43 protein-coding genes and 2 pseudogenes are annotated in these 53,068 nt (G+C 61.9%); 16 read left to right on the top strand and 29 right to left on the bottom strand.

The genetic code is table 11. The features are described from left to right. Window positions 1-321 precede the first annotated feature (321 nt). From tssC to tssE, 4 genes are read left to right on the top strand one after another with little or no spacing between them, the layout of a single operon-like run. Complete coding sequence (tssC, locus tag L5014_RS31755) at window positions 322-1,707, top strand: type VI secretion system contractile sheath large subunit (RefSeq protein WP_238467758.1); 1,386 nt, start codon at window positions 322-324, stop codon at window positions 1,705-1,707. Window positions 1,708-1,750: 43 nt separating this feature from the next. Further along, window positions 1,751-3,097: a type VI secretion system baseplate subunit TssK gene (tssK, locus tag L5014_RS31750; protein ID WP_238467757.1), complete on the top strand. Its 1,347-nt coding sequence runs from the start codon at window positions 1,751-1,753 to the stop codon at window positions 3,095-3,097. Then, window positions 3,094-3,759 carry a DotU family type IV/VI secretion system protein gene (locus L5014_RS31745; RefSeq protein ID WP_238467756.1) on the top strand — a complete coding sequence of 222 codons (666 nt, stop codon included), beginning with the start codon at window positions 3,094-3,096 and terminating at the stop codon, window positions 3,757-3,759. The genes tssK and L5014_RS31745 overlap by 4 nt, the downstream gene beginning before the upstream one ends. A 7-nt stretch (window positions 3,760-3,766) precedes the next feature. Further along, window positions 3,767-4,198 carry a type VI secretion system baseplate subunit TssE gene (tssE, locus tag L5014_RS31740; protein WP_238467755.1) on the top strand — a complete coding sequence of 144 codons (432 nt, stop codon included), beginning with the start codon at window positions 3,767-3,769 and terminating at the stop codon, window positions 4,196-4,198. 43 nt (window positions 4,199-4,241) lie between these two features. On the opposite strand, the gene L5014_RS31735 is transcribed toward tssE, so the two are convergent. From L5014_RS31735 to L5014_RS31675, 13 genes are all read right to left on the bottom strand, one after another. Then, window positions 4,242-5,234 (bottom strand): GlxA family transcriptional regulator, encoded by a 993-nt coding sequence (locus tag L5014_RS31735; RefSeq protein ID WP_238467754.1) that lies wholly within the window; start codon window positions 5,232-5,234, stop codon window positions 4,242-4,244. A gap of 112 nt (window positions 5,235-5,346) precedes the next feature. Then, window positions 5,347-6,243 (bottom strand): choline ABC transporter permease subunit, encoded by an 897-nt coding sequence (choW, locus tag L5014_RS31730; protein WP_238467753.1) that lies wholly within the window; start codon window positions 6,241-6,243, stop codon window positions 5,347-5,349. Beyond that, a complete protein-coding gene (locus tag L5014_RS31725; RefSeq protein WP_238467752.1) occupies window positions 6,236-7,405 on the bottom strand; it encodes a quaternary amine ABC transporter ATP-binding protein in 1,170 nt (389 codons plus the stop codon). The genes choW and L5014_RS31725 overlap by 8 nt, the downstream gene beginning before the upstream one ends. A gap of 982 nt (window positions 7,406-8,387) precedes the next feature. Further along, a complete protein-coding gene (locus L5014_RS31720) occupies window positions 8,388-9,251 on the bottom strand; it encodes a glycine betaine ABC transporter substrate-binding protein (protein WP_238467751.1) in 864 nt (287 codons plus the stop codon). 177 nt (window positions 9,252-9,428) lie between these two features. After that, complete coding sequence (locus L5014_RS31715) at window positions 9,429-10,589, bottom strand: FAD-binding oxidoreductase (RefSeq protein ID WP_238467750.1); 1,161 nt, start codon at window positions 10,587-10,589, stop codon at window positions 9,429-9,431. A gap of 29 nt (window positions 10,590-10,618) precedes the next feature. Continuing rightward, window positions 10,619-11,860 (bottom strand): aromatic ring-hydroxylating oxygenase subunit alpha, encoded by a 1,242-nt coding sequence (locus L5014_RS31710; RefSeq protein WP_238467749.1) that lies wholly within the window; start codon window positions 11,858-11,860, stop codon window positions 10,619-10,621. A 51-nt stretch (window positions 11,861-11,911) separates the two neighbouring features. Then, entirely contained in the window at window positions 11,912-12,709 is a 798-nt protein-coding gene (locus L5014_RS31705) for an electron transfer flavoprotein subunit beta/FixA family protein (protein ID WP_238467748.1), read from the bottom strand. Beyond that, entirely contained in the window at window positions 12,706-13,875 is a 1,170-nt protein-coding gene (locus tag L5014_RS31700) for an electron transfer flavoprotein subunit alpha/FixB family protein (protein ID WP_238467747.1), read from the bottom strand. Before L5014_RS31700 ends, L5014_RS31705 begins: the two co-directional genes overlap by 4 nt. Window positions 13,876-13,879: 4 nt before the next feature. After that, window positions 13,880-15,814, bottom strand: a complete 1,935-nt coding sequence (locus L5014_RS31695) for a (Fe-S)-binding protein (protein ID WP_238467746.1) — start codon at window positions 15,812-15,814, stop codon at window positions 13,880-13,882. Between the two features lie 3 nt (window positions 15,815-15,817). Beyond that, window positions 15,818-17,881, bottom strand: a complete 2,064-nt coding sequence (locus L5014_RS31690) for an NADH:flavin oxidoreductase (RefSeq protein ID WP_238467745.1) — start codon at window positions 17,879-17,881, stop codon at window positions 15,818-15,820. A 53-nt stretch (window positions 17,882-17,934) separates the two neighbouring features. Next, window positions 17,935-18,468, bottom strand: a complete 534-nt coding sequence (locus L5014_RS31685) for a DUF5943 domain-containing protein (RefSeq protein ID WP_238467744.1) — start codon at window positions 18,466-18,468, stop codon at window positions 17,935-17,937. A 198-nt stretch (window positions 18,469-18,666) separates the two neighbouring features. After that, the gene (locus L5014_RS31680) at window positions 18,667-19,638 is read right to left on the bottom strand and encodes a dipeptidase (protein WP_238467743.1); all 972 of its coding nucleotides are present in this window, start codon (window positions 19,636-19,638) and stop codon (window positions 18,667-18,669) included. Window positions 19,639-19,722: 84 nt separating this feature from the next. Then, window positions 19,723-20,997, bottom strand: a complete 1,275-nt coding sequence (locus L5014_RS31675; protein ID WP_238467742.1) for a serine hydroxymethyltransferase — start codon at window positions 20,995-20,997, stop codon at window positions 19,723-19,725. 479 nt (window positions 20,998-21,476) lie between these two features. Between L5014_RS31675 and L5014_RS31670 the strand changes: the two genes are divergently transcribed. After that, complete coding sequence (locus tag L5014_RS31670; protein WP_420800175.1) at window positions 21,477-22,520, top strand: GlxA family transcriptional regulator; 1,044 nt, start codon at window positions 21,477-21,479, stop codon at window positions 22,518-22,520. Between the two features lie 572 nt (window positions 22,521-23,092). Here L5014_RS31670 and fdhA read toward each other — a convergent pair. The 8 genes from fdhA to L5014_RS31630 all read right to left on the bottom strand — a co-directional run bounded on the left by fdhA (window position 23,093) and on the right by L5014_RS31630 (window position 33,089). Then, window positions 23,093-24,289 carry a formaldehyde dehydrogenase, glutathione-independent gene (gene fdhA, locus L5014_RS31665; RefSeq protein WP_238467740.1) on the bottom strand — a complete coding sequence of 399 codons (1,197 nt, stop codon included), beginning with the start codon at window positions 24,287-24,289 and terminating at the stop codon, window positions 23,093-23,095. 164 nt (window positions 24,290-24,453) lie between these two features. Next, window positions 24,454-24,903, bottom strand: a complete 450-nt coding sequence (locus tag L5014_RS31660) for a dihydroneopterin aldolase (protein WP_238467739.1) — start codon at window positions 24,901-24,903, stop codon at window positions 24,454-24,456. Further along, complete coding sequence (locus L5014_RS31655; protein ID WP_238467738.1) at window positions 24,900-25,535, bottom strand: sarcosine oxidase subunit gamma; 636 nt, start codon at window positions 25,533-25,535, stop codon at window positions 24,900-24,902. Before L5014_RS31655 ends, L5014_RS31660 begins: the two co-directional genes overlap by 4 nt. Then, on the bottom strand, window positions 25,525-28,533 hold the full coding sequence (locus L5014_RS31650) for a sarcosine oxidase subunit alpha family protein (RefSeq protein WP_238467737.1): 3,009 nt from the start codon (window positions 28,531-28,533) through the stop codon (window positions 25,525-25,527). The genes L5014_RS31655 and L5014_RS31650 overlap by 11 nt, the downstream gene beginning before the upstream one ends. Further along, window positions 28,530-28,877, bottom strand: a complete 348-nt coding sequence (locus L5014_RS31645) for a sarcosine oxidase subunit delta (protein ID WP_238467736.1) — start codon at window positions 28,875-28,877, stop codon at window positions 28,530-28,532. The genes L5014_RS31650 and L5014_RS31645 overlap by 4 nt, the downstream gene beginning before the upstream one ends. A gap of 28 nt (window positions 28,878-28,905) precedes the next feature. Next, window positions 28,906-30,150 (bottom strand): sarcosine oxidase subunit beta family protein, encoded by a 1,245-nt coding sequence (locus tag L5014_RS31640; RefSeq protein WP_238467735.1) that lies wholly within the window; start codon window positions 30,148-30,150, stop codon window positions 28,906-28,908. A 37-nt stretch (window positions 30,151-30,187) separates the two neighbouring features. Further along, window positions 30,188-31,573, bottom strand: coding sequence for an L-serine ammonia-lyase (locus L5014_RS31635; RefSeq protein ID WP_238467734.1), 1,386 nt, complete (start codon window positions 31,571-31,573; stop codon window positions 30,188-30,190). A 373-nt stretch (window positions 31,574-31,946) separates the two neighbouring features. After that, complete coding sequence (locus tag L5014_RS31630) at window positions 31,947-33,089, bottom strand: porin (protein ID WP_238467733.1); 1,143 nt, start codon at window positions 33,087-33,089, stop codon at window positions 31,947-31,949. A gap of 256 nt (window positions 33,090-33,345) precedes the next feature. Here L5014_RS31630 and betI point away from each other — a divergent pair, with 256 nt between their 5' ends. The 3 genes from betI to betA are packed head-to-tail and all read left to right on the top strand — an operon-like array spanning window position 33,346 to window position 37,226. Then, complete coding sequence (gene betI / locus L5014_RS31625; protein ID WP_238467732.1) at window positions 33,346-33,957, top strand: transcriptional regulator BetI; 612 nt, start codon at window positions 33,346-33,348, stop codon at window positions 33,955-33,957. A 17-nt stretch (window positions 33,958-33,974) separates the two neighbouring features. Further along, the gene (gene betB / locus L5014_RS31620; protein WP_238467731.1) at window positions 33,975-35,444 is read left to right on the top strand and encodes a betaine-aldehyde dehydrogenase; all 1,470 of its coding nucleotides are present in this window, start codon (window positions 33,975-33,977) and stop codon (window positions 35,442-35,444) included. 30 nt (window positions 35,445-35,474) lie between these two features. Then, window positions 35,475-37,226, top strand: coding sequence for a choline dehydrogenase (gene betA / locus L5014_RS31615; RefSeq protein WP_238467730.1), 1,752 nt, complete (start codon window positions 35,475-35,477; stop codon window positions 37,224-37,226). A 90-nt stretch (window positions 37,227-37,316) separates the two neighbouring features. Here the strand turns inward: betA and L5014_RS31610 are convergent. From L5014_RS31610 to L5014_RS31595, 4 genes and pseudogenes are all read right to left on the bottom strand, one after another. After that, window positions 37,317-37,451, bottom strand: a pseudogene (locus L5014_RS31610) (helix-turn-helix domain-containing protein); the annotation flags it as partial. A gap of 346 nt (window positions 37,452-37,797) precedes the next feature. After that, the gene (locus tag L5014_RS31605) at window positions 37,798-39,444 is read right to left on the bottom strand and encodes a trimethylamine N-oxide permease (RefSeq protein ID WP_238467729.1); all 1,647 of its coding nucleotides are present in this window, start codon (window positions 39,442-39,444) and stop codon (window positions 37,798-37,800) included. Window positions 39,445-39,615: 171 nt separating this feature from the next. Continuing rightward, window positions 39,616-40,566, bottom strand: a complete 951-nt coding sequence (locus tag L5014_RS31600; RefSeq protein ID WP_238467728.1) for a choline ABC transporter substrate-binding protein — start codon at window positions 40,564-40,566, stop codon at window positions 39,616-39,618. Between the two features lie 598 nt (window positions 40,567-41,164). Continuing rightward, window positions 41,165-42,076: a lipid A biosynthesis lauroyl acyltransferase gene (locus L5014_RS31595; RefSeq protein WP_420800174.1), complete on the bottom strand. Its 912-nt coding sequence runs from the start codon at window positions 42,074-42,076 to the stop codon at window positions 41,165-41,167. Between the two features lie 606 nt (window positions 42,077-42,682). Between L5014_RS31595 and L5014_RS31590 the strand changes: the two genes are divergently transcribed. Then, the gene (locus L5014_RS31590; protein WP_238467727.1) at window positions 42,683-43,957 is read left to right on the top strand and encodes a haloacid dehalogenase-like hydrolase; all 1,275 of its coding nucleotides are present in this window, start codon (window positions 42,683-42,685) and stop codon (window positions 43,955-43,957) included. 252 nt (window positions 43,958-44,209) lie between these two features. Here L5014_RS31590 and L5014_RS31585 read toward each other — a convergent pair whose 3' ends face one another. After that, window positions 44,210-45,631 (bottom strand): hypothetical protein, encoded by a 1,422-nt coding sequence (locus L5014_RS31585; protein WP_238467726.1) that lies wholly within the window; start codon window positions 45,629-45,631, stop codon window positions 44,210-44,212. A 535-nt stretch (window positions 45,632-46,166) separates the two neighbouring features. On the opposite strand from L5014_RS31585, the gene L5014_RS31580 reads away from it, so the two are divergent. From L5014_RS31580 to L5014_RS31550, 7 genes are all read left to right on the top strand, one after another. Further along, a complete protein-coding gene (locus tag L5014_RS31580; protein ID WP_238467725.1) occupies window positions 46,167-46,439 on the top strand; it encodes a hypothetical protein in 273 nt (90 codons plus the stop codon). Window positions 46,440-46,460: 21 nt separating this feature from the next. Further along, the gene (locus L5014_RS31575; RefSeq protein ID WP_238467724.1) at window positions 46,461-47,057 is read left to right on the top strand and encodes a hypothetical protein; all 597 of its coding nucleotides are present in this window, start codon (window positions 46,461-46,463) and stop codon (window positions 47,055-47,057) included. Between the two features lie 89 nt (window positions 47,058-47,146). Beyond that, window positions 47,147-47,722 carry an NMCC_0638 family (lipo)protein gene (locus tag L5014_RS31570; RefSeq protein ID WP_238467723.1) on the top strand — a complete coding sequence of 192 codons (576 nt, stop codon included), beginning with the start codon at window positions 47,147-47,149 and terminating at the stop codon, window positions 47,720-47,722. 357 nt (window positions 47,723-48,079) lie between these two features. After that, complete coding sequence (gene nudC, locus L5014_RS31565; protein WP_238467759.1) at window positions 48,080-49,030, top strand: NAD(+) diphosphatase; 951 nt, start codon at window positions 48,080-48,082, stop codon at window positions 49,028-49,030. A 519-nt stretch (window positions 49,031-49,549) separates the two neighbouring features. Then, a complete protein-coding gene (locus L5014_RS31560) occupies window positions 49,550-49,855 on the top strand; it encodes a panthothenate synthetase (protein WP_173259863.1) in 306 nt (101 codons plus the stop codon). 359 nt (window positions 49,856-50,214) lie between these two features. Beyond that, window positions 50,215-50,379 carry an FmdB family zinc ribbon protein gene (locus L5014_RS31555; RefSeq protein ID WP_175198492.1) on the top strand — a complete coding sequence of 55 codons (165 nt, stop codon included), beginning with the start codon at window positions 50,215-50,217 and terminating at the stop codon, window positions 50,377-50,379. Between the two features lie 200 nt (window positions 50,380-50,579). Continuing rightward, window positions 50,580-51,779, top strand: coding sequence for an acyltransferase family protein (locus tag L5014_RS31550; RefSeq protein WP_238467722.1), 1,200 nt, complete (start codon window positions 50,580-50,582; stop codon window positions 51,777-51,779). Window positions 51,780-51,783: 4 nt separating this feature from the next. Here the strand turns inward: L5014_RS31550 and L5014_RS31545 are convergent. From L5014_RS31545 to L5014_RS31535, 3 genes and pseudogenes are all read right to left on the bottom strand, one after another. After that, window positions 51,784-51,903 (bottom strand): annotated as a pseudogene (locus L5014_RS31545) (PDDEXK nuclease domain-containing protein); the annotation flags it as partial. Window positions 51,904-51,981: 78 nt separating this feature from the next. Then, on the bottom strand, window positions 51,982-52,326 hold the full coding sequence (locus L5014_RS31540) for a hypothetical protein (protein WP_238467721.1): 345 nt from the start codon (window positions 52,324-52,326) through the stop codon (window positions 51,982-51,984). Beyond that, window positions 52,326-52,982, bottom strand: coding sequence for an alpha/beta hydrolase (locus L5014_RS31535; RefSeq protein WP_238467720.1), 657 nt, complete (start codon window positions 52,980-52,982; stop codon window positions 52,326-52,328). Before L5014_RS31535 ends, L5014_RS31540 begins: the two co-directional genes overlap by 1 nt. Between the last annotated feature and the right edge of the window lie 86 nt (window positions 52,983-53,068).

Raw genomic sequence — 53,068 nt, 5'->3', positions numbered from 1 at the left:
TACTGCTCGCTTACGCGTGGAATTCGCGCTCGGGTGTGCGTGGAATTCGCGCTCGGGTCATCGTGGAATCGGTGCTCGGGTCGCCGTGGAATTCGCGCTCGAGTACGCGTGGAATATGCAGACTTCGCAACTAATCTGCGTTTAAGGTATGCACAATACGCACCTTCAATCTTCCGGTGAAGTAATGGCCGTATCGGCATAGATCATTCATTGTTTTGAATCATGAAGTGACCGCCATTGATTTTTGAATTCTGTTTTGAGATGGGGGACGTGTTAAGTATTGTTGTTTGAGCGAAGCGGAAACAGATCAAGAACCAAACAATGAGCGCAAGCTTCCATACCAGCACCCAGCGAGACCCGGAGACCACGGCACACGACGCATTCGCGCAAACCAATACGCATGAGCGTATAGATCTGCTACACCTCGACCACGGTCTAGCCGCAATCGACCTGCTGCTTGGCAAGCAGATCGACGCCGTGCTCCACCACCCCGCTTTCCAGGCGATCGAATCAGCGTGGCGTGGTCTACAGTTCCTGGTCGAGCGCACGGATTTTCGCCGTAACGTGCGTATCGAAGTACTCGACGTTTCAAAGGAAACATTGCGGCAGGACTTCGAGGATACGTCCGAACTCATCCAGAGCGGCCTGTTCCTCCATACCTACACTCAGGAATACGACACGCCGGGCGCGTACCCCATCGCTGCGGTCATCGCGAACTACGAGTTCGACGCCGGCGCGCCCGACATTGCGCTGCTGCGCAATCTGTCGAAGGTAGCAGCGGCGGCGCACATGCCGTTTATCGGCGCGGTCTCGCCTGCATTCTTCGGGAAAATGTGCATGGAGGAAGTGGCCGGCATACGCGATCTTCCCGGCTACTTCGAGCGCGCAATCTACCTCAAATGGAAGGCATTTCGTGAAACGGAGGATGCCCGCTACGTCGGGCTCACGCTGCCCCGGTTTCTCGCGCGCCTGCCATATAGTCCCGACACGAATCCCGTGCACGCTTTCAGCTACACCGAGGATGTGCGCGGAGGCGGAAGTAGCGCGTTCGTGTGGGCGAACGCGGCGTTTGCCTTCGCGGTGAATCTCGTGAGAAGTTTCGTGCGCAATGGATGGTGCCTGCAGATCCGTGGCCCCCAGGCTGGCGGTGTGATCCGCGATCTTCCGGTCCACCTTTACGATCTCGATACCGGGCATCTGGGCAAGATTGCCACCGACGCGCTCATTGCTGAAACCCGCGAATTCGAATTTGCCGAGCTAGGCCTCATTGCGCTCTCGTACACCAGCAATCACGACTACGCGTGCTTCTATTCCGCACATTCGACGCAGAAGCCAGCCGTCTTCGAAACGCGCGACGCAACAGCCAACAGCCGCATCAATGCGCGCCTTCCGTACATCTTCCTGCTCTCGCGAATTGCGCATCACCTGAAGATGATCCAACGCGAAAACATTGGCACCACGAAGGATCGCAGGCTACTTGAACTCGAACTGAACGCCTGGATACGGTCGCTCGTGACGGTCATGACGAAACCTGGCGACGACCTTCAGGCGTCGCACCCGCTGCGCGAAGCCCGCGTCGTGGTGGAAGACATTGAAGACAATCCGGGCGTATTTCGTATCGCGCTCTTCATTGTTCCGCACTTCCAGATCGAGGGCATGGATGTGAGCCTGTCACTACTGTCCCAGATGCCAAAGGCCAGGCGTTGAACCCTGCCTATTCTCCTTACCTTAATCCGGACCACTAACAACGATGAAGATAACGAAGCCCCTGTGGGCGCGAGGCATTTTCATGACGCCGCAGCATTTTCAGCAGCAGGCGCTCTGGGAACAGTTTTCCAACGACCGGATTGCCCGTATTGCGAGTCCCGACGCCTGGGGGGTGATCGATGTCGCACTGGACACGCAGGCGCTCACCGTCGATCGGCTGCAACTTTCGAGGCTGACGGCTCGTCTGCGCGACGGCACGCTCATCGACAGCGAAACCGCTGACTGGCTGCCCAGCGCGCGCAGTCTGGCGGACGTGCCGGCCAATGTGGAAGCGGTCACGGTACTCGCCGGCGTGGCGCTTGTCGACCCGCAGGGCCGCAACTGCGTGGAGCCCGGAGAGAAGCCGGCGCGCCCGCGGCGCGTAACCCGCGAATTTCTTCATGTCGTCGACATCAACGGAGAGGGGAAGGAGGAAATCAGTGTCGAGCGCCAGGTGGTGGCGCTGTTGTTCGATTTCGAGCAGGCGAGCGACTACGTCACCTGTCCCGTTACACGCCTCGTGCGCACACCGCAAGGTCGCTTCGAACAGGACGAAGCGTTTGTGCCGCCGTGTCTTTTCCTTTCGGCAAGCACGCGTCTCACGCAACGCATACGGCGTGTTTCGGAGATTCTCACCGCCAAGAGCGCGAGCCTCGCGGTGCGCCGCAAGGAGCGCTCGGACCAGATCGCGGATTTTGCGGTATCCGATGTGGCGCTCTTCTGGCTGCTGCACTCGGTGAACAGCACATGGCCGGAACTGGCACGTCTCGCCCAGGCGCCCGAGCAGCATCCGGAACGGCTTTACGCCGTGCTCGCGCGCCTCGCTGGTTCGCTTCTCACGTTTTCGACCACTGAAACGTTGCAGGCCATCCCCGCATACGCCCATCGCACACCCGAGCCCGTGTTTGCGGAACTCGAATCGCTGATCCGCGCACTGCTCGATGCCGTGATTCCTTCGCGGGTCGTACCCATCACACTGGAGCGCCTGCGTACCTCGATGTGGCGTGGTCAGATCAACGACGAGCGTCTCACCGACAACGTCGACTACTACCTGTCGGTGCGCGCGTCGATGCCAGCTCACGCGCTACTTGAGCAGTTGCCCGCGCTGTGCAAGATGGGGGCGCCCGACGAGGTCGAACATGTCGTCAATTCCGCGCTGACCGGTATCACGCTGCGGCCGGTATCGCGTTTGCCCGCCGCGATTCCCGTGCGGATCGAAAACCAGTATTTCGCGGTGGACAGTTCGGATCCGGCGTTCGCGCGGATGATCGCCGCGCGTGCCTGCCAGATCTATCTGCCTGCGTCGATTCCCGAGGCCGAGCTTGAACTCTATGCGGTACTGCCGTCATGAAGACCATCGCTGAACAACTGCCTCCGGACCTTCTGCCTGTGGCGCTGCGCGATACCGCCCGCACCGTCATGGCACTGCGCAGCAACGACCCTCCAGCGCTTGACGATCTGCGCAGGGACGCCGATGCCCAGATCATCGGTCTACGTGAAGAACTGCGGCGGCGTGGCTACCCTCGCGATGTGATCGACGACGCGCTCTATGCACAATGCGCGCTGCTCGACGAAGCGGCCCTCAACGGGCTCGGCCCGCAGGCGCGCGATGTGTGGGAACGTGAGCCTCTGCAAGTGCGGGTATTCAGCCGCAACGATGCGGGCGAGGAAGTGCTCAGGCGGATTGACCGGCGACTGCATGAAACGGGGCCTGTGCTGCCCTTGCTCGGCATCTTCGCTGCTGTACTCGCACTGGGATTCAAGGGCCGTTTCGGCCTGAATGAGGCTGAAGCGCGCACGCAGCTCGTCCAGGCGATTGACGAACGTCTTGCGCGCGCCACGGCCGGAACCGATCCGGACCCGTCGAGCCCGGTCGTGGTGAATCCGTCCCGCCCTCGCAGACGTCCCTTGCCACCGCCCACGTGGTTGCTCATTGCGGGCATCGCTGCGGGGCTCGTCTGGCTGGCCATCGAGCGCTGGATGTTGTCGTCGATCGCCGGCATGGCACATTGAGGCAATCATGCGCACAGGACCCGGACTTTTCGAACGGATCACGGGGCATTTTGCCGACGGATCAAGCGTGAGCGACTTCATGCCGGAGGAACAGACGTTCCTCTCGGTACGGGACAACATCGAGCGCATTCTGAACAGCCGCCGCCGCTCGCTTGCGCACCTGCCTGACTTCGGGCTCGACGATTTGTCGGAAATCTACCGGCATCTGCCGTCGTCAACGCACCGGCTTCGGCATGCCATCGAGTCGACATTGCTTAAATACGAGCCGCGCCTGAGGGCGGTCGAAATCGAAGTGCATACCCGGGAACCCGGCATGACCATCGGCTTCACGATGGCTTGCCACCTGCATCATGAAGGGCTCGTGCGCTTCGACACCGTGTTCACTCCGGACGGCAAAACCCGCCTGAAGTTGCTGCAAGCGGCACTCGACCGGTATTGACGCGCTCGTCGTCGCACTCGCCGCGCACCGCGCGGCGTTCCCCTCACTCCGCCCCACGCCGCTCGTGACTCGGCGCATGACCGAACTGCACCCGATACGCCTTGCTGAAATGGCACGGCGAATTGAACCCGCAAATCGCGGTCACGCGTGAGATCGACGCGTCGGTCGTGCGCAGCAGTTCACGCGCACGCTTCAGGCGCAGCGTGAGGTAATAATGCGTGGGCGACACGTTCAGATAAGCCTTGAACATGCGCTGCAAATGCCGCTGCGAGAGCCGCACGAGCCGCGCAAGCTCCTCCAGCGAAAGCGGCTCGCGAATATTGGCCTCCATCAGCCGCACGACCTCGACCAGTTCCGCGCGCGAGAAGCCCACGCGTGCGTCCACGGGAATCGGCTGCAAATCGGTCGCACTGCGAATGCGCTCCAGAATGAACTGCTCCGAGACCTTCGCGGCAAGCTGGTTGCCAAAGCGCGCGCCCACGAGGTCGAGCATCAAGTCCAGTGGCGCCGTGCCGCCCGTGCAGGTCAACCGGTCGCGGTCGACCACGAACAGTTCGTCGGCGAATTGCACGTGCGGAAAGGCTTCGTGCAGCGAGGAAAGATTCTCCCAGTGCACCACGCAGCGGTAGCCGTCGAGCAGCCCGGTCGCCATCAGCGCATAGGCGCCCGTACAGATGCCGCCGAGCGGAATACCCTGCTGCGCGAATCCGTGAAGCGCGGCGCGCACGTTATCGTCCACGGCTTCCTGAATGTGGATGCCGCCGCAGACGATCATCACATCGGGAAGATCGTCCGGGTCCGGCGCCTGGGCCGGGCGCACCGAAATCCCGTTGCTCGCGCGTGCGGGCGCACCGTCGAGCGTGTAGACCGACCAGCGATAGAGATCGCCGCGGCCGACATAGTTGGCCATGCGCAGAACTTCGACGGCGTTCGAAAACGCGATCATCGAAAAATTCGGCAAGGTAAGGAACCCAAAATGTTGCAGCGAGGAGGCCGGCCTGGAGAGTTCGACGGCCTCGGCGGTGCCGGATGTCACATTGCGCCCCTATGGAGACAAACCTGCACAGACTGAGAATAAAGAACCGGCCCGCCGATGCGAGCCGGTTCACCTGACAAGGAAGCCGCGCTTACCGCAAGCGGCCCGGCACTCAGGCCTGCGCGACTACGGCACGCGGACGAAAGATCTGCTTGAAGCCCGAGAACAGCGGTGCCTTCGCGGCGCCCGGCGAGCGGCCGAAGCTCTCCGTGATGCGGTCGAGAATGATGGCGAGCAGCACCACCGAAAGACCGCTCTCGAAGCCGAGGCCGATGTCGAGCCGCTGGATGCTCGCGAGCACGTCGTTGCCGAGGCCGCCCGCGCCCACCATCGAGGCGATGATCACCATCGAAAGCGCCATCATGATCGTCTGGTTCACGCCCTGCATGATCGAGGGCAGCGCGTTGGGGAACTGCACCTTGTAGAGCAGTTGCCACGGCGTGCAGCCGAAGGCTTGACCCGCTTCCACGATCTCGCGGTTCACGTGCTTGATGCCGAGGCTCGTGAGACGCACGGCGGGCGGCATGGCGAAGATCACCGTCGAGAGAATGCCGGGCACGCGGCCCAGACCGAACAGCATCGCGGCCGGAATCAGGTAGACGAAGGCCGGCATCGTCTGCATCAGGTCGAGAATCGGCCGCACGATGGTGTACACGAGCTTGTTCTTCGCGGTCCAGATGCCGAGCGGGATGCCCAGCACGAGGCTAATGAGCGTGGACGAAAGCGTGAGCCCCAAGGTGACGATCATCTGGTCCCAGAAGCCTGTCGCGTAGATGAGCAGCAGCGAGCCCGTGGCAAACATCGCGAAGCGCCAGCCCACGCGCCACAGGCCGAGCGAAATGAAGAACGCCATCATCGCCCACATGGGCACGGCCTGGAGGCCATGCTCGATGAGCCTCGCAAAGCTCTCGATCGTCTGACCAATGGCATCGAACGTATTGGCATCGTGGTCGAGCAGATAATGAACCGACTGATCGACCCATTGGCCGAGTGGAATGATCTCAGACATGGGCACCCCTGTTGCGCGTAATGACCTTGAGAACAGCGGCCTGATCGATGGAACCGCAATAGCGGCCTTCATCGTCGACCACCGGCAATGCGGTGTTAGTCGCGCAAACGCGCGAAACGACCTGTTCGAGCGGCGCGCCGCGCGAAATGCATTCGACCTGGCGCAATGACGGCTGGTCCACGCCAATCGCGTCGCGCGTGACGAAACCGCTGATGCGGCGTTGCGCATCCAGCACGAACGCATATTCGTTGCTGCCGTTCAGCGACGCGGCAACGCTGGTCTTGTCCAGCGTGCGAATGAGCGGCACCGCTTCGCGCTGCATCAGATCGCCGGCGGTGAGATAGCGGCTCGTATCCACGCCGTCGAAGAACGCGCGCACGTAGTCATCGGCAGGATTGCTGATGATTTCCTGCGGGGTGCCGACCTGCACGATGCGGCCGCCCTCCATGATGGCGATGCGGGTGCCAATGCGCAGCGCCTCTTCCAGATCGTGCGAAACGAACATGATCGTGCGGCGCTGCTCCTTTTGCAGTTGCAGCAACACGTTTTGCATCTCCTTGCGCTTGAGCGGATCGAGCGCGGAAAACGCCTCGTCCATGATCATGAGCGAAGGATTGACGGAAAGCGCGCGCGCGAGACCCACACGCTGCTGCATGCCGCCGGAAAGCTCGGCGGGCAGCTTGTGCGCGAACTGCGCGAGACCGACCTGTTCGAGCACCGTGAGCGCGCGTTGCTCGCGCTCCTTGCGCCCCACGCCCGCGACTTCGAGACCGAAGGCCGCATTCGAGAGCACCGTGCGTTGGGGCATGAGTGCGAACGACTGGAACACCATGCTCATGTCGGTGCGGCGCAGCGAAACCAGCTCACGCTTTTTCACGGCAGCGATGTCACGGCCGTCGATCACGACCTTGCCCGCGGTGGGCTCGACGAGACGATTGATGAGACGAATCAGCGTGGACTTACCGGAGCCCGAGAGCCCCATCAGCACGAAAATCTCGCCTGCGTTCACCGAGAACGAGGCATTGTTCACGCCAAGCACATAACCGGTTTTCGCGAACATTTCGTCCTTGGTGGCACCGCTCGAGAGCAACTCGCGCGCCACTTTCGGATTGGGTCCGAAAACCTTGCATAGTCCATCGACTACGATCTTTGGGGATTCCATCGACTCCATCTCCTCGTCATGCAGGCGCCGGCCCGCTTCGTGTATCTACATGGTTGCCAGAAAAAACCCCGTCGGGATGGCTATTTGCGACAGGCGCTTATGCAAAAACGACACGACGGTTTGGGGGCCTTTCTTGATGCTTGCGCGCTGTGCGTGGGTCGTTGGTTGGGCGCACCTTTACGGTGCGGTGGTGGGTTATTTGGTGGTGCTTTTAGGGGTTATTGCGGATTATTGTGTGGGGCGTTTTCTTGTTGTTGCTTTGTTGGGCGTTGCCTTGTTGCGCGCTGCCTTGTTGGCATTTCCCTGTTGGCATTTCCTTGTATTCGTGTCGGTCTATTAGCGTTGCCCCTGTGCGGGGCGGCACCTACTTTTCTTTGCAGCCGCAAAGAAAAGTAGGCAAAAGAAAGCGGCTCAAACCGCCAGTGTGACGCAGTGCACCCCTTGCCTGTGATCGAAGTGGTTCCGGAGCATCCGTCACCCCGCACCTTCAACGGTAGTGACAAAGGAGTCATTCATCCCGCTGCTCGCTACGCGCGCAGCGGTCGGGTATGCAAAGGAAACCGAAGGTGCTGATGAACGAGCAAGAATGCATGCGCCCTATCGATGCGCATGCGCCCCACTGGTTTGGGGTTATGCCCCACGGGGCGCGTAGCGCCGCCGGAGGAATGAGCCCTTTGTCACTTCGTTGTACGGCGCGTGATGACAGACGCTCCGGAACCGCTCCGATAATGGGCAAGTGGTCCACTGCGTCACACTAGCGGTGTGAGCGGCTTTCTTTTGCCTACTTTTCTTTGCCGCTGCAAAGAAAAGTAGGTGCCGCCCCGCACAGGGGCAACGCTGATAGACCGACACGAATACAAGGAAATGCCAACAAGGAAATACCAACAAGGCAACGCCCAACAAAAAATCACAGCGCGACACGCGGCACGCAAACCACCATGCGCCCCGCGCGCCACCCCAATCTACAGGCCTTCAAGCGCCCTCACTGCGCCGCCTGCGCCCAATCATTCACACGCTCGCCATGCGCGGCAATCCACGTATCCGCAGCAGCCTCAGGCTTCGCCCCATTCTGGATAGCCAGCATCACGCTATCGATCTCACCCGGCTTCCACTGAAACTTCTTAAGAAACGACACCACAGGCGGCGCCTTCTTCTCAAGATCCGGATTCACGACACTATCCACGTGCTCGGCCGCGCCATAGACGTCCTTGGGGTCCTCCAGGAAGCGCAGCTTGTACTTCGCGAACATCCAGTGCGGCGTCCAGCCGGTCACGATCACCGGCTTCTTCGCATTGACGTCACGCGCCAATTCAGCCGTCATGGCGCTGCCCGAGCTGGGCATGACCGTGTAATCGAGCCCATATTGCTTCACCGCTTCGTCGGTCTTTCTCATCACGCCCGCACCCGCGTCGATGCCAACGATACGCCCACCAAACGCACCCTTCTGCGCGTTAAGGTCGCCGATGCTCTTGGCAGTCACGTAGTCGGGCACCACGAGGCCGATCTTCGCGCCGGGGAAGTTCGTACCGAGGTCGACCACCTTGTCCTTGAACTGCGCCCAGTAAGCACCTTGCGTGACCGGCAGCCAGGCGGAAAGCGTCGCGTCGAGGTCGCCGCGCGCCACGCCCTGCCACATGATGCCCGCAGCCACCGGCACGAGCTGCACCTGGTAGCCGTAGCGCTTCTCGATGATGCGCGCCGCCACGTTCGAGGTGGCCACGCTATCGTCCCATCCTTCTACATAACCGATCTTCAACGTCGGCTTGCCATCGGCGAATGCCGATCCGCTCAACGTCACCATCGCCGACACCATGCCGGTCCACAACAGTTTTTGCAGCAGCTTCACGGTTGTCTCCTCAAATATGGGCAAACATGCCCAGTGCGTATCCAGAATCCCCCGCCACTATTTATTGTTATCGTCGATTTTCGACGCGATCTTGTCGTTCTGCGACATGCGCACAGGCGACAAGCGCGTCTGCTACATGCGCCCGGGCGAGGTGGGCGCGTAGTCCTTTGCCATGCGTTATTTGTCGATGACGAGATCGGACAGCGGCTTCGAGCAGCACATCAGCGCCATGCCCTGATCGATTTCACGCTGGCGAATACCGCCCTTATGATTCATCTGCACCTGCCCCGATACGAGCTTGACCTTGCAGGTGCCGCACATGCCTTGTGCGCACGACGAAGGCAGTCGCACGCCGGCCTGGCGCGCGGCGTCCAGCACGTGCTGGTTCGTGCCGCACTGGATCTCGCGGTTGCTCTTCGCGAATGTGACCTTGAACGTGGCGGTTTCCGCGCCCGCTTCACTTCCCGCTTCCCCGTCCGCTTGCGCCGGGGCTTCGGCGAGCGCCTCTCCCTCGCCAGCGTTCAGCGTCTCGAACGAGAAGCTCTCTTCGTGATACTGCTTGCGCTGGAATCCGGCCTCGTCGAGCAGGTCGCGCACGGCCTTCATATACGGCGCGGGTCCGCACACGAAAATCTCGCGCTCCATGAAGTCCGGCGCAATCAGCTTCAAAAGCGGCAGCGTGAGAAAGCCGGTCACGCCGGGCCACGCGGTGCGCGCGCCCAGCCGTTCGCAAACGAACGACGTGCGGAAATGCGTGTGGCTCGCGGCAATCAGTTCGAGCTCGCGCGCGAAGATGATGTCGTCGGGCGTGCGTGCGCTATGCACGAACACGATGTCGCGATCTTCCGCGAGATCGTGATGCGCGCGGCTCATCGACATCAGCGGCGTGATGCCGGAGCCCGCCGAAAGAAACAGATACTTGTTCGCCGGATGACGCGCGCAGGTGAATTCGCCACCGGGCCCGAGCACCCGAATCGATGCGCCCGGCTGCAGGTTGTCGTGCAGCCAGTTCGACACCTTGCCGTCCGGCACGCGCTTGACGGTGATGGAGATCGTGTGCGGCCGCGCCGGCGACGACGAAATCGTATAGCAACGATTCACCGGCTCGCCGTCGATTTCCAGTTCGAGCGTGACGAACTGCCCCGGCTCGAACGAAAACGTGCGCCCTTGCGGCGAACGAAAGAAAAAGCTCTTTACGTCGTGCGTTTCCTGCCGCACGTGGCAGCACACAAGCGTTTCTTCTACATCGCTCGTCCAGCGCTCCGGGAGCGTGCCCCAGAAGGCCGGGCGCGTCACCCGGCTGTCCGTGGGATCGAATTGGGCCGCATCTCGCATCATGTCAAACTCCGCTCTACTCGCGCACTAGGTTATGCGCCGATTTTCTCGGCAAGACGGCCGACATACCAGGCCGCGAATTTTTCGACCAGCCCCTCGGTGTACGGCGAGTACGGGCCCGGCTCATAGGCGCTGCTGCCCGCGCCGCGCTGCGAATACTCCACCAGCGTGCGGTCCTGGTCGTTGGTCGCGTTCCAGACGGCCGTGAGATTCGCCACGTCGTAATCGACGCCTTCCACGGCGTCCTGGTGCACGAGCCAGCGCGTGCGCACGAGCGTCTCGCCGGCCGAAAGCGGAATCACCGAGAACGAGACGATGTGGTCGCTCATGAAGTGATGCCACGAGTTCGGCTGCGTCCAGAACGAGAGGCCACCAAGGTCGGCCGTGCGGAACTCGCCCAGCAGCTTCTTCGAAGCCACTTTCGCGTCGAGCGTCTGCGATTCGCCGCTGCGGTCGAGCGGCAGGCGCTGCGTGCGGAAACCCGTAACGTCGAGCAGTTTTTCGACTTCGACCGACGGCAGGTTCATCTCTTCCCACTGCTTCGCGCGCTCCTCGCAGGTGCGCTCGAAAGCGTCCATGCCTTCCGCGTTCGCGGGCGAGCGCTGGTAGCCGAAGCCGTATTCGTAGAGCGAAATCGTGAGTTCGGGGTGGTTCGCGACGCAGTGATAGCACTCGCGATTGTTCTCCATCACGAGCTTCCAGTTGCCCTTCTCGATGATGTCGACCTGCGCGGCCACCTTGCAGTTCGGCAGATCGTGCGGCAGCAGGTACGGCTCCATCGCGGCGCGCAGGTTCGCAAAGTCCGCAGGCGGCTCGTCGGCGAGGCAAATAAAGATCAGGCCTGCCAGGTTCTGCACGTGGACCTGCTTGAGGCTGTGCTTGCAGCGGTCGAACTGCTCGCCCATGTGCTCGGCGAACATCAGCTCGCCGGTCAGGTTGTAGGTCCAGCTGTGATACGGGCAGACGATGTTGCCCACCGTCCCCTTCTGCTCGTTGCACAGGCGCGCGCCGCGGTGGCGGCACACGTTATGGAACGCGCGCACTGCCATGTCGTCGTCGCGCACGATCAGGATCGACTCGCCGGCCAGCTCGACCGTGACGTAGTCGCCCGGCTCCGGAAGTTCCGGCTCCGTGGCCACCTGAATCCAGTGTTGACGGAAAATCGCCTCCATGTCGAGCGCGAAAATCTCTTCGCTGCGATAGAAGGGTGCTTCGAGGCTGTAGCCCGCTTTGCGTCGCTCCACCAGCGCGCGAATGTCTGCCGATACGTTCATCGTGTGCTCCGGATTCTTGATTCCAGGTTCTTGCCGACAGATCAGCAAATTTCAATAATCGATGAGTTGATGCTCGCGCAAATACGCCAGTATCACTTGTGCTTTTTCGACCGAACTCCCGTCAATTACGACGCTCCCGCCACGGCTTTCGGTCGTGATCGCAGAGAGCATTCGGGTATGCCCTGAGCGCTTTTCGGCGGCGGCGAATTTGACGGGTTTGCGCTCGATGGGGCCGACCTTCCAGGCGGCGGCTTCATCGCTCGCAAAGCGCGTGGCGCGCTGGGGCCGGATCGTGCCCGCGCGCAGGCGGGCATACGCGTATTGCGGCTGCGCGCTGGCGAGCGGATGCACGGCGATCACGGCCGGCAGCGTCGTTTCCACGCGGCGGCGCAATCCCTTGGGCAGGAACTGGCGGACCGTCGCGCGGGCGCCTTGCGCGTCCGAACGCACTTCGACGTCCACGGCGCTGCCCACGAGTGGACTGCCCAGCGCCGCGGCCACGCTGTACGGCAGCATGCCGCTGTCGTGAGCGCCCTCGGCGCGCGTGCCGGTCAGCACGAGGTCGTAGCCGCGCACGCGCTCCGCGAGCGCGCGCGCCGCGTCGTCGCCCGGCCCGCAGGCCAGCACTTCGACTTCGCGTGCGCCGAGCGCGAGATATTCTGCGAGCGCGGGATCGTTGGCATCGCCCGCATGCAACACGTCGAGTTGTGCGCCATGCTGCTGTGCGAGCTTGCGGCCGATTTCCAGCGCCTGCGCATCGTTGCGGCTATAGCGCGGCGCGCCGCTCACGGGATGCCGGCCCGCGGAAACCAGCACCGCGATGCGTTGTATCTGTCGTTGAGCGTTCATGCGGCCACTCCTGCGGATTGACGTTGTTCGACGGGTGCCGGCGCTTGCCCGCGCGTCGCGCGCGCGCTCTGCACCTGCTGGATCAGCGCGGCGATGGTTTGCTGCGCGTCGCCCACCACGGTCAGGTTCGCGCGCTTCGCGATTGGCGCGCTGCCGTCCAGATTCACGGCAATCACGTGGCGGCAGTCCTTGATGCCCTGCAAATGCTGCACGGCTCCGGAAATGCCGAACGCGATATACACGCTCGCCTCGACCGTCTTGCCGGTCGCGCCCACCTGCTTGTCGCGCGTGAAATGGCCGTTGTCCACCGCCACGCGGCTCGCGCCGATAGCGGCGCCAAACGCGCCCGCGAGCGTTTCGAACGCAGCAATGTCGGTCACGCCGTTGCCCGCCGAGACGATGAAGTCCGCCTCTTCGAGCGCCACCTGCGCGGCGTCGATTTCCTCGAGACCCAGGTCGCGATACGGTTGCCCGATATCGCCAGCCGGGCGGATGAAGTCGCCCGCGAGCCGTTCGCCCGCGCCCACGAAGGGCAGCTTCGCATCGACTGCGTTGGGTGCGAGCAGAATCACATCGGGCAGCGCGCGCGTTGCAAACGCGCGTTTCGCCTGTTCGTAAGCGCCTACATGCTTCGCGTCGATCTCGACGACATGGGTTGCCACGCTCGCGCCCGCTGCGGCGGCGTAGCGGCGGCCCAGGTCACCGTCACCGGTCGCGTTGTCGGGCACGAACACGTGTTTGGGCGCAAGCGCCGCCGCGCAGGCCTGCAATGCGCGCAGCTCGGTTTCGGGCGCGAACACGCGGCGCTCGAAGCCCGGCAGCTCGATCAGCTTGTCCACGCCGAGCGCGGCCACATCGTCCTTCACTTCGCCGAACACCAGCAGCGCCACTTCAGTTTGCGTGTCGGCCAGCAGCGCCGCAGCGGCAATCGCCTGACACGTATGGTCGTCGAGCGCACCGCGCTCGGCGTGCGCCACCACCAGCATGATTTGCTTCGGATCGCTAACCTGACGCAGCGGCTTCACCGCGCCGCCGCCGTGCGCATGGCCGGTCCAGTGCGCAGCGTTTGCATCCGCGCTGCCGCTCTCGCCGAGCGTGATGCGCCTGAGTCCCGCCGCCGTAATGATGAAGGGGCGGCGCGGATCGATTCGTTTGATCGCGTTCATCGGTTCACTCCAGCGAAGCAGCAACGAGTTCGGCCACGTCGAGCACCTCGGGGCGCGGACCCACGACACCTTCGAGCATCGCCGTGCAATTCGGGCATGCCACGGCCACCACTTCGGCGCCCACTGCCTTCGCATCAGCGATACGGATATCGGGGATGCGCTGCTTGCCCGGGATATCGGTCAGCGGCGCACCGCCGCCACCGCCGCAGCAGCGTCCGCGCATACCGTTGCGCTCCATCTCCACCACCTGAATGCCGATGGTCTTGAGCAGCTTGCGCGGCGCTTCGGTTTCGCCGTTATAGCGGCCGAGATAGCAAGGATCGTGATACGTGGTGCGCTTCTCGCGCAGTGCTTCCACAGCCTTCGGCGCAATCTTGCCGCTTGCCGCCAGTTCCGCGAGGAACGTCGTGTGGTGCAGCACGTCGTAACGCGTGCCGAGCGCGCGATATTCGTTGCGCAGGCTGTGCATCACGTGCGGGTCGGCGCTCACGATGCGCTTGAAATTCAGCGTCGAAAGCGTGCCCATCATTTGCTTGGCCATGCGCTGGAACGTTGCCTCGTCGCCGAGACGGCGCGCCACGTCGCCCGTATCCGTTTCCTGCCCGCCGAGCACGGCATAGCTCACGCCGGCCTTGTTGAGCACCTTCACGAGCGCGCGCAGCGTGCGCTGGTAGCGCATGTCGAACGCACCTTCACCAGCCACCAGCAGCACGTCCACGGGCTTGCCCGGTTGTGCGATGGGGGCGTTCAGGTCGACCGACCAGTCGTAGCGCGCGGCCTTGTCGTAGCCGCCCATCGTGCCGGTCTCGCGCAGGTTCGCGAGCACTTCGGGACCCTTGCCCGGCACCGTGCCATGCACGAGCGTCTGGTTGCGGCGCATGTCGACGATGGCGTCCACGTGCTCGATCAGCATCGGGCACTCCTGCACGCAGGCGCGGCAGGTGGTGCACGACCATAGCGTTTGCGCTTCGATCAGGCCCGAGACGATCGGGCCGTCAGGCGTGCCGCTATGCTGGCCGACCTTGATGCCAGGCGTGGGGCTGCCCGCATAGGCCGAGTCGGTGCCGCCCGCCATGCCCACCACGAGATCCTGAATCAGCTTCTTCGGATTGAGCGGCTGGCCCGAAGCGAATGCGGGGCACGCGGCTTCGCACTTGCCGCACTGCACGCAGGCGTCGAAGCTCAGCAACTGGTTCCAGCGGAATTCCACGGGCTTCGCCACGCCGTATTCCTGGTTCTCGATATCGGGCAGCTTGAGCGCCGTGGGCGGCGTGGCGGTGCCGTTGCCGGTCCAGCCGTCACGCGTGGCGGCGAAACGCTCCTGACGCGGATGGAACGCGAGGTGCAGCAGGCCCGCAATCGCGTGCTTCATGGGGCCGCCGCTGGCCGCGCCAAACGTCATCGCGAACGCGCCCACGCCGATCAGCAGCGCGCAGAGCACCGCGAAGCCACCCGACATCGCGCTGGCCGGCACCACCATGTAGAGCACGAGGCCGAGCGCAAACGAACCGAGCACCCAGGGCAGCGTATTCCACGGGCCTTTGGAAAGACGCGCGGGCACGTTCTTCGCGTGACGGCGACGCCACACGAACACCACGCCAACCAGCATCGCGAGCGCCGCGAGGAAGATCAGCTTGTCGAGCCACGGCGAGTAGATCGCGAGCCCGTAGTTGATGAACACCAGCGCGAGCGCCCCAATCGCGCCGCCTGCGGTCGCAACGTGGGTCTTCGCGATATACGGGTCGCGTGCGACCACGTGGTGCAGATCGACGAAATAGCGCTTCGGAATGCTGAACAGCTTGGTGAAACCGAAGGCGCCGAACGAGCCGGGCGCCGCTGCGCGCCCGACGCGCCAGTAAGCGGCCCGCTTCGCGACGGCGAACACGAGGCCCGCCATCGAGAGCCACAGCAGCGCGGTAATGAGCCAGGTCGGGTTCATGGGTCAGAAGTCCTTCACGAGCCGCAGCGCGTCGTAGATCGCGCCGTGGATGTTGTGCATCGAGATGCAGTCGCCAACGCGGAACAGCAGGAAGCGGCCGTTGCCGAGGTCTTCGGAAAGGCACGGCTGCGCCTCGGAAGCGAACAGCTTGTTCACGTCGAGCTGGCCGCGATTCACCGATTCGTTCTTGAGCTTCCAGTACAGCTCGTCGTTCGGCCGCGTGCCGTTCTCGATCACGACCTGGTCGACCACGCGCTCCTCGAGCTCTTCCGTGTACTCGTTGCGCAGCACGGCGATCTTCTTGCCGTCCTCTTCGTAGACGCGATCGAGCCAGTAGTTCGGCGTCAGCACCGCGCCTTCCGCGTACAGCCGGCGATAGAAGATCGGGAACGTCGTGCCGCCCACGTCGTCCGCCACCTTGACGTCCGGCGTCACGATCTCCACCTTCGAGCCGCGGCTCGCGATGAAGTCGGCCACGCCCGAGCCCGCATGCGTGCTGATGCCGTCATAGACCAGCACATTCTGCTTCGGCTCCACCTTGCCCGTGAGGATGTCCCACGAGCTGACCGCCTGGCCTTCTTCCACGCCCCAGCCCGGCACTTCCTCCGTGTAGCTGTGGCCGCCCGTTGCGAGCACAACGATGTCCGGCTTCTCGGCCATGATCATCTTCTCGTCGGCCGCGACGCCCAGCCGGCGATCCACGCCCAGGCGCTTCGTTTCCATGTCGAACCAGCGCACGATGCCGGCCATCTGCTCGCGCTGCGGCGCCTTCGCCGCGATCATGATCTGGCCGCCGACTTCGGTGTTCTTCTCGAACAGCACGACGTCATGGCCGCGCGAGCGCGCGACGCGCGCCGCTTCGAGGCCCGCCGGACCCGCGCCCACCACCACCACCTTGCGCTTCGGCCCGCGCGACTTCTCGATCACGTGCGGCATCGTCTCTTCGCGCGAGGTCGCCGCGTTCTGCACGCACAGCACGTCGAGGCCGTTGTACTGGCGGTCGATGCAATAGTTCGCGCCGACGCACTGCTTGATTTCGTCCTCGCGCCCGTCGCGGATCTTGATCACCATGTGCGGATCGGCGATCTGCGCACGCGTCATGCCAACGAGGTCGATCATCCCGTTCGCCAGCAGGCGCTCGGCCTGACCCGCATCACGGATGCTCTGCGCGTGCATCACCGGCAGCTTCACCACCGACTTGATGCCCCCGGCGAGGTGCACGAACGGCTCGGGCGGCAGCGCCATCGGCGGCATGCAGTTCACGAGCGTGTTGTGCGTGTCCGCGCCCGAACCCACCACGCTGATGTAGTCGATCAGACCAGTCGCTTCCATCGCCTGCGCGATTTCCTTCGCGTGCTCGTGGTCGATGCCGTTCTCGTGGAATTCGTCGCCGCACATGCGCAGGCCGACGCAGAAGTCGCGGCCCACGGCTTCGCGCACCGACTTCAGCACTTCGATGCCGAAGCGCAGACGGTTCTCGAAGCTGCCGCCCCATTCGTCGGTGCGGAAGTTCGTGCGCGGGCTCCAGAACTGGTCGACCAGTTGCTGGTGCGCTGCCGAGATTTCGATGCCGTCCATCCCCGCGCTCTTCACGCGAATCGCAGCGGCCGCGAAATCCTTGATGATGCGCTTGATGTCCTCGACTTCGATGATCTTCGCGTTGCCGCGGTGCACCGGCTCGCGCACGCCCGACGGCGTCACCAGATGCGGCCAGTGTTCGCCGTGGTAGGCGTTGCGGCGTCCCATGTGGGTCGCCTGGATCATGATCTTCGCGCCGTGGCGGTGCATCGCTTCGGCCAGACGCGACAGCGGATCGATGACCTTGTCGGTCGTGAGATTGACCGACTTCCACCAGCCCTGCGGGCTATCCATCGAGACCGGGCTCGAGCCGCCGCAAATCGCGAGGCCGACACCACCCTTCGCTTTTTCCTCGTAATAGCGGATATAGCGCTCGCCCGGCAGGCCGCCCGGCTCGGCGTAGACCTCGGCGTGCGCGGTGCTGACAATGCGGTTACGCAGCGTCAGCTGGTTAAGCTGGAGGGGTTTGAACAGGTTGGGATAGCGCATCGCAGGCGACCTCTGGCGTTCGTATGTCTCGTGTTACTTGGTGTGGTGCTTTTTTAGTGGGCGATCGGCGACACGTCGAAGACGCAGTGATCGTGGCCCTCGGCGGCACACTGCACTTCCTTCGATTGCGAGCGCGGCGCGCCCTTGCCTTCCGGCGTCGTGTCGTTGACCCAGTCCATCGCGCCGGCGAACCAGCCCGCGAACATGTAGCAGAGCTTGCCTTCCTTGCCCGGCTGCTGGAGCACGAACGACGAATGGCGCAGCTCTATCTTCGCGCGCGCGCTCGACGGATCGGCCGCGACGATCGAGAACAGACCCCAGCCGCGCTGTGACAGGCGCTTCAGGTAATGCTCGAACACCGCCATGCCGGTCAGGCCATGCAGCTTCGCTTCCTTGTCGCACCAGTGATACGCGGACTTGTAGCCGGCCTTGTACAGAATCTCCGCATACGCATCGACGCCGAGCGCTTCCTCGACGGCGACGTGATTGTTCGTGAAGAAATGGCGCGGGACGTACAGCATCGGCAGCGCGTCGGTGGTCCAGACGCCGGTATCGGGATCGACGTTGATCGGCAGTTGCGGTTGCATCGTAGTGACTCCGTGAGGGGAAAAAAGCCGATTGCGTCGTTGCGCAGGCGCGGCATCGCCCGCGTGCCCGCGCGGCTTGCGCGGGCACGTCCCGTTATTTCGCTTTTTGCTTCGTTTGTTGTTGCGCTTGTTGTTGCGTTTGTTGTTGCGTTTGTTGTTGCGCTTGCTCGTTCGACTGTCGTGCGGCTGTCGTGCGGCTTATGCGCCCCAGACGTCCTTGTACACACGCACCCAGTTCTCGCCCATGATCTTGCGGATACGCGACTCCTTCCAGCCGGCACGCTCCATCGCGGCGGTCAGGTTCGGGAATTCGCCGATGGTGCGAATGCCTTCCGGATTGACGATCTTGCCGAAGTTGGTCAGTTGGCGATAACGGCCCTTGTCATGCGTGAGCATGTCGAAGAACTCTTTCGCGTAATCCTGCGTGAAGTCCGTGCCGATCCCGACCGTGTCTTCGCCGGCGATGTTCACGACATAATCGATCGCCTCGATGTAGTCCTCGATCGTCGATTCGATCCCGCGCTTGAGGAACGGTGCGAACATCGTCACGCCGACGAAGCCGCCCGCATCGGCGATCTCCTTGATCTGCGCATCGCTCTTGTTGCGCGGGTGATCTTTCAGGCCCAGCGGCAGGATGTGCGAATAGCACACCGGCTTCTTCGAAAACGCGATCGCTTCCGACGACGTGTTGCCGCCGACATGCGAGAGGTCGACCATGATCCCGACACGGTTCATCTCGGTGATCACTTCGCGGCCGAAGTCCGACAGCCCGCCGTCACGCTCGTAGCAGCCGGTGCCGACCAGGTTCTGCGTGTTGTAGCAGAGCTGCACGACGCGCACGCCCATATCGGCGAACGCTTCGATATAGCCGAGGTTGTCTTCGAACGCGTGCGCATTCTGGAAGCCCAGGATGACCCCGGTCTTGCCTTCCTTTTTCGCGCGGAAAATGTCTTCGGTCGTGCGCACCAGTGTGAGCAGTTCGCTGTTCTCGCGAATCTGCTTCTTCATCACGCCGATGTTGTCGACCGTCTTCGTGAAGTTCTCCCACACCGACACGGTGCAGTTCGCAGCCGTGATGCCGCCCTTATGCATGTCTTCGAATACCGGCCGCGCGAACTTCGAAATGTTCAGGCCGTCGATGATGATGCTGTCCTGATGCAGCGTGCTCATGTGTCTCTACTCCAGTATTGTCAGACGTCGATGTAGCTCGAATTCGTCGGGAAGTGGACCCGGTACGCCGGGCCCTTGGGGTTTTCAATAGATCGGGAAGCGTGCGCACAGCGCGAAGATCTCGCGGCGCACGCGCTGCTCGGTGGCGGCATCGCCGTCCGGGTGCGCGCGCAACGAATCGAACACTTCGAGAATCAGGCGGCCGATGTCGCGGAACTCCGCCACGCCGAAACCGCGCGTCGTGCCGGCCGGCGTGCCCAGGCGAATGCCCGAGGTGACCGTGGGCTTTTCCGTATCGAACGGGATGCCGTTCTTGTTGCAGGTGATGCCGGCGCGCTCGAGCGCCTGCTCCACTTGCGCGCCCTTGAGACCCTTGGGACGCAGGTCCACGAGCAGCAGATGGTTGTCCGTGCCGCCCGTGACCAGATCGACGCCGCCCGCCTTCAGCACTTCGCCCAGCGCCTGCGCGTTCGCGAGCACGCTGTCGATATAGGTCGTGAAGCTCGGGTCGAGCGCCTCGCCGAACGCCACCGCCTTGCCGGCGATCACGTGCATGAGCGGGCCGCCCTGCAGGCCGGGGAACACGGCCGAGTTGATCTTCTTGGCGATCTCTTCGTCGTTGGTGAGCACGACGCCGCCACGCGGACCGCGCAGCGTCTTGTGCGTGGTGGACGTGACCACGTGAGCATGCTCGACCGGATTCGCATGGCGGCCGGCGGCAATCACGCCGGCGATATGCGCCATGTCGACCATCAGCTTCGCGCCCACGCTATCGGCGATCGCACGGAAGCGCGCGAAGTCCAGCTGGCGCGGATAAGCGGAAAAACCGGCGATGATCAGACCCGGTTTGTGCTGCTGCGCGAGTTCCTCGACCTGGTCGTAATCGATACGCATCGTTTCGCGGTTCACGCCGTACTGCACCGCGTTGAACCACTTGCCCGACAGCGCGGGCTTTGCGCCGTGCGTGAGGTGGCCGCCCGCGTCGAGCGACATGCCGAGCACCGTATCGCCCGGCTTGGCCAGTGCCAGCATGACCGCGCCATTGGCCTGGGCGCCCGAATGCGGCTGGACGTTAGCAAAATTGGCATTAAAGAGTTTCTTTAAGCGCTCAATTGCTAGCGACTCGATATCGTCCATGAATTCGCAACCGCCGTAATAGCGCTTGCCGGGATAGCCTTCCGCGTATTTGTTGGTCAGCACCGAACCCTGCGCCTCCAGCACCGCACGCGACACGATGTTCTCCGACGCGATCATTTCCACCTGCGACTGCTGCCGCTCGATTTCTTTCAAAATGCTTTTACGCACCGCGGAGTCGCGCTCGGCTAGCGGCTGCGAAAAGAAAGCTTGAGTGTTCGACATAGAGCGTCCGTACGATGTGAGATGAATGGCCGGTACCGCGAGAGGCCCCGCCCCGCCTGGGTTTCCGCTGTTCTGGACGGTGAGGGTTGACGGCTCTATTCTTGTCTTTCGTATTTCCGGCCGATGTATGAATTCAGACGCGTTCTTTTCCTTTTCCGCCATCGGCGTCCATTTTTCACAAGTAACGGGGCGCGCTTCCCATCAGGCCAACCAGCGCGCCAACCATCGCACTAACCATCGCGCCAACTCTGGGTGGAATGGCTCCGATCCCAACAATCATCAGACGTGATTCATGGCGAACTGGAATGGCCCCAAGGTCACCTAAGGCCGCCCGCCTTTAAAGCGCTTTGAACGCGCTTTAACCCGGGAGAGCCGTATTTTTTTTCGGCTTGAATTAGGGTTTAGCCGCATGGCACACTCGGCATGCCAGCTTCCAGAATTACAGTAGCTTGGCCCGGGCTTCCGGCTCAAGGCGTTAGATTGAAAGGAATCGTCTCCCCATGTTGCCCGCCCGTTCAGCGTCACTGGCGCATTTCGCGTTCATGCCGCTGCCCAATTTCACGATGATCGCGTTCACGAACGCCATCGAAGTTCTTCGAATGGCTAACTACCTGAGCGGGCAGCCGCTGTACAGGTGGTCGATCATCAGCCCGGAGGGCGGCCCGGTCATGGCGAGCAACGGCCTCTCCATCGACACCGGCCCGGCCGAATGCGTGGGCCAGCCCGACATTGTGTTCGTGTGCGGCGGGGTGGACGTACAGCGCGTCACCACGCCTGAGCATCTTTCCACGCTGCGCCGCTTCGCGCGCATGGGCATCGCACTGGGGAGCCTGTGCACCGGCACGTATGCGCTCGCCAAGGCGGGCCTGCTGTCGGGCTATGCATGCGCGATCCACTGGGAGAACATGTCGGCGCTCAAAGAGGAGTTTCCGTCGACGCGCTTTCTCAAGGAACTCTTCGTGATCGACCGCGACCGCGTGACCTGCACCGGCGGCGTGGCCCCGCTCGACATGATGCTGAACCTGATCACGGCGCGCGTGGGCACCGCGCGCGTCACGCAGATCGCAGAGCAGTTCGTGGTCGAGCACGTGCGCGATACCAGTGCGCAGCAGCGCATGCCATTGGTGGCGCGGCTTGGGTCGGCGAACAAGTCACTGTTCGAAGTGATTGCGCTGATGGAAAACAATATCGAAGAGCCGCTCTCACGCGAAGAGCTCGCGCGGCTCGCGAATATGTCGCAACGGCAGTTGCAGCGGCTCTTTCATGAGCATCTTGGGATGACGCCGACGCATTATTATCTGACCCTGCGGTTGCGGCGGGCGCGGGAATTGTTGTTGCAAACCGACATGTCGATTATGCAGATCACGATGGCGTGTGGATTTCAGTCTGCTTGCCATTTCAGCAAGAGCTATCGGGATGCGTTTGGGAATGCGCCTACGGGTGAGCGACGTAAGCGCATCGCGCCGCTTTCTGGGGTGGATACGCCGTCTGTGATGGTTGCGCAGTCGCTTTCTACGCATTGATTTTTTTGTTGCGGCGCCTCTGGTGTTTTCTTCTTTCGCGTTTCCTTGTATTCGCGGTGGTCTGCTAGCGTTGCCCCTGTGCGGGGCGGCACCTACTTTTCTTTGCAGCCGCAAAGAAAAGTAGGCAAAAGAAAGCGGCTCAAACCGCCAGTGTGACGCCGTCCACCTCTTGCCTTTAATCGAAGTGGTTCCGGGGCATCCGTCACCCCGCACATTCCCACTCAGTGACAAAGGACTCATTCATCCCGCTGCTCGCTACGCGCGCGGCGGTCGGGTCTGCATGGGAAACCCATGGGTACTGCCTGAACAAGCAAAAAAACGCATGCGCCCTATCGATGCGCATGCGCTCCACTGGTTTTGGGTTATGCCTCACGGCGCGCGTAGCGCCGCCGGAGGTATGAGCCCTTAGTCACTCCGATATACGGCGCGTGGTGGCAGACGCTCCGGAACCGCTCCGATTAAAGGCGAGTGGTCCACTGCGATCACAAGGAAACGCGACAAAGCCACCGCGAACACAAGAAACCGCAACAAGCCCCGAAGCCCCACCAACACGCGCCAAAGCGCCATCCAGATTACGCAGCCAGCAACCCGTGCGGATCGATCACAAACTTCCGCGGCGCACCGCCATCAAACTTCTTATAGCCTTCAGGCGCATCATCCAGCGAAATAACGGAAACATTAACGATCTTCGCAATCGGCAACCGATCAAACAGAATCGCCTGCATCAGATTGCGGTTGTACTTGAGCACCGGCGTCTGCCCGGTATGGAACGTATGCGACTTCGCCCAGCCGAGGCCAAATCGAATGCTCAGGCTGCCGATCTGGGCGGCAACATCCTTCGCACCCGGATCATCGGTCACATAAAGCCCCGGAATACCGATCATGCCCGCAGGGCGCGTAATCTCCATGAGCGAATTGAGCACCGTAGCAGGCGCCTCTTCCGAGTGCCCCGACGTGCCATGCCCGTGTGCCTCAAAGCCCACGCAGTCAACCGCACAATCGATTTCCGGCTTGCCGAGAATCTGCTCGATCTGCTCGCCAAGCGAGGCATCCTTCGAGAGATCCACCACTTCGAAGCCCATCGCCTTCGCGTGCGCCAGGCGCTCCGCATTCATGTCGCCGACGATCGTGCAAGCCGCGCCAAGCAGGCGCGCCGATGCCGCTGCCGCCATGCCCACGGGGCCCGCGCCCGCGATATAAACCGTCGAGCCCGGCTTCACGCCCGCCGTCACCGCGCCGTGATAGCCGGTGGGCAGAATATCGGAGAGGCAGGTCAGGTCGCGAATCTTCGACATCGCCTGATCCTTGTCCGGGAACTTCAGCAGATTGAAATCGGCATACGGCACCAGCACGTATTCAGCCTGGCCGCCAATCCAGCCGCCCATGTCGACATAGCCATACGCGCCGCCCGCACGCGACGGGTTCACGGTCAGGCACACGCCCGTGTTTTGCTCGCGGCACATCGCGCAACGGCCGCACGCGACGTTGAACGGCACCGAAACCAGATCGCCGAGCTTGAGCGTTTCGACATCCTTACCAATCTCGACCACTTCGCCCGTGATCTCGTGACCGAGCACGAGGCCGACCGGCGCCGTGGTACGGCCGCGCACCATATGCTGGTCCGAACCGCAGATATTCGTGCTGACTACCTTGAGAATCACACCATGACCGATCGCGCGGCCGGTCGGATCGACCATCTTCGGATAGTCGATCTTTTGCACTTCGACTTTGCCCGGCCCTTGATATACCACGCCTCGATTGCTGCTCATCACTTGTCTCCTGGTGAGTTGACGCTGCTGTCCGCATGCAAGGCCGCGCACGCAGCGATATCTGGAGCGTAGCCCGCCGCACGCCCCCCGCGATGTACAAAAGCCGACGCACGCTTGTCGTGCGCCGACATCGGCGGGGACTTCATGCGATACGGCGCACTACGCTACCAACGTCCTGTCGCGCTCCACTGCAAATAATCGGCGCGCGTCCATTCGAGCGATACGCCAATGCGCCGCGTGCCAGGCCGGATCTTCGGCTTGTGCACTTCGATCGTGAGCGTATCCAGCGCGGGCCACTCGCGAAACGAGAGCGCCGCGATATCGGCTACCAGTGTTTCGAGCAGCCGCGTATGTGGTTTCTTCGCAAGAAACTCGGCGATGCGCGCGCAATAGTTCTCGTAGTCGATCCAGTCGCTCTCTTCTTTCGGCATCGAGCGGTAGCCGAGCTGCGCGTCGATCACGAGCGGCTGCGGCTGGCCGTGCTCGTGCGGGTGAATGCCGATGCGCGCGGGCACGCTCAAGCCTTCGACGAACACGCTCCAGCCGCGCCCGCGCGAAGCGGGCGCATCGAGCGCTATATGCGCCGGATCGAACGTTCCGTCGACGATCTTCATGACGCGAGCGACGCGGTGGCGTCGAGCATGATGCGGCAGAAGTAATCGGCGAAGCTGCGGCGCACGACGATCTCGAAGCGGTCTTCACCGGTGGGAACCAGCACGATCGAGGCCTTGAAAAAGACGCTCTGCGCGCACTGGCCCGGCTTGAACAGGTTCGGATGCAGATCGAGCGGGCAGCCGCGCGAAAGCAGCTCACGCGTGCGCGCGCCCTCGATCTCCACCACCGTGTAGCCGCTGCCCACGTCCACGGCGGCCGCGTAGGCCTCGCCGAGTGCGGGGGCGAGCTTCTCTTCGAGCACGCCTGCCTGGACCGCTGCGTTCGAGCGCACGAACCATTCGTCCGGGCCCAGCCACAGCACGTCGTAGCCGTTGCCCTGCGCGACCGTGTTGGGCTGCGCGGGCGGCTGGCAGCCGACCACCTGAGCAAATGCGTCCACGAAGGCCGGATCGCTCAGGTCGCCGCGCACGTTCACGAGATCGCGAAACGGCAGCTCGCGCATCGTGAATCCCTTCGTTCCACGGCCCTCCTGGGCCTTGAGCAAGCCGGCCACGCCGACGAAAGGCGATTCGAGCCGCACCGTTGCCGAACGCTCCGCGAGGGGCGCCTTATCCATCGTTTCATTCAACATGCTGACGCACCCCTTCAGTGTCATAGAAAATCGGGCTGGCGATCTTCGCCTTCACGCGCCGGCCATCGGCCAGCGAGATCACGACGTGTTCGCCGGTCTTGTTCTGGCCGCCCTTCACCACGGCAAGCGCGATCGAGCGGTCGAGAATCGGGCTGTAATAGCTCGACGTCACGTGGCCGAGCATCGGCGTCGTGCCGTCCGCGCGCTGCTGCGCATCCACGGCAACGATCTGTCCGCCTTCGGGCAGCACGAACTTCGCGTCATCGGTTAGCAGTCCAACAAACTGCTTGCGCCCATCCTTCGCGGTGTCCGAACGCTTGAGCGAGCGGCGGCCGAGGAAGTCCTTGGTCTGCGAAACGAGCCCGCCCATACCCAGATCGAACGGCGTGACCGAGCCGTCGGTGTCCTGGCCCACGATGATGTAGCCCTTCTCCGCACGCAGCACGTGCATCGTTTCCGTGCCATACGGCGTGATGTTGAACTCGGCGCCCGCGGCCATCAGCGCTTCCCACACGGCGCGGCCCGCGTTGGCCGGCACGTTCACTTCGTAGGCCAGCTCGCCCGAGAAGCTGATGCGCATGACGCGCGACTTCGCGCCCACCACCGTGCCGTTGCGATACGACATGAACGGGAACGCGGCGTTGTCGAAGTCGATGTCCTTGCACACTTTCTGCAGGACCTTGCGGCTCTTCGGGCCCACCACGGCGAAGGTCGCCCAGTGATCGGTCACGGAAGACAGGCGCACCTTCATGTCCGGCCACTCGGTCTGCAGCCAGCGCTCGAGCCACGTGAGCACGCGCGCGGCGCCGCCGGTCGTGGTCGTCATCATGTAGTGCTGCGGTCCGAGGCGCACGGTCACGCCGTCGTCGAACACCATGCCGTTCTCGTCGAGCATCAGGCCGTAGCGGCACTTGCCCACTTCGAGCTTGAGCCACGGATTCGTGTAGACCCAGTTCAGCAGCTTCGCGGCGTCCGGGCCCTGAATGTCGATCTTGCCGAGCGTCGAAGCGTCAAGGATACCTACACTATTGCGCACCGCGAGGCACTCGCGCTTGAGCGCCGCGTGCATGTCCTCGCCTTTCTTCGGGTAGTACCAGGGGCGCTTCCAGTTGCCCACGTCCTCGAACAGCGCGCCATTTTCCTCGTGCCACTCGTGGATGCAGGTCTTGCGGATCGGGTCGAGGAAGTCGCCCAGTTCGCGGCCCGCAATGGTGCCGAACGTCACGGGCGTGTAGTTCGGGCGGAACGTGGTCGTACCGGTTTCGGGAATGCTCTTGCCAAGCGCGTCAGCCAGAATCGCCATGCCGTTGATGTTGCCGAGCTTGCCCTGGTCGGTGCCGAAGCCCATCGCGGTATAGCGCTTCACGTGCTCGACCGATTCGAAGCCTTCGCGCGCCGCAAGCAGGATGTCCGATGCGGCCACGTCGTTCTGGAAATCGACGAACTGCTTCGGGCCACGCGGCGCGGCCTTGCGGCTGCCCACGAGCCACAGCGGCTGCAACGGCGTTTCGGTGATCTCCGCAGCCTTCGGCACTTGCGGACGCGTCACATTGAAACCAAGCGACTTCGTTGCATCGATACCTGCATCGACTGCCTGGGTCAGGCCGCGAGCAAGGCTGAATTCGCCCACCGCCGCGCCCACGCTCACTTCCTGCTGCATGCGCTTGCCCGGCGTGAAGCAGGCCTTCGCGTCGTTCCAGTGCGCCTTGCCGCCCGACTGCGCGAACAGGTGCAGCACGGGGCTGAAGCCGCCCGACATCGCCACCAGATCGCACGGCAGGTCCGCCTGCTTCGCGCCCGTCTGGCCGTTCGAATACGCGACCACCTCGACCGAGCTCACGCGCAGCTTGCCGTGCGCGGCCATGATGGCGGCGTTGTTCATGATCTTCACGCCCTGGCGGCGCGCGGCGTCCTGCAATGCGCCCTTGCCCTGCGCACGCGAATCGACCACCGTCACTTCCGCGCCGCATGCCTTCAGGTCGAGCGCGCAGCGATAGCCCGCGTCGTTGTTCGCGAACACCACGGCCTTGCGGCCCGGCAGCACGCCATAGCGGTGAATATAGGTCGACACCGCCGACGCCATCATGACGCCCGGCAGATCGTTATTGCCGAACACGATCGGCCGCTCGTGCGCGCCGGTCGCGAGAATCACGCGCTTTGCGCGGATTTTCCAGAGCAGTTCGCGCGTGCCCTTGCGCGTCGAGACCGCCAGATGCTCGGTCAGGCGCTGCGTGACGGTCACGAGATTGTGATCCTGATAGCCGAAGGCCGTGCTGCGCGAGAGGATCTTCACGTCCGGCATGGCCGCGAGTTCCGCCTCGATCTTTTCGACCCATTGAATCGCCGGGCGACCGTCGATCTCCGTCTTGCACGACAGCAGGCTACCGCCCAGTTCGCGCTGATCGTCGACGAGAATCACGCGTGCACCGGCGCGGCCCGCCGTATGCGCGGCCAGCAGGCCCGTGGGGCCGCCGCCGACCACCAGCACGTCGCAATGCGCGAAGCACTTGTCGTAACGGTCGCCGTCGCGCACTTCGGGCGCCTTGCCCAGGCCCGCGGCTTCGCGAATCTTCTCTTCGTACTTCGGCCAGAATTTACGCGGCCACATGAAGGTCTTGTAGTAGAAGCCCGCCGGCAGGAAGCGCGAGAACTTCTGGTTGATCGCCATGCGGTCGTGCTCGAGGCTCGGCTCCGCGTTCACGCTGGTCGCCACGAGCCCCTGATACAGCTCGATTTCCGTGGAGCGCGCGTTCGGCACGGTGTACGCGCCGCGCTCGAGTTGCACCACGGCATTCGGCTCGGCCACGTCGGCCGTCACGATGCCGCGCGGACGGTGGTACTTGAAGCTGCGTGCAACGAAATGCACGTCGTTGGCGAGCAGCGCCGATGCGAGCGTGTCACCCTGATAGCCCTGATACGCGCGCCCGTTGAACGTGAAAGTCAGCGGAATCGCGCGATTGATGCGCCCGCCGGCGCCGAGACGGTTCTTCTGGCTCATCGCTGCTTGCTCCCTTGCGTGCCCTGCGTTGCACCTTGTTTTGTGCCGTTGTGTACTTTCGCCTGTGCGTTCACGGCCGAGTTGGCTTTGCCAAACGTTTCGTAACCCTGAATTTCATAGCTGACGGTGTCGCGCGTCACCATGAACCAGCGGCGGCAGCCCTGCGTGTGCAGCCACTGCTCCTTGTGCACCCCACGCGGGTTATCGCGCATGAAGAGGTATTCGCCCCATTCCCGGTCGCTCAGCGCGTCGGTGTCGAGCGGGCGCGCGATGTCCGCTTCGCCTCCGCAGGTGAATTCGAGTTCGGCGCGCGGCCCGCACCATGGGCATTCGATCAGCAACATGTGGTGTTCTCCTCTGTACGGTGCGTATTCAGTGCGCCACGGCAGCCGCGCCGTGTTCGTCGATCAGATGGCCGTTGTAGAAACGGTCCAGTGCGAACGGCGCGTTGATCGGGTGCGGTTCGTCGTTCGCGATGGTGTGCGCGAAGGTCCAGCCCGAGCCCGGCGTCGCCTTGAAGCCGCCGGTGCCCCAGCCGCAGTTGAAGTAGAGGCCTTTCACGTCGGTCTTGCTGATGATCGGGCACGCATCGGGCGAGACGTCGACAATGCCGCCCCACTGGCGGTTCATGCGCACGCGCGAGAACACCGGGAACATTTCGACGATGGCCTGCAACGTGCCTTCGATGATGTGATAGCTGCCGCGCTGGCCGAAACCCGTGTACTGGTCGACGCCCGCGCCGATCACGAGGTCGCCCTTGTCGGACTGGCTGATATACGCGTGCACCGCGTTCGACATGATGACCGAGTTGACCACCGGCTTGATGGGCTCGGAAACCAGCGCCTGAAGCGGATGGCTTTCGATCGGCAGGCGGATGCCGGCCATGTCGGCGAGCGTCGTGGTGTTGCCTGCGGCAACCACGGCCACCTTCTTCGCCTTGATGAAGCCCTTCACCGTGTCCACGCCGGTCACGCGGCCGCCGTCGCGGCGAATGCCCGTTACCTGGCAATTCTGAATGATGTCCACGCCGTGGCGGTCCGCGCCGCGCGCGAAGCCCCAGGCCACCGCGTCGTGGCGCGCCACGCCGGCGCGGCGCTGAATGGATGCGCCCAGCACCGGATAGCGGCTGTTCAGGTTGATCGTGGGTTCGATCTCCTTGATCTGCTCGGGCGTGAGGAACTCGGCGTCCACGCCGTTCAGGCGGTTCGCGTTCACGCGGCGCTCGGTGTCGCGCACGTCTTGCAGCGTGTGCGCGAGATTCATCACGCCGCGCTGGCTGAACATCACGTTGTAGTTGAGGTCCTGCGAGAGCCCTTCCCAGAGCTTCATCGCCTTCTCGTAGAGCGCCGCCGACTCGTCCCACAGATAGTTCGAGCGCACGATGGTCGTGTTGCGCGCCGTGTTGCCGCCGCCGATCCAGCCCTTCTCCAGAATCGCGACGTTCTTCACGCCGTGCTCTTTCGCGAGGTAGTATGCGGTCGCGAGACCATGCCCGCCGCCGCCGACGATCACGACGTCGTACTCCTTCTTGGGCTCAGGGCTCCTCCACTGTCGCTCCCAGTTCTCGTGATACGACAACCCGTTGCGGAACAGACTGAATATCGAATAGCGGCTCATCTTGCGGACCCCTTGCTCGTTGCCTTGCTCGTTACCATTAGCATTCGATGACGTTCACGGCCAAACCGCCGCGCGACGTCTCCTTGTATTTCGTTTTCATATCGGCACCGGTCTCGCGCATCGTCTTGATGACGTTGTCGAGCGTGACGTAGTGCTGGCCATCGCCCTTGAGCGCCATGCGCGAGGCGTTGAGCGCCTTGATCGCGCCCATGGCGTTGCGCTCGATGCACGGAATCTGCACGAGGCCGCCCACCGGATCGCAGGTCATGCCCAGGTTGTGCTCCATGCCGATCTCGGCGGCGTTTTCCACCTGCGTGGGCGTGCCGCCCATCACGGCCGCAAGTGCTGCCGCCGCCATCGAGCACGCCACGCCCACTTCGCCCTGGCAGCCCACTTCGGCACCGGAGATCGAGGCGGTTTCCTTGTAGATGATGCCGATGGCCGCCGCCGTGAGCAGGAAGTCGATAATCCCCTTCTCGTTGGCGCCCGGCACGAACTTCACGTAGTAGTGAAGCACTGCGGGAATCACGCCGGCTGCGCCGTTGGTGGGCGCCGTGACGACACGGCCGCCTGCGGCGTTTTCCTCGTTCACGGCCATCGCGTAGAGGTTCACCCAGTCGAGCATCGACAGCGGATCGCGCAGCGACTCCTCGGTGCGCGAGCGCAGATGCACATACAGATCGGCGGCGCGGCGCTTCACGCCCATCGGGCCGGGCAGCTCGCCATGCATCTTGCAGCCGCGCTCCACGCAGGCTGCCATCGTCTTCCAGATGCCAAGCAATCCTTCGCGTACTTCGTCGGGCGTGCGCGACACACATTCGTTGGCGAACGTCACTTCGGCGATCGAGAGGCCGCTCTCGCTGCACACGCGCAGCAAGTCGTCGCCGGTGCGGAACGGATACGGCACCTCGTGGCCGCTGCGCACGCCGTTCACACGATCGCCCTCACGGTTCACGACGAAGCCGCCGCCCACCGAGTAATACTCTTTCTCGACCAGCAACTGACCGTTCTCGTCGAAGGCCTGAAAACGCATGCCGTTGGAATGCAGCGTGTTTGCGCCGCCCATCGTCTTGCGATAAAAGCCGATGCATTCCTTCTCGTCGAAGCGGACCGACTGCTTGCCGAGCAGCACGAGCGTCTTCTCCGCACGAATGGCGGCAAGGCGCGGTGCGATGCGGTCCGGATCGATCGTATCGGGCAGGTTGCCTTCGAGACCGAGCAGCACGGCCTTGTCGGTGCCGTGGCCCTTGCCCGTCGCGCCGAGCGAGCCATAGAGCTCGACCTTCACGCGGCGCACGAAGGCGAGCAGATTGGCGTCCTCGATATGGGACACGAAGCGGCATGCGGCGACCATCGGGCCGACCGTATGCGAGCTCGATGGGCCGATCCCGATCTTGAACAGGTCGAAGACGCTGACGTTCATCTGACTTCCCTCACCTGGATATACCTGGTTAAACCTGGTTCACGCCTGGCGTGGCGTGGATTGGGTTGGAATGGTTTGAAACTGCTCTACTGACGTTAGACGCAAGTAAATCAAAGAGGCCGGTGCATCAGATAGAACAAAAACGCCATTGCCGTTGGATGCCCCCGCCAGCGGGGCTTTCGGGCGGATTGGAAATGCGTTTTGGCGATGATTCGCGGCGCAAAAACACAAATCGGCGGGGGCCGCCTGAGCCGCCACCCGCCGATGCTTCAGAACGATTGCTGCGCCGCAACGCGAGCGCGCCGCGGAAATTCACACGCATGCAGAAGCGCTTATAGGCGTCCCTTTACCCGTGTGGCGCTTCCAGACGCGCTTAGAACGAATGCCGCATGCCGATGCGCACGTCGGCCTGGGTCGTGGTCGACGACGGCGTGAAGCTATAGCCGATCACAGCGTCCACGCCCTGCGAAGCCTTGAGCCAGTCGCCCGAGATGTAGACATCCGTGCTCTTCGAAAGCAGGTAATGAAAGCCTGCCGAAAGCATATTCCAGTGGTGGCCGTCGAAGTGCGTGTACTGGTAGCCGCCGATCAGGCTCGCTGCGGGCGTGATCTGCCAGTCCGCGCCGCCCTCGGCCACCTGCATGTGCTCGCTCTGCCCGAATGCCTTGATCTGCGTGTAGGTGAAGTCGCCCATCAACGTAACGGGACCCATCACGTAGCTCGCGCCCACGCCGAACGCCCCCTGCTTGTCCACCGGAAATGCCGTATTCGCATAGAGGTCCGTGATCGCGCCCGAGGCCGGATCGACGCTCACCGTGGGCCTGCCGAAGAACGTGCGCGCGCCGATCATCGCGTAGGGGTCGAACGCATAGATGCCCGACGGATTGTTCAACTGCGTGTACGCCGTGCCCATCGAGAACGCGCCGTTCTGATACTGCGCACCCACGCTCCATGCACTGCCCGTATGGAATTGGCCCGGGGTATTGCTGAACGAGTACATGCCGCCGAACTGGAAGCCGCCATAGGTGTTCGACATGAACTTCACGGCGTTCTGCAGATGGTCGCCGTTCATGCGGTCGAAGTCGCCCTGGTTGATGGCGTAGCCGCTCGCCCATGCGCTGACGTTGTACGTGTAGACCATCTCCTGCGTCATGTCGATCTGGTTGCCGAAGGTGAGCGTGCCCCAATCGCTTTGCAGACCTACGTATGCCTGGCGCCCGAACAGCGAGCCGCCGTTCGTGAGTTGCCCATTGCCCACGTGAAAGCCGCTTTCCAGCGTGAAGATGGCCTTGAGCCCGCCGCCCAGGTCTTCGGTGCCCTTCACGCCCCAGCGGTTGCCATACGAAACACCATCGTCGAACTTCACCTGGTGCGAGCCGCCCGCATTGGAGACGTAGGTGACGCCTCCGTCGATGATCCCGTACAGCGTCACGCTGCTCTGAGCCTCGCTCTGCGTGGACAACGTGGCCAAGGCAAGCGCGATGCCAGTCAGTGCCGTCGCTTTCACTTTCTTCATGGTGCAGGTCTCTCTTGTCTTTTGGTACGGTTGAAGGTCCGCATAAAAGACGTGCAAAGCGCGTGCGAATTCGTGCTGCGCGCGGCACGTTTTATGCGGATCACCAGAACGTACAAATCCAGATTTCGCACGACTTGCGCTTACGCGACAGGTACTTGATGAAATCCGACGCCCGCCATTACTGCGTTTTTATTGATTGATCGTTCAATAAAAAGCGACTAGAGTAAGTACCTTCCCAGCGCTGCCTTAAATCGCCATGCCCAAGATCGGAATGCGCGACGTCCGTCGCGCGCAGCTCATTGATGCGACCCTGCAATCGATCGACCAGTCCGGACTTTCCGGCACGACGCTTGCCACGGTCGCGCAGCACGCAAATATCTCCACCGGGATCGTCAGTCACTATTTCGGCGGCAAGGATGGCCTGCTCGAGGCCACCATGCGCCATATCCTGCACGATCTCTGGGAGGCCACCATGCGCCGCCGCACGGCGGCGAAAGACGAGCCGCGCGCGCGCTTGCGCGCCATCGTGGCCGCGAATTTCGACGTGTCGCAGGTGAACACGCCGGTGATGAAGACCTGGCTCGCGTTCTGGGCCGAGAGCATGCATCAGCCCGCGCTGCGCCGCCTGCAACGCGTGAACACGCGCCGGCTCTATTCGAACCTGTGCGCGGAGTTCGAGAAGGTCTTGCCGCGCGTTGCATCGCGGCGCGCCGCCACCGGCCTTGCCGCGATGATCGACGGCTTGTGGCTGCGCGGCACCCTCACCGGCGAACCGTTCGACACCAAGGAAGCCCTGCGGGTCGCCAACGAATACATCGATCTGATGCTCGAGACGCGCGCCAAAGCGCGCTCGCGCAAATCCGCCTAGCCCCGGAGTCATCCACCATGTCTGTCTATCCGCTCGAACGCCTCTTCATTGACGGCGCATTCACCGACGCCACCAGTGGCGAGACCTTCGAAACGCGCGACCCCGCCACGGGCGAAACGCTCGCGACGGTGCAGCAGGCCAGCGCCGCCGACATCGAGCGCGCCGTGCAATCCGCGCGCGCCGGCCAGCGCGTGTGGGCCGCCATGACGGCCATGGAGCGCTCGCGCATCCTGCGCCGCGCAGTCGAACTGCTGCGCGCGCGCAACGACGAACTGGCCGCGCTGGAAACGCGCGACACCGGCAAGCCGATTGCGGAAACGAGCGCCGTGGACATCGTCACGGGCGCCGACGTGATCGAGTATTACGCCGGCCTCGCCACCGCCATCGAAGGCCAGCAGATTCCGTTGCGCACCGATTCGTTCGTCTATACGCGCCGCGAGCCGCTGGGCGTGACGGCCGGCATTGGCGCGTGGAATTACCCCATTCAGATCGCGTGCTGGAAATCGGCGCCCGCGCTGGCCGCCGGCAACGCGATGATCTTCAAGCCGAGCGAAGTCACGCCGCTGTCCGCCTCGAAGCTCGCCGAAATTTATCTGGAAGCCGGCGTGCCGCCGGGCGTATTCAACGTGGTGCAAGGCGACGCGCGCGTGGGCGCGATGCTCAGCACGCATCCCGGCATCGAGAAGATCTCGTTCACGGGCGGCGTGGAAACGGGCAAGAAAGTCATGGCCGCGGCAGGCGGCTCGTCGCTGAAGGAAGTGACGATGGAACTGGGCGGCAAGTCGCCGCTCATCGTATTCGAAGACGCCGATCTCGATCGCGCCGCCGACATTGCGGTCACCGCCAACTTCTTCAGCTCGGGCCAGGTCTGCACCAACGGCACGCGCGTATTCGTGCACGAATCCGTGCTGCCGGCATTCGAAGCGCGCGTGCTCGAACGCGTGGCGCGCATTCGCCTCGGTCATCCCGGCGACCCCAACACCAACTTCGGCCCGCTCGCCAGCGCGGCGCAACTCGAGAAGGTGCTCGGCTTTATCGAAAGCGGCAAGCGCGAAGGCGCGCGCCTCGTCGCGGGCGGCGCACGCGTGGTGGAAGGTGAATTCGCGCGCGGCCAGTACGTGCAGCCCACCGTGTTCTCGGGCTGCCGCGACGACATGAAGATCGTGCGCGAGGAAATCTTCGGCCCGGTCATGAGCATTCTTTCGTTTGCGGAGGAATCCGAAGTCATCGCGCGTGCGAACGACACGGTCTATGGCCTCGCCGCGGGTGTCGTCACCGAGAACCTGTCGCGCGCGCATCGTGCGATTCACCGTCTCGAAGCGGGCATCTGCTGGATCAACACCTGGGGCGAATCGCCCGCCGAAATGCCCGTGGGCGGCTACAAGCAATCGGGCGTGGGACGCGAGAACGGCATCACGACGCTCGAGCACTACACGCGCATCAAATCCGTTCAGGTCGAACTGGGACCGTATCGGCCCGCTTTCTGAGCGAATTCGAGGGAATTGGAGGGAGACGGCATGGCAGCGCAAGAGTACGACTACATCATCATCGGCGCGGGATCGGCGGGCAATGTGCTCGCCACGCGGCTCACCGAGGACCGCGACGTCACGGTCCTGCTGCTGGAAGCGGGCGGCCCCGACTACCGCTTCGACTTCCGCACGCAGATGCCGGCAGCGCTCGCGTACCCGTTGCAAGGGCGCCGCTATAACTGGGCCTACGAGACCGACCCCGAGCCGTTCATGGACAACCGGCGCATGGAGTGCGGGCGCGGCAAGGGACTGGGCGGCTCTTCGCTCATCAACGGCATGTGCTATATCCGCGGCAACGCGCTCGACTATGACGGCTGGGCCGAGCGCAAAGGGCTGGAAAACTGGAGCTATCTGGATTGCCTGCCCTACTTCCGCAAGGCGGAAACGCGCGACGTGGGCGCGAACGATTATCACGGCGGCGAAGGCCCCGTGCACGTGACGACCAGCAAGCCCGGCGTGAACCCCCTGTTCGAAGCGATGGTCGAGGCCGGCGTGCAGGCGGGCTACCCGCGCACCGACGACCTCAACGGCTACCGCCAGGAAGGCTTCGGGCCGATGGACCGCACGGTGACGGCCAAGGGCCGGCGCGCGAGCACCGCGCGCGGCTACCTGGACCAGGCGAAGCAGCGACCCAACCTCGAAATCGTCACGCATGCGACCACCGACCGGATTCTGTTCAGCGGCAAGCGCGCAAACGGCGTGGTCTTTCTCGACGGCGGCGCACAGGTCACGCGCTACGCGCGCCGCGAAGTGCTGGTGTGCGCGGGCGCGATCGCCTCGCCGCAACTGCTGCAACGCTCGGGCGTGGGTCCCGGCGCGTGGCTGCGCGAACTCGATATTCCGGTCGTGCTCGATTTGCCGGGCGTGGGGCAAAATCTTCAGGACCACCTGGAGATGTACATGCAGTACGAGTGCAAGGAGCCCGTTTCGCTCTACCCCGCACTGCTCAAGCGCAATCAGCCCGCCATCGGGCTCGAATGGATGCTGCGCGGCACCGGCATGGGCGCGAGCAACCATTTCGAGGCGGGCGGCTTCATTCGCACGCGCGACGACGACCCGTGGCCCAACATCCAGTATCACTTCCTGCCCGTTGCGATCAATTACAACGGCAGCAATGCGATCAAGATGCACGGCTTCCAGGCGCACGTCGGCTCGATGCGCTCGCCTAGCCGCGGCCGTGTGAAACTGCGCTCGCGCGACCCGCGCCAGCATCCGTCGATTCTCTTCAACTACATGTCCGAAGCGCTCGACTGGCGCGAGTTCCGCGACGCCATCCGCATCACGCGCGAGATCATTGCACAGCCGGCGCTGAACCGTTACCGTGGCCGCGAGCTGAACCCGGGCGCGGACCTCAAGACCGACTCGCAGATCGACGCCTTCGTGCGCAACCGCGCCGAGACGGCGTTCCACCCGTCGTGCTCGTGCGCGATGGGCTACGACGACATGGCGGTAGTGGACGAGGAAGGCCGCGTGCATGGACTCGACGGCCTGCGCGTGGTGGATGCATCGATCATGCCGCGCATCACCACTGGCAACCTCAACGCCCCGACGATCATGCTCGCCGAGAAGATCGCCGACCGCATTCGCGGCCGTAAACCGCTCGCGCGCTCGACGGCGCCGTATTACGTGGCGGATGGCGCACCGGCACGCGGCGGTGACTTGCCGCTGCGCCCGGCGGGAACGACGGGAATGAAGGCGGCGCCGAGCGGAGAACGACGCAAGGCGCACGCAATGTCGTGATCTCCCTGATAAATCGGATACCTGAATAATCGGATATCGTAGCGGGCCGGAATCGAAGCGCAAAGCGCGACGACTCCGGCCCGCTTGTGTTTACACGAGTGAAATTCTCAGGGATTTTCCGCATGCCGCTGCGTACTTGCGCAGCGTCGCCAGAGATGGAGAATGTTTTTCGCTCGCGAGCGACGATTCCAGACGGGATACTGCGGAGGTGGTGGTGCCCATGCGAAGAGGAGCGCACCGATCGGGGTACTTGTTATGCCTCACGGCGCGCGCAGCGCTGCCGGAGGTATGAGCCCTTTGTCACTCCGAAAAACGGCGCGTGGTGACAGACGCTCCGGAACCGCTCCGATTAAAGGCAAGTGGTGGACGGCGTCACACTAGCGGTGTGAGCGGCTTTCTTTTGCCCCGCACAGGGGCAACGCTAATAGACCACCACGAACACAAGGAAACGCGAAAAAACGCGAAAAAACGCGAAAAACCGCCCAAAACAAAACAGCGCCACGCAGCACCCGAACTCCGAATGCCAACGTGACGCCGTGAAGAAACCAACAGCAGAATTAAAACCGCCCCATTAAACCGCCGAAGCCAACCGATACGAAATCGCAATCGTCAGCGCGGCCGCAATCAACGCGGCATAAGGCAACATATCGCGCCACTTGCTGCGCATGGGAATCTTCACTTCCATATCGAGCGCACTGCCTGCGGGAAAGCGCCCACGATCCTGCCAGTAATGGCGATAAGCAAACACCGGCACGATCAGCAGCATCGCAATCAAGCCATCGCGCAGCGTATTCGCGCCTTGCAGATTCGCACCCGCGCCAACGAACACGAGATTCGCATAACCGCACAGTGCGCCGAGCGCCAGCAGCCACGTCGGGCAGCGGAACGGGCGATCCCATGACGGACGATCCATGCGATGAATCCAGCCCGACTGCAGATTGAGAAACACAAACAGCATGTAGCAGACGTTCGAGATGGAGAGCACCGTCATGTAGTCGGACATCGCGAGCAGCACGAGGTTAAAGCCCAGATCGGTCCACATGGCCGCCGTAGGCGCGCCGTGCTCGTTCACACGCGAGAGGTAGCGCGGCAGCCAGCCGTCCACCGAAGCCTGATAGAGCGTGCGCGAAGACCCCATCATCGAAGTCATCACGATCAGCAGAATCGAGAGCATCAGCATCACGACCACGGCATTGCCGACCCATGCGCCGCCGCCCACGATGGACGCCATCGCCGTGCCCACGCCGGTGCCGTCGCCGATGCGCGGATCGAGCATCGCCTGCATGCCGAGCGAGCCCTGGAAGGCGAGCGGCACGAGCGTCATCACGACGAGGCACAGCGCGCCCGACCAGAAGATCGCGCGCGCGGTATCGCGGCGCGGATCGCGGAATTCGCGCGTATAGCAGACGGCGGTCTCGAAGCCATACGAAGCCCAGCCAGCCATGAACATGGCGCCCAGCGCCATCACCACGCCCTGGCCGTTCCATGCGCCAAAGACCGAGGCGGTCAAATTGCCTTGCGCGTCATGGCCGAGCGGCAGCAGCGGAAACAGATGTTTCGCGGGCACATCGCCGGTGACGAACGGCGCAAGCCCGACGATCAGCAGCGGCGTGAGCGAGGCAATGCCAAGAATCTTCTGCGTTTTGGCGGCCTTCGATGCGCCGCTATGCTGAAGCCGGAACGTGATCAGCAGGAATGCCGCTGCAATCGCGAAGGTGGAATTGATCCGCAGCGTGAGGCCGGGCTTGATGAAGTCCAGGTTCGCGAGCGTCCAGTGCCATTGCAGAATGGCCGCATCGGGAGCAAACAGCGTGGCGAGCGCGTAATTCGCGGCGAGGCCGCAACCCAGCGCGAGCATGGGCGACCAGGCGAGCCAGTTGCACCACACCGAGACCGGCGCAATCATCTTGCTGTAGCGCACCCAGCCGATCGCGCCATAGACCGACGCACCACCGGATTTGTGCGGAAAAAGGCCGGAAATCTCGGCATAAGTGGCGCTTTGCACGAGACCCATCGTGATCGATGCGATCCAGATAGCCCACGCCGGCTGGCCTATGGTTGCGCATACACCGCCGATCGTGAAAAGCACACCTGCCGGTACGCCGCTCGTGACCCAAAATGCGTCTTTCCAGGTAAGGCCACGCTGCAACGCATGGCCATGGTCGCCTCGGGCGCCGACCTCATCGGCACCCCGCGTACGTATTCCAGCCTGCTCCATCCAATTCCTCCTGAGGGGTAACGCTAATCGAACAAAATTGCCGCGCCAATTGGGGCGTTCAGGGATCGCCAGGAGCACCGTGCATACGCACCGCTAGCCCCAGGCGCCCTGTGCGCCCCGGCCGTTCGCAAGAGGGTGCGAACGGCGGGCGCTTCTTGCATTCAAGAAGGGTCAGTGCGTGCCCAGATACGCGCGCACGGCGGGCACACCCGGCTTGCCGTCGAGGGTCGTCACGCCGGCGAGCCACTTGTCGAGCATCTGCGGATTGGCCTTGAGCCAGTCGGCGGCGGCCTTGTTCGGGTCTTCCTTGGCCGCGATGGGCACCATCAAATGGTTCTCGATGGCGGTCGTGAACTGCAGGTTGGAGACGAACTTCGCGACGTTCGGGCAGCGCGTGCCGTAATCGGGCGGTTCGGCGGTGAGAACCTTCGCCGCGCCGTAATCAGGACCGAACACGTCGTCGCCACCCGCGAGGTAATCGATCTTCATCTGCACGTTCATCGGATGCGGCTCCCAGCCGAGGAACACGATCCACTGCTTTTCGCGCACGGCCCGGTTCACCTGCACGAGCATGCCGGCCTCGCTCGACTCCACGAGCTTGAACTTGCCGAGACCATACTGATTCGAGGTGATCATCTTCTGAATCAGCTGGTTGCCGTCGTTGCCGGGTTCGATGCCGTAAATCCGGCCCTGCAATTTGTCCGCGAACTTCGCGATGTCCTGGAACGAGTGCAGGCCACCCTGATACACATAGTCGGGCACGGCGAGCGTGTATTTGGCGCCGATGAGGTTCGGCGTCGGCAACACCTTGATCGAGCCCGCTTTCGTGAACGGCTCGATCATCGGGTCCATCGTCGGCGACCAGTAGCCGAGGAACACGTCGATCTGCTTGCTCTTCAGGCCCGCAAATGTGATCGGCACCGAAGCGATGGTCTTGGTGGGCTCGTAGCCGAGCCCGGCGAGTATCGTGGATGCGACACCCGTGGTCGCCGCGATATCGGTCCAGCCTACATCGGCGAAGCGCACTGCCTTGCACTCGGCGGGATCCGCCGCATAGGCGCTGGAACAGGCGGCTGCCGCGAACAGGAGCGCACAGGCCTGCAGGGTTTGGAATCGGGACATCTTTTATCTCCTCGAGACTGCATAGCGTCGATCGGTTCCGCATGGAAGGGATGGCGGCAAACTCGCGGACGGACTGCGGGTCGCCCGGCGCAAGACGCGTGCCCGCCCGCGCTCCAGTAGCCCCACGCCCCTGTACCGGGGCTTACGGGAAGAAAGAAGCGAGGACGTGCATCCCACGGTCAATAGTCGTTTGGCAAAAAGCGGATCAACGTAGCAATTGCGACGAGCAATTGCGCAGATGCGACAACGCGACGCCACGAAGGCCGTGCAGCAAGGTTTTAAGTTGATTGAACGATCAATCGAAATACGGAAGAGAGCCCGTGGCCCAGGCCGCACCGGCGATATCGGGGGCTCTTTCTGCCGTTTCTGGACGCGTGCATGCGTGCAGTCGCTGGATTGCTTTCAGCAACGCTTCAGTCGTATGACTGGATATTTCTCTTTCTTTCGATTTTTTTACAGCGGAGATGAATGACGGGGCGTGCGGCTGGAAACGCTCCCATGCAATGAGCGTCCTCGTCTTTTTTAATTATTGAGGATTCCGACTGATTAACTGTCGTGCACGGCCACTGCCGGTCTGGCATGCATCGAAGAGACTGGATCAATACACGCCTGGCACGCCCGGCGGACGATTCTTGAAGCGGCGGTGCACCCAGTAATACTGCTCCGGGCACTTCCGGATCTGTGTTTCAAGAAACTCGTTCATCCGACGCGCATCGAGCGTTTCGCTCTCCGATGGAAAGCCGCTGAACGGCTCGAAGATAGTGAGCTTATAGCCGCGGTAATCCGGCAGCACTTCCGTGACGAATGGCACCACTCGTGCACCGGCTAGCCTGGCAAGGCGCGAAACCGAAGTAAGCGTGCACGCGGGAACGCCAAAAAACGGCACAAAAACAGAGTTCTGGATGCCGTGATCCATGTCCGCTGCCAGCATGACCGGTATGCCTGAGCGAAGCAGCCCAACGATCTTCCTCGCGCTCGTCGACCGTTCGACCATCTCGGCGCCAAATCTGCCGCGTTGCCGCTTGGCGAGGTCGCACATGCGCGCGTTCGACATGCGCGTATAGAGGGAGGCGGCGGGCAACTGCGTCGAGTAGAGTATGCAGCCGACCTCGACACTTACAAAATGAAAGCCCAGAAAAATGGTCGGTACCGCATGCTTTTCTTCCAGATCGATTCGGCTTTCGATCTGGACCAGATTCCGAATCGACTTTTCGCTGCCAAACCATTGGACGCCGCGTTCGACATAGCTTCGAATGACGTGGCGAAAATGATTTCTCGCGAGAACCTCGTACTCAGCGTCGGATTTACCCGGAAAGCACAGACGCAGATTGACAAGAACGATGTGTTTTCGGGAGCTTGGAAGCGCGTACAGCATCGTGCCGAGCACACTGCCAAACCTGGCAACCAACCCGTAGGGCAGGACTGAAAAGACGCGCAGCAGCGCTACAAGGGTGGCAAAGCCTAGTCGTCCCAGGATTTTCTCCTGCTTGTGAGAGTCGTTTGTCGCCATTCAGGGGAATATTGATATCTATTGACAGACGGCCGTTTTTTGGGGCGACATCCCGGTGTGGAGCGGCGGCAGGAGCAACAAGTGTGAGATCGCGCGACGCTCGTTTTGATTGTATCCCCAGCATAGTGATTTCTGGCAAAAATCGCACTTGTTACTTTCACTCAGCGACAGAATCCAGGTATCACACATTCATTCAAAACGCGAATTAAGGAAACGCAGAATAATCCAATCGGGCTTCCACGGATGCGTGTAAACATCGATGCTCGTTGCATATACACGAATCATCACGCGTCGATATCTGCCGTTCGTTGAGGACTTGCCATCGCCTCAACACAGAAAGGAACCGCGTCGTTTAGAACGACTTATGAAATGCATCGGGCGGCGGATGAAATACCCGGCGGCGTCGTTCCTGGACAGCTTGCCGTCGCAAGGCAGTAAGTCGTTGTCATATCTTCGTCATATTTTCGGAAGGCCATGCGCCGTCGACCCGAGGCACGAACCTCTCGATCGGCGGCGTGGGCGTCAGTACGAACGCCGGCCGTTGTGCGCGCAATGGCCGAGCGCGACCCAAGCGGATCAGAGTCGCCATATCCACGGAGAGAGACCATGCAACGCCGCAAGTTTCTGAACACCCTTGCCGTCGCCACTGCGGCCGGCTCGCTCGTCGCCAAAGCAGGCGCGGCCGGAACCGCAAAGCCGACGGCCGACTCGCTCGACCCGGGCCGCTGGTCGCCGCTGAACGCGGCGCGCCTGCAGTCGGTGCTCGACCAGCACGGCGTGAAAAGCAAGCAATACAACCCGAATCGTCGTCCGTATGCGGTGTTCGACTGGGACAACACGTGCATCATGAACGACTGCGAAGAGGCGTTGCTGATGTACCAGATCAATCATCTTCAGTACAAGATGACGCCGGATGAATTCGTTCAGGTGATGTGGAAGGACGTGCCGAAAGGCCCGTTCATGAAGGACTACACGACGGTGGACGGCAAGCCGGTGACGATGGACGATCTCGCCGCCGACGTCGAATCCGACTACCGCTGGCTATATGCGAACTACAAGGGCCTCGCCGGCGACAAGAGTCTCGAAGCCATTCAGGAAACCGACCAGTTCAAGGATTTCCGCGCGAAGCTGTATTTCATGTACGACGCGATCTGCGATACGCATCCGCTCGAAGTCGGCTACAAGTGGATCATCTACTTCTACAGGAACATGACGCCCGCCGAGATGCAGGCGATGGCGGCGGCGTCGAACGATCACGGCATCGGCGATGCGCTGCGCAAAGTCGCGTATGAAAGCCCGGCGACGCTGCCGGGCAAGGCTGGCGTCGTATCGGACACGCATTTCCACGGCATCCGCATTCACGAGGAAATTCGCGCGGCAATGCATACGCTGCGTGAGAACGGTATCGACGTGTACATCAGCACCGCGTCGCTCGACGACGTCGTGCGCGTGTTTGCCGGCCATCCGAACTACGGCTACGGCGTGCCGCCGGAGAACGTGATCGGCATGCGTCTGGAGATGCGCGACGGCAAGTACACGAGCGACTACAAGAACGGCTGGTACTTCAACTACGGCCCGGGCAAAACCTTGGGCATTCGCGGAGAACTGGCGTCAAAGAAGGGCTATGGCCCGCTGCTCGTGTTCGGCGACAGCGACGGCGACGCGTGGATGCTGCGCGACTTCAAGGACACGGCGGCCGGCGTGATCGTGAACCGGATGAAGAAGGGCGAGATTGGTGCGGACAGCAAGCTCGCGGCCGAGCAGATCGGCAATCCCAACGCGCGTTTCCTTCTGCAGGGACGGGATGAGCGCACCGGGCTGATGATTCCGGATGAGAAGTCGGTGAAGTACGGGAAGACGGAGCGCAAGCTGCTGGCGTGATGTGATGCGGTCTGCTTTGGTTTGAGGTTTGAGGTTTGAGGTTTGAGGTTTGAGGTTTGAGGTTTGAGGTTTGAGGAGGAACCCGCCGTGAGAGGCGGGTTTTTCTTGTGCGTTCCGATTTATTGAAAAGGAATTTTGAGAACCCCTGATTCGCCGTCCAGCGCGAATCGGACGCTGCGGTGGCGATCTACCTTGCGAAACGCGGGATTTTGGTTTGCAGTTAGCGGGTAAATGAAGCATGGCCCACCAATTTCATCTGTGAGTTCGAACACTTGCAACATAGTCTCCTGCCACCCTACTGCTAACGAACAGCAAAAATTCGTTGTCGGCGCCGCCATGACCAAAAGCAATTGTTCCACACTGACGGAGTCCTCCTAAAGCTTCGATCTTCTGAATTGCGTCAATAGACCCGTCGGACGCGATCCTGGCAATCGAGTTGTTGCTGTTGTCGTCGCATCCTGCGATTAGATAACGACCATTTGGCTCGGGCAATACCGCGGAAAGATTGAACGATAACGAGGGAACCGAAATCACTTCATCATTCGTCGCCCGAAGAACCTTATCGAAGTGCGTAATTCTCACTCCGGATTGCGCTTGAATCTCGCGCGCCCTCTTTGCTAGTGTTGTCGCGAAGTTGCGTAGATCCACCTGTCCAGGATCGAACGATGGGCGTACGTGCCCGACAACAGAAAAACCTCCCTCGTCCTCAAACAAAAACGCCTGATTTTCCCCGTCTAGCTTCAGCTTGTTCAGTTCGCGCCCAGTGCTATCAAATTGCGCGATGATGGTGCTCCTTGCGGTCAAGTGTTCGCCGTTTGCGGGCACATGTATTCCGTCGTCCGCATGCCGTGCGCCCTGAACTTCTGCGACCACCGCGGCCATCGTAACGTTGCCGTTTTCTGACACGCTGAGACCAGTGCACCTCGGCCGAAGAAGAATATCGCTAGTAAGCACGCTATCGCCGCCAGTCATAACGACGCGTCGCTCCCAAAGAAGATTGCCCTGTTTGTCAAGCTTCGCAAGCCAAGGAACAAACAAAACTCGCTCTAGCTCGTACCGGTGAGTATTTCCATCGGGAATCACGCTTACCCGCTCATCGCCAGTTACAAGGATGGCGTCCGCACTCTCCACAATGCAGTAGAAACCTCTGGCCGCCCCGCTGAAATATGAGCGGCTCCATAGCAAATTCCCCGCGGCGTCAAACCGTGCGACGTAGTCAGACGTATGCGCCTGCGTAACTTTTAACCACCCAAAGGGCTCCCTGTGCTCGCGGATTTCGTTCCGCGGATCTTTCTGCTCTTCATATCCGACAACCCAGAAACCGCCGTCTCGCGCGTCCCGGACGGTGCGCGCACCAAATGCAGGCCAGCCCTGATCCACCACATTTGTCCAGTCGACGGCCAAATTTCGTCCGATGTGCATCGTCCAAGCACGGCTCTTTCCCAGCGAACCGGATAAGACAAATCCCCCTTTTGTCGAAGGAGCGGCATTCAACAGGTCTATACTGGCTTTAGGATCGCTTTGAACGGTCGGGAGTTCAAAGCGCTGTTGTTGCAACAGTTCGAACGTGGCGGCGGTCGCGACAGGCGGACAAGCGACGACACACAATCCGATAATGTATGCAGTCAGTTGAAACCGCGGATAAACTTTCCGAAGCGCACGGCAGATTTTCATTGTTGGTCTCCGCGAAGCGGTGCCATCGCAAGCAGTAACATCTACCCGATGGTTCATTGTTTGCATGGCAAGGAGAGAGCGCTCCTGCCTGACTAGGGCCATAGTCATATCACGTGCTCCGCGCCTTGTTCGTGCGATAGGGCACGCGCCGAATGTCTGCTATGTCGACGATCCAGGTACTGATGTCGAATGTCCGATCCTGGCCGGGCGCCGACGCATGCATCATGCATACGCAGGCTCAACCTCGTCATGCCGCGATCGGCCGGAAGCGACCCGTTCCCCGCCGTTCGACACGCCGTAAAGCGGACGTTCAACCAACCGGACGAGACGTCACACGTGGCTTGAGCAGCACGCACGAGTGTCGGAACCGCTCAAAGATGACCGAGATCTGGTTAGCAATGTGCGGCGGGAGACGTTCAAGAGCGGCGGGTAGCCGCGATTCTTTGATATGAGCCCGGTCGGCGCTGTCACTGCCGTTATAAGACGGACAATGGCCAGGTCAATCGCAAGACATTGCCACCGCCAGCGGTTGCAAATGGAAGGCAACAAAAATGAGCAGCCGCATGGATTCGAGCGAGTCGCTTTGGACGTGTTGGCGGGCGTGATCGGAGCCGTAGTCGCATTGCCTCTGTGTGGTGTGCTCGTGAACCTGGTCATCTTTCACAGCGCGATCACGCCTCGACATTTCGACACCGAGGGCGCTGGTCTCGGAGAAGGATTTGCACTGCTGATGTTGCTTCCATTCGCGATCGTTCTCCTGGCAATATCCATCGCAACAAGCGTCTTCCTTTTCCGCAAGCTGTGGTGAGTTCTATTAACGGGGAATTCAATGATCGCAGATCCAGAGAGTGCAAGTTGGAAAATGCCCGTTTCCAGCCGTGAATTCGCCTGGAACAAATATTTGAAGCGACTGCACATACTAGTCCTCGTGCTATACGCAGTGCCGTCAATCGCTGGGTGGATAGATCACGATGGAAGAGCAATCCCGGACAGGCAGGATGTCAAAAGTGCTAATGGCTTTGGTGTGATGCTCGTGCTAACTGCACACGAAGCGGCATTTACGCGAGCGTGGAACAGTTCTACGCAGAGCCCAGTACTGCAGACCACGAAGCAGGTGCAGAGAGGAAAATCAGTGAGCGCTATGCTCCTGTTCTCTGGGTGCAAGCCAAATCCTGCGGGCACGTGCAACGTTAGTGTCACGTATCGATTTTCCGGACCCGATGGAGCTGTTCAAAACATCGGTCCATACAACGTGTGGCAACGCGCTGCGCCAAAACCAGGCATTGTGCAGTTAGGAGACGCGCAGCTGAAGTTAGGTCTTGCTAACAATGATCCCGTCGGGAAATACGTGGTATCAGCAACGATAACGGACCGCAATTCAGGTGCATCGATCACTGTCTCCACCACGCTGACGGTTACAGATTGACCGAACAGTAATCTGCCGGCCGGACACCGGTAGCTTGCCGATACACGTGATGCACGCTACCGGACCTTTTAGTCAAAAGCCGAGAGGCCATGAAATCATTTATCTTTGCGACAACTCTGATTTTTTCGGCGTGTGTTGCGGCGCAGGAGGCCCCCTCATCCGTCGCAGTTGCTCAGTCGAATGTGGCAACACAACTGTTCATGGATCTGTGCATCCCATCAGTTGGCAATCGCGAAGCGTTGAATGCGCTGGCTGCCAAATATGATTTGCGTGACGTTGACCCATCATTCTCGGAAAAAGTGCTGAGAGGAAAGACCGGCAAGGTATGGTCAGCGCCGAGCCATTCAGGCAATTTCATCGTCATCTGGCAAGCTGATAATTCGTGCTCCGTTTGGGCAAGGAGAGCCGACGCTGCCAGCTCAATCGAGCATTTCAAACGCATTGTGACTGGCGCGCAACGCCCTGGTTTGCAACTGCGAGTCGTTGCGGATCGGGACATTGAAGGTCAAGGTGGAACGTACCATTATCTAGCTTATATCCTGTCGAAGGTCGGTGAAGATGCTGGAACGTTCGCGAGCATCGGTGCCACTTCCTCGAACGCGGCGGAGGTCCAGGTTCGATTGAGAATGGAGCGAGCGAAGATGGGAAGGCCGGCACAAAACTGATCCGCCTTTGGAGCGAAGCCATCGTCATCCCATCGAATCGGTGATTTCGATTTTTCCATGGCGAATTACGTTCTCGCAGGTATTCCCGGTTCGCCAAATTGAGCTAATTCACAGTAAATCCTGGTCGGCAAGCGTCTCTTGTTGGCCGCCTACCGCCCGACGCGGTCGACCTTTTCGAGCCAGTCTCCGGATGTTGCCAATCGTTTTTTTCCGTCGTACCCGATTCGTCGTCGGCCAGTCGCTGATCGTTCCCGTCCCGTCCTGAATTCCCACAGTCGACCGGGGCCGCGGCGCCCCGCCCCGCAGAATGCCGTGCCATACTCACGCACCGCCTATACCCGCAATGCCACCTTGATGATGACTGCCTCTTCCGCATCCATCGGCTTCAATGACAACCCACTCGATCGCCGCTCCGAAAGCCGCGACGATCACGCCTTCATCGAGTCTCTGCGCAGTGCCCCGTCCGCACGCTTTCTCGTGTTCGAAGCCGATATTCCCTTGCTCAAACACGGCATTGAGCACGATGCGTGGTTCCTGGCGAGTGAAGCGGCCACTTTGGGTCAACCGCTTCACAGCATCTTTCTCGGGCAGGAGAGCGATGGCAGCGGACGTTTCGCGCTCGGTTTCAAGCTCGGCCTGGAACAGGCGGACCCACCGCGAGGCGAGGTCCATCTTCGGGTCGATCTGCGCTCAATCGCCCTGCAAGGCCTCGTCTCTCCCGCAGTCCTGGGAATGCTGGGCCAGGCAAAGTCGATGCTCGACTGGCATCGCCGCCATTCCTTCTGCGCCAACTGCGGCTCAATGAGCCGCGCCATTGCCTCCGGCTGGCAGCGAATCTGCGATGCCTGTGGCGCCCGCCACTTTCCGCGAGTCGACCCGGTTGTGATCATGCTGGGAATTGACGGCGAGCGGTGCCTGCTCGGACGTCAGCGGCAATTCACCGCCGGGATGTACTCGGCGCTCGCGGGCTTTGTCGAGCCCGGCGAGACGGTGGAAGACGCAGTGCGCCGCGAGGTGCTCGAGGAAACCCGAGTGAAGTGCACACAGGTCGTCTACTTCGCGTCGCAGCCGTGGCCGTTTCCTTCGTCGCTGATGATCGGCTGCTTCGCCCAGGCGAGCGATACGGAAATCGTCGCCGATACCGCGGAACTCGAAGACGCGCGCTGGTTCGCCCGCTCCGAAGTCAAGGCCATGCTCGCGGGCACGCATGCGAGCGGACTTTCTGCGCCCAAGCCATTCGCCATCGCCCATCATTTGTTACAGGCGTATGCTGCACAGGGTCCCTTAATATTGCGTGGCCGATGGTAGGGCCTGCAACCAGATCGCCCGCGACGTTGGACATCGCGACCTTGGCGCAGACCGGGTCCGATGAAACACGGCATTTCATCTAACTCGACGCGAATCGCACAGACGCACAGTTTCGCGACGGGCGGTGCGGCTCTTTTTCCGAGGAAAATGTAAACGCGAGTAACTGTTACGCAACAGTGTCCTGGGGCGAATGCCGAGCTAAGACCGATGAAGACGAGCTTCCGGTGTCGTTCAGGGTTATTCGATGCCTGCCATCGGCCAGCAAGCGTCCTTCGTCCTCCGCGCGGCTCGGACGTTCAGACGACCGCTCCGCTCAGCAAACGACCATTCAATACGCGGATGACATTTGGTCCAGCTACGGTTGAGCGCCTCCCTCTCCTGGGAACGTCGATGCGTGGAACGCTCAGCAACGCATGTGGACGCCCCAATTGCTCTTTGCTTGTTGAATCGCCACAGCCAATCACACGACGAACTCCTATTCTTGAAGAGTCCTTTCGGACACAATCAAGGAGGAAGGCTATGCGCATGCTTCTCAACATACGAATACCTCACGAGCCGTTCAACGCTTTTGTGCGCGATGGCTCCATCGGAGAATTAATCGAGCGGATTCTCGCAGAGATGAAACCGGAAGCCGCCTACTTTACCGAGCAGAACGGAACACGCGGAGCAATTCTCGTCGTGAACCTTGAGGAGCCGTCGCAGATTCCAAAATTCGCGGAACCGTGGTTTCTGACGTTCAATGCCGACTGCGAGTTTCGCGTGGTAATGGTGGCAGATGACCTCAAGAAAGCTGGACTCGAGACGCTTGGCTCGAAGTGGAAATAGGGAGCACGGCACGGCGTGCGAGTGACGCTAAAAGTTCCGTGCCGTGCTGCTGCCCGCTTCGGTCGAGCTACTCAGATGATGACCGATTGACCTCGGAGACCCGCCGCTCCGCACAGGGAAGCGTGGGCGGCAGAGAAGGGTCGCGTGCGGCCCACCACGACGGCAGCGCCCGACGGATGCGGGGCGGCAGGTGCAATCACTTGGCCATGGTCGGCGATACCCGGGGTTGCCCGCGCCGAATACGCTGCGCGCGGCGCGAGATGCGTACGCGGGCGCATTTTTCTGCACTAGAATCGGTTATGCCGTCGTAGACAGTACCGGGCTAGCGCGAGGTGCGGAATTCTCGTTGGAGGAATGCCATGCCGACTTACCAGTACAAATGTGAGAAGTGCGGTGAGATGTTCGAACATGCTGAGCATCTTGCTGAGCATGAAACCGCTCATCCGCCTTGTCCGAAGTGCGGAAGCGAGAAGGTCCAGCACATACCCACGCCATTTGTGGCGAAAACATCCAGAAAGAGCTGAAATCTGTCTGACCGAGCGAAGGCATAATCCGGCCACTTTGCGTTCGATACCTCGCCCAAGACGTGAACAATCAATTCCGCCTGGAGCCTCGCCGGGCGCTCACATGCTTATGCGAGACCGCGTGACGACCGTCACTGCTGCGCGTGGCGGCAGCCTCTACATTTCCATATGTCCCCGTTTCGTAGAGGCACGAGAAGAATATGAATTCTGTTTTGCCACGGGGATTTACCCGGCAGGCACCCCGCAAGATTGAGCGGCCAGACCACATCGATTCGCTCGATTGCCTGCGCGGCCTGAGTGCGCTGCTGGTCATGTGTTACCACTACCGCGAGTTTCTCAATTACGTCATCCCGCATATAGGGAATACCCTGTTCGAAAACGGCCGTATTGGCGTCGATATTTTTTTCATTCTGTCTGGCTTCGTGATGTACACGACGACGCAGAGCGTGAAAAACCAACTTGTGCTGCCGTTCCTGATTAAGCGCGCTTTCCGGGTCGTGCCGCTCGCATGGTTGCTCATCACCATCATTTTTATCAGTGAGGGCAGCGCCAACTGGCAAGCCTACGTGCTCAGCCTTATGTTCGTCCCGCTTTCGAATACCGATGCGCCCTTTTTCGGCTACAACATCCTCTCGCCGGGCTGGACGCTCAGTTACGAGCTTTGGTTTTACGTAATGTTCGGGACAGGCATGCTGGTATCCAAGGCTCACCGGGGGCTCGCAGCCGGGGCAGTCCTGCTTGGCTGCGTGTTCGGGCTCCAGGCGCTCAGCCACACGCCTCTCTACCTCGACGCCTACCCGGCGACGACATTCACAGGGCACCTGCTGGTTCCCGCGCAGATTGTCAGCCAGCTAAGCTCCCCCCTTTTCCTCGAGTTCCTGCTGGGCATCGGGGTAGCGTACCTTTACGCCAACTGCCGGGCGCGGTGGCTCGCCGTCAACGAGAAAATCCGGAGCGGTGTCTACCTGTTTTTTGCCGCCTACACCCTGTCGCACTTCTTCTCAGGCTACGCCATGGGGCACGGCCTTACCCGGAAGGGGCTCCCGGCCCTCGCGCTCTTCAGCGTTTATCTGTGCGCGGATTTTGACGGGCTGCTCAACAAGGTGAAGGGCTTCATTCGCGGGCCGGGTGGCGCGTTCGTGTTTCTTGGTCGCATTTCCTTCAGCCTCTACATCGTCCACGAGCCGTTGCATCAGTTCATCGGCTGCGTGCCGGTGATGGCGGAGCTTTTCAGGCTGGAGGGAGGAATCGGGAAATTCGTGACACTCGGCACGTTTTCTGTGGTGGCCGCCTACGCGCTTTTCCACCTAGCTGAACACCCAACGCAGCGCATCGGAAAATATGTAGCCGAGCGGTTAGTCGCCGTCACTCGCGAGGAGCGATCAACGGCGGCTGTTTAGGCGTCTTGAGATGCGTCCAGCTCAATTCTCTCCGCACTGCGGAGAAAATGGCTTCGTCAGGGAAAATTTCCGCCGCGCGCATGCAGTGCCGCAGTTGCTGCTCGCTCCAGCCTCGCCCGTACTTCATTGGGCGACCCGGCCATAACGCCTTGTCGCTTCGCCCGAAGCGACGCAGGTCCTCAGCCGTAAAGTTGCACGCCGATCACTGCCCGGTCAGCATCCGAAGGATTTTCTGCACGATGCATTCGTGCCGCTCGAGCGCCTCATCGAGCGTGCTTGCGCCATAGCTCTCGTTCTCATCTCGCACTTTCATTCCAGCGATGCGCGTCACAAAGAGCGCGGGTATCCCAGTCCTCGCGTCGGCCACACCGCGAAAGCGTGTCGTGACCGTCACGCCCGCCTCTTCGAGCAGCGTGCGGCGAAAGATCAATTCGTTCTCGGCCATCCAGCGCGACCACTCGCTACGGTCGAACACTTCGACAGGCCTGTTCTTCGCATCGAGGACGTAGAGGCGTTCGCACTGGGGCGGGACGGAACGGGATTTCATTATCGGGAAGCCGCGAGCAGGAAGCCGATCGCCTCCCGCCACCAGCTATTGTCGACGTGGCCAATCCAGTCGTTATGCTCAGCCGCTTCCACGATCTTCAGTTGCTTCGGACCGCTCAGCGCGTTATGGAGCGCCTCACCGAAGCGTGCCGGGACGATGCTGTCGCGTTCGGCAACCACGACGAGAACCGGGCGGCGGAACGCGGCCAGGTGGGTCACACTGTCGTATCGGTCATGCACCAGCCACTTCACGGGCACCCATGGGTAGTGGAAAGCGGCGACGTGCTCGAGCCTGTCCCATGGCGTGATGAGCATTAAGCCAGCGATCTTGTCGCGTTTGCGCGAGCCGGCTGCGGCGACCACGCCGGCTCCGAGCGACTCCCCGATGAGCAGCACCGGGGCGCCGTAGAGACGACGCGCAACCTCGATGGTCTCTTGTGCATCGGCGACCAGACTTTGTTCATCTGGCGTCCCATCGCGTGGCCCATAGCCCGGATATTCGGCGAGGATCACGCGCAGTCCCAGCAGGTTGAGCGCCGCGGCATAGAAGGAACGGTGTCCTGCGTGGCCCGCATTGCCATGAAAGACAATGGCCGTGCCGCGCACGGTTCCGGGCGGTTCGCTGCGTATTCCACGACACCCGAGCGCGGATTCCACGCGTAGCCGAGCAGGTTTTCCACGAACACGCGAGCGCTCGTTCCACACGGAAGCGAGCACTTAAGCAGTGACGCGGGTGGTCAGTT

The organism is Paraburkholderia tagetis (genome assembly GCF_022213065.1).
In the GTDB taxonomy this organism is placed as follows: Bacteria; Pseudomonadota; Gammaproteobacteria; order Burkholderiales; family Burkholderiaceae; genus Paraburkholderia; species Paraburkholderia tagetis.
Note: the sequence above shows the minus strand (reverse complement) of the source record. Positions and strands in the feature narration are given on the sequence as shown.

Excerpts from the sequence above, each read along its gene's own strand:
- L5014_RS31745 (WP_238467756.1), top strand. The coding sequence starts at position 3,094 with ATGAAGACCATCGCTGAACAACTGCCTCCGGACCTTCTGCCTGTGGCG.
- L5014_RS31650 (WP_238467737.1), bottom strand. The coding sequence starts at position 28,533 with ATGAGCCAGAAGAACCGTCTCGGCGCCGGCGGGCGCATCAATCGCGCG.
- L5014_RS31575 (WP_238467724.1), top strand. The coding sequence starts at position 46,461 with ATGATCGCAGATCCAGAGAGTGCAAGTTGGAAAATGCCCGTTTCCAGC.
- L5014_RS31630 (WP_238467733.1), bottom strand. The coding sequence starts at position 33,089 with ATGAAGAAAGTGAAAGCGACGGCACTGACTGGCATCGCGCTTGCCTTG.
- L5014_RS31675 (WP_238467742.1), bottom strand. The coding sequence starts at position 20,997 with ATGTCGAACACTCAAGCTTTCTTTTCGCAGCCGCTAGCCGAGCGCGAC.
- L5014_RS31580 (WP_238467725.1), top strand. The coding sequence starts at position 46,167 with ATGGAAGGCAACAAAAATGAGCAGCCGCATGGATTCGAGCGAGTCGCT.
- L5014_RS31570 (WP_238467723.1), top strand. The coding sequence starts at position 47,147 with ATGAAATCATTTATCTTTGCGACAACTCTGATTTTTTCGGCGTGTGTT.
- L5014_RS31540 (WP_238467721.1), bottom strand. The coding sequence starts at position 52,326 with ATGAAATCCCGTTCCGTCCCGCCCCAGTGCGAACGCCTCTACGTCCTC.
- L5014_RS31680 (WP_238467743.1), bottom strand. The coding sequence starts at position 19,638 with ATGAGCACGCTGCATCAGGACAGCATCATCATCGACGGCCTGAACATT.
- L5014_RS31560 (WP_173259863.1), top strand. The coding sequence starts at position 49,550 with ATGCGCATGCTTCTCAACATACGAATACCTCACGAGCCGTTCAACGCT.
- nudC (WP_238467759.1), top strand. The coding sequence starts at position 48,080 with ATGACTGCCTCTTCCGCATCCATCGGCTTCAATGACAACCCACTCGAT.
- L5014_RS31605 (WP_238467729.1), bottom strand. The coding sequence starts at position 39,444 with ATGGAGCAGGCTGGAATACGTACGCGGGGTGCCGATGAGGTCGGCGCC.
- fdhA (WP_238467740.1), bottom strand. The coding sequence starts at position 24,289 with ATGAGCAGCAATCGAGGCGTGGTATATCAAGGGCCGGGCAAAGTCGAA.
- betB (WP_238467731.1), top strand. The coding sequence starts at position 33,975 with ATGTCTGTCTATCCGCTCGAACGCCTCTTCATTGACGGCGCATTCACC.
- L5014_RS31660 (WP_238467739.1), bottom strand. The coding sequence starts at position 24,903 with ATGAAGATCGTCGACGGAACGTTCGATCCGGCGCATATAGCGCTCGAT.
- L5014_RS31705 (WP_238467748.1), bottom strand. The coding sequence starts at position 12,709 with ATGAACGCTCAACGACAGATACAACGCATCGCGGTGCTGGTTTCCGCG.
- tssC (WP_238467758.1), top strand. The coding sequence starts at position 322 with ATGAGCGCAAGCTTCCATACCAGCACCCAGCGAGACCCGGAGACCACG.
- L5014_RS31695 (WP_238467746.1), bottom strand. The coding sequence starts at position 15,814 with ATGAACCCGACCTGGCTCATTACCGCGCTGCTGTGGCTCTCGATGGCG.
- betI (WP_238467732.1), top strand. The coding sequence starts at position 33,346 with ATGCCCAAGATCGGAATGCGCGACGTCCGTCGCGCGCAGCTCATTGAT.
- L5014_RS31590 (WP_238467727.1), top strand. The coding sequence starts at position 42,683 with ATGCAACGCCGCAAGTTTCTGAACACCCTTGCCGTCGCCACTGCGGCC.
- L5014_RS31715 (WP_238467750.1), bottom strand. The coding sequence starts at position 10,589 with ATGATGCGAGATGCGGCCCAATTCGATCCCACGGACAGCCGGGTGACG.
- choW (WP_238467753.1), bottom strand. The coding sequence starts at position 6,243 with ATGTCTGAGATCATTCCACTCGGCCAATGGGTCGATCAGTCGGTTCAT.
- L5014_RS31640 (WP_238467735.1), bottom strand. The coding sequence starts at position 30,150 with ATGAGCCGCTATTCGATATTCAGTCTGTTCCGCAACGGGTTGTCGTAT.
- L5014_RS31550 (WP_238467722.1), top strand. The coding sequence starts at position 50,580 with ATGAATTCTGTTTTGCCACGGGGATTTACCCGGCAGGCACCCCGCAAG.
- tssE (WP_238467755.1), top strand. The coding sequence starts at position 3,767 with ATGCGCACAGGACCCGGACTTTTCGAACGGATCACGGGGCATTTTGCC.
- L5014_RS31700 (WP_238467747.1), bottom strand. The coding sequence starts at position 13,875 with ATGAACGCGATCAAACGAATCGATCCGCGCCGCCCCTTCATCATTACG.
- tssK (WP_238467757.1), top strand. The coding sequence starts at position 1,751 with ATGAAGATAACGAAGCCCCTGTGGGCGCGAGGCATTTTCATGACGCCG.
- L5014_RS31710 (WP_238467749.1), bottom strand. The coding sequence starts at position 11,860 with ATGAACGTATCGGCAGACATTCGCGCGCTGGTGGAGCGACGCAAAGCG.
- L5014_RS31555 (WP_175198492.1), top strand. The coding sequence starts at position 50,215 with ATGCCGACTTACCAGTACAAATGTGAGAAGTGCGGTGAGATGTTCGAA.
- L5014_RS31645 (WP_238467736.1), bottom strand. The coding sequence starts at position 28,877 with ATGTTGCTGATCGAATGCCCATGGTGCGGGCCGCGCGCCGAACTCGAA.
- L5014_RS31600 (WP_238467728.1), bottom strand. The coding sequence starts at position 40,566 with ATGTCCCGATTCCAAACCCTGCAGGCCTGTGCGCTCCTGTTCGCGGCA.
- L5014_RS31655 (WP_238467738.1), bottom strand. The coding sequence starts at position 25,535 with ATGTTGAATGAAACGATGGATAAGGCGCCCCTCGCGGAGCGTTCGGCA.
- L5014_RS31635 (WP_238467734.1), bottom strand. The coding sequence starts at position 31,573 with ATGAACGTCAGCGTCTTCGACCTGTTCAAGATCGGGATCGGCCCATCG.
- L5014_RS31725 (WP_238467752.1), bottom strand. The coding sequence starts at position 7,405 with ATGGAATCCCCAAAGATCGTAGTCGATGGACTATGCAAGGTTTTCGGA.
- L5014_RS31595 (WP_420800174.1), bottom strand. The coding sequence starts at position 42,076 with ATGGCGACAAACGACTCTCACAAGCAGGAGAAAATCCTGGGACGACTA.
- L5014_RS31685 (WP_238467744.1), bottom strand. The coding sequence starts at position 18,468 with ATGCAACCGCAACTGCCGATCAACGTCGATCCCGATACCGGCGTCTGG.
- L5014_RS31690 (WP_238467745.1), bottom strand. The coding sequence starts at position 17,881 with ATGCGCTATCCCAACCTGTTCAAACCCCTCCAGCTTAACCAGCTGACG.
- betA (WP_238467730.1), top strand. The coding sequence starts at position 35,475 with ATGGCAGCGCAAGAGTACGACTACATCATCATCGGCGCGGGATCGGCG.
- L5014_RS31585 (WP_238467726.1), bottom strand. The coding sequence starts at position 45,631 with ATGAAAATCTGCCGTGCGCTTCGGAAAGTTTATCCGCGGTTTCAACTG.